Source organism: Paraburkholderia sp. RL17-337-BIB-A (assembly GCF_046025895.1).
Lineage (GTDB): Bacteria > Pseudomonadota > Gammaproteobacteria > Burkholderiales > Burkholderiaceae > Paraburkholderia > Paraburkholderia fungorum_C.
Genome location: NZ_JARESY010000001.1, coordinates 2586590 through 2643262, shown reverse-complemented (window position 1 = coordinate 2643262; position 56673 = coordinate 2586590). Strand labels below are relative to the sequence as shown.

At 61.9% G+C, this 56673-nt stretch carries 54 protein-coding genes, 1 tRNA gene and 1 pseudogene (2 of these 56 only partly in view); 31 read left to right on the top strand and 25 right to left on the bottom strand.

Translation table 11 applies throughout. The annotated features are described in order from the left end of the window. The 5 genes from dusA to P0D84_RS11865 all read left to right on the top strand — a co-directional run. Nucleotides 1-769 carry the 3' portion of a tRNA dihydrouridine(20/20a) synthase DusA gene (dusA, locus tag P0D84_RS11885; RefSeq protein ID WP_408336490.1) on the top strand. 233 nt of this gene lie to the left of the window's left edge, so 769 of the gene's 1002 nt are visible here — the last part of the coding sequence; the start codon falls outside the window, past its left edge; the stop codon is at nt 767-769. Between the two features lie 103 nt (nt 770-872). Then, nucleotides 873-948: transfer RNA gene (locus P0D84_RS11880), tRNA-His, on the top strand. A gap of 881 nt (nt 949-1829) precedes the next feature. After that, entirely contained in the window at nt 1830-2990 is a 1161-nt protein-coding gene (locus P0D84_RS11875) for a branched-chain amino acid ABC transporter substrate-binding protein (RefSeq protein WP_408336487.1), read from the top strand. Nucleotides 2991-3184: 194 nt separating this feature from the next. Next, complete coding sequence (locus P0D84_RS11870; RefSeq protein WP_408339798.1) at nt 3185-4663, top strand: NAD(P)-binding domain-containing protein; 1479 nt, start codon at nt 3185-3187, stop codon at nt 4661-4663. 254 nt (nt 4664-4917) lie between these two features. Beyond that, nucleotides 4918-5934: a sulfonate ABC transporter substrate-binding protein gene (locus P0D84_RS11865; protein ID WP_408336485.1), complete on the top strand. Its 1017-nt coding sequence runs from the start codon at nt 4918-4920 to the stop codon at nt 5932-5934. A 105-nt stretch (nt 5935-6039) separates the two neighbouring features. On the opposite strand, the gene P0D84_RS11860 is transcribed toward P0D84_RS11865, so the two are convergent. Continuing rightward, on the bottom strand, nt 6040-7485 hold the full coding sequence (locus tag P0D84_RS11860; RefSeq protein WP_408336482.1) for an MFS transporter: 1446 nt from the start codon (nt 7483-7485) through the stop codon (nt 6040-6042). Nucleotides 7486-7791: 306 nt separating this feature from the next. On the opposite strand from P0D84_RS11860, the gene P0D84_RS11855 reads away from it, so the two are divergent. The 3 genes from P0D84_RS11855 to P0D84_RS11845 all read left to right on the top strand — a co-directional run bounded on the left by P0D84_RS11855 (nt 7792) and on the right by P0D84_RS11845 (nt 10192). Beyond that, complete coding sequence (locus P0D84_RS11855; protein WP_408336479.1) at nt 7792-8688, top strand: glutamate/aspartate ABC transporter substrate-binding protein; 897 nt, start codon at nt 7792-7794, stop codon at nt 8686-8688. A 64-nt stretch (nt 8689-8752) separates the two neighbouring features. Further along, a complete protein-coding gene (locus P0D84_RS11850; protein WP_408336476.1) occupies nt 8753-9487 on the top strand; it encodes an amino acid ABC transporter permease in 735 nt (244 codons plus the stop codon). Between the two features lie 3 nt (nt 9488-9490). Continuing rightward, nucleotides 9491-10192 carry an ABC transporter permease subunit gene (locus tag P0D84_RS11845; protein WP_408336473.1) on the top strand — a complete coding sequence of 234 codons (702 nt, stop codon included), beginning with the start codon at nt 9491-9493 and terminating at the stop codon, nt 10190-10192. A 239-nt stretch (nt 10193-10431) separates the two neighbouring features. Here P0D84_RS11845 and P0D84_RS11840 read toward each other — a convergent pair whose 3' ends face one another. Continuing rightward, nucleotides 10432-10752, bottom strand: coding sequence for a hypothetical protein (locus P0D84_RS11840; RefSeq protein WP_408336470.1), 321 nt, complete (start codon nt 10750-10752; stop codon nt 10432-10434). 251 nt (nt 10753-11003) lie between these two features. On the opposite strand from P0D84_RS11840, the gene P0D84_RS11835 reads away from it, so the two are divergent. Together P0D84_RS11835 and cysC are read left to right on the top strand one after the other, a co-directional pair. Continuing rightward, complete coding sequence (locus P0D84_RS11835) at nt 11004-12749, top strand: tetratricopeptide repeat-containing sulfotransferase family protein (RefSeq protein ID WP_408336467.1); 1746 nt, start codon at nt 11004-11006, stop codon at nt 12747-12749. Then, nucleotides 12746-13318 carry an adenylyl-sulfate kinase gene (gene cysC, locus P0D84_RS11830; RefSeq protein WP_408336459.1) on the top strand — a complete coding sequence of 191 codons (573 nt, stop codon included), beginning with the start codon at nt 12746-12748 and terminating at the stop codon, nt 13316-13318. Before P0D84_RS11835 ends, cysC begins: the two co-directional genes overlap by 4 nt. A gap of 129 nt (nt 13319-13447) precedes the next feature. Here the strand turns inward: cysC and P0D84_RS11825 are convergent, their stop codons facing one another. Beyond that, on the bottom strand, nt 13448-13660 hold the full coding sequence (locus P0D84_RS11825) for a DUF3820 family protein (RefSeq protein WP_006048800.1): 213 nt from the start codon (nt 13658-13660) through the stop codon (nt 13448-13450). A 143-nt stretch (nt 13661-13803) separates the two neighbouring features. Here P0D84_RS11825 and P0D84_RS11820 point away from each other — a divergent pair, with 143 nt between their 5' ends. Then, complete coding sequence (locus P0D84_RS11820; RefSeq protein WP_408336456.1) at nt 13804-14856, top strand: NADP(H)-dependent aldo-keto reductase; 1053 nt, start codon at nt 13804-13806, stop codon at nt 14854-14856. A 322-nt stretch (nt 14857-15178) separates the two neighbouring features. Here P0D84_RS11820 and P0D84_RS11815 read toward each other — a convergent pair. After that, a pseudogene (locus P0D84_RS11815) lies at nt 15179-15341 on the bottom strand (MFS transporter); the annotation flags it as partial. A gap of 306 nt (nt 15342-15647) precedes the next feature. Between P0D84_RS11815 and P0D84_RS11810 the strand changes: the two are divergent. Both P0D84_RS11810 and P0D84_RS11805 read left to right on the top strand, forming a co-directional pair. After that, complete coding sequence (locus P0D84_RS11810) at nt 15648-15806, top strand: hypothetical protein (protein WP_408336454.1); 159 nt, start codon at nt 15648-15650, stop codon at nt 15804-15806. Nucleotides 15807-15998: 192 nt separating this feature from the next. Further along, a complete protein-coding gene (locus tag P0D84_RS11805; protein ID WP_063496341.1) occupies nt 15999-16421 on the top strand; it encodes a hypothetical protein in 423 nt (140 codons plus the stop codon). Between the two features lie 1116 nt (nt 16422-17537). Here the strand turns inward: P0D84_RS11805 and P0D84_RS11800 are convergent. Then, nucleotides 17538-18365 carry an ABC transporter permease gene (locus tag P0D84_RS11800; RefSeq protein ID WP_408336451.1) on the bottom strand — a complete coding sequence of 276 codons (828 nt, stop codon included), beginning with the start codon at nt 18363-18365 and terminating at the stop codon, nt 17538-17540. A 66-nt stretch (nt 18366-18431) separates the two neighbouring features. After that, nucleotides 18432-19346 carry a nodulation factor ABC transporter ATP-binding protein NodI gene (gene nodI / locus P0D84_RS11795; protein ID WP_408336448.1) on the bottom strand — a complete coding sequence of 305 codons (915 nt, stop codon included), beginning with the start codon at nt 19344-19346 and terminating at the stop codon, nt 18432-18434. A 302-nt stretch (nt 19347-19648) separates the two neighbouring features. Between nodI and P0D84_RS11790 the strand changes: the two genes are divergently transcribed. After that, complete coding sequence (locus P0D84_RS11790; RefSeq protein ID WP_054034575.1) at nt 19649-20116, top strand: universal stress protein; 468 nt, start codon at nt 19649-19651, stop codon at nt 20114-20116. 158 nt (nt 20117-20274) lie between these two features. On the opposite strand, the gene P0D84_RS11785 is transcribed toward P0D84_RS11790, so the two are convergent. The 3 genes from P0D84_RS11785 to lexA form a co-directional block, all read right to left on the bottom strand. After that, nucleotides 20275-20949, bottom strand: a complete 675-nt coding sequence (locus tag P0D84_RS11785; protein WP_408336445.1) for a DUF2939 domain-containing protein — start codon at nt 20947-20949, stop codon at nt 20275-20277. Between the two features lie 171 nt (nt 20950-21120). Beyond that, nucleotides 21121-21465, bottom strand: coding sequence for a hypothetical protein (locus P0D84_RS11780; protein WP_408336442.1), 345 nt, complete (start codon nt 21463-21465; stop codon nt 21121-21123). 145 nt (nt 21466-21610) lie between these two features. Next, complete coding sequence (lexA, locus tag P0D84_RS11775) at nt 21611-22261, bottom strand: transcriptional repressor LexA (protein WP_408336439.1); 651 nt, start codon at nt 22259-22261, stop codon at nt 21611-21613. A 316-nt stretch (nt 22262-22577) separates the two neighbouring features. Here lexA and P0D84_RS11770 point away from each other — a divergent pair, with 316 nt between their 5' ends. The 6 genes from P0D84_RS11770 to P0D84_RS11745 all read left to right on the top strand — a co-directional run bounded on the left by P0D84_RS11770 (nt 22578) and on the right by P0D84_RS11745 (nt 28880). After that, complete coding sequence (locus P0D84_RS11770) at nt 22578-23618, top strand: sulfate ABC transporter substrate-binding protein (RefSeq protein ID WP_408336436.1); 1041 nt, start codon at nt 22578-22580, stop codon at nt 23616-23618. Between the two features lie 158 nt (nt 23619-23776). After that, nucleotides 23777-24679, top strand: a complete 903-nt coding sequence (gene cysT, locus P0D84_RS11765; protein ID WP_323043680.1) for a sulfate ABC transporter permease subunit CysT — start codon at nt 23777-23779, stop codon at nt 24677-24679. Beyond that, nucleotides 24676-25710 (top strand): sulfate ABC transporter permease subunit CysW, encoded by a 1035-nt coding sequence (gene cysW / locus P0D84_RS11760; protein ID WP_408336433.1) that lies wholly within the window; start codon nt 24676-24678, stop codon nt 25708-25710. Before cysT ends, cysW begins: the two co-directional genes overlap by 4 nt. Then, nucleotides 25710-26768 carry a sulfate/molybdate ABC transporter ATP-binding protein gene (locus tag P0D84_RS11755; protein ID WP_408336430.1) on the top strand — a complete coding sequence of 353 codons (1059 nt, stop codon included), beginning with the start codon at nt 25710-25712 and terminating at the stop codon, nt 26766-26768. Before cysW ends, P0D84_RS11755 begins: the two co-directional genes overlap by 1 nt. A 107-nt stretch (nt 26769-26875) precedes the next feature. Further along, a complete protein-coding gene (locus P0D84_RS11750; RefSeq protein ID WP_408336427.1) occupies nt 26876-27802 on the top strand; it encodes a CysB family HTH-type transcriptional regulator in 927 nt (308 codons plus the stop codon). Between the two features lie 34 nt (nt 27803-27836). Then, the gene (locus P0D84_RS11745; RefSeq protein WP_408336424.1) at nt 27837-28880 is read left to right on the top strand and encodes an asparaginase; all 1044 of its coding nucleotides are present in this window, start codon (nt 27837-27839) and stop codon (nt 28878-28880) included. Between the two features lie 160 nt (nt 28881-29040). Here P0D84_RS11745 and P0D84_RS11740 read toward each other — a convergent pair whose 3' ends face one another. The 4 genes from P0D84_RS11740 to gcl all read right to left on the bottom strand — a co-directional run bounded on the left by P0D84_RS11740 (nt 29041) and on the right by gcl (nt 33761). Continuing rightward, complete coding sequence (locus P0D84_RS11740; RefSeq protein WP_408336421.1) at nt 29041-29442, bottom strand: DUF3597 domain-containing protein; 402 nt, start codon at nt 29440-29442, stop codon at nt 29041-29043. Between the two features lie 577 nt (nt 29443-30019). Beyond that, a complete protein-coding gene (locus tag P0D84_RS11735) occupies nt 30020-30928 on the bottom strand; it encodes a 2-hydroxy-3-oxopropionate reductase (RefSeq protein WP_408336418.1) in 909 nt (302 codons plus the stop codon). A 106-nt stretch (nt 30929-31034) separates the two neighbouring features. Further along, nucleotides 31035-31844, bottom strand: coding sequence for a hydroxypyruvate isomerase (gene hyi / locus P0D84_RS11730; protein WP_408336415.1), 810 nt, complete (start codon nt 31842-31844; stop codon nt 31035-31037). 141 nt (nt 31845-31985) lie between these two features. Further along, nucleotides 31986-33761: a glyoxylate carboligase gene (gene gcl, locus P0D84_RS11725; RefSeq protein WP_408336412.1), complete on the bottom strand. Its 1776-nt coding sequence runs from the start codon at nt 33759-33761 to the stop codon at nt 31986-31988. A 318-nt stretch (nt 33762-34079) separates the two neighbouring features. On the opposite strand from gcl, the gene P0D84_RS11720 reads away from it, so the two are divergent. The 10 genes from P0D84_RS11720 to P0D84_RS11675 all read left to right on the top strand — a co-directional run bounded on the left by P0D84_RS11720 (nt 34080) and on the right by P0D84_RS11675 (nt 42038). Next, on the top strand, nt 34080-34994 hold the full coding sequence (locus tag P0D84_RS11720) for a LysR family transcriptional regulator (protein WP_408336409.1): 915 nt from the start codon (nt 34080-34082) through the stop codon (nt 34992-34994). 272 nt (nt 34995-35266) lie between these two features. After that, nucleotides 35267-36130 carry an RNA polymerase sigma factor gene (locus P0D84_RS11715; protein WP_408336406.1) on the top strand — a complete coding sequence of 288 codons (864 nt, stop codon included), beginning with the start codon at nt 35267-35269 and terminating at the stop codon, nt 36128-36130. After that, nucleotides 36120-37082, top strand: a complete 963-nt coding sequence (locus P0D84_RS11710) for an anti-sigma factor family protein (protein WP_408336403.1) — start codon at nt 36120-36122, stop codon at nt 37080-37082. Before P0D84_RS11715 ends, P0D84_RS11710 begins: the two co-directional genes overlap by 11 nt. A gap of 187 nt (nt 37083-37269) precedes the next feature. Beyond that, nucleotides 37270-37644: a 30S ribosomal protein S6 gene (gene rpsF, locus P0D84_RS11705; RefSeq protein ID WP_006048823.1), complete on the top strand. Its 375-nt coding sequence runs from the start codon at nt 37270-37272 to the stop codon at nt 37642-37644. Nucleotides 37645-37694: 50 nt separating this feature from the next. Further along, nucleotides 37695-37994 (top strand): primosomal replication protein N, encoded by a 300-nt coding sequence (priB, locus tag P0D84_RS11700; protein WP_179731413.1) that lies wholly within the window; start codon nt 37695-37697, stop codon nt 37992-37994. Between the two features lie 2 nt (nt 37995-37996). After that, nucleotides 37997-38272, top strand: a complete 276-nt coding sequence (rpsR, locus tag P0D84_RS11695) for a 30S ribosomal protein S18 (protein WP_408336399.1) — start codon at nt 37997-37999, stop codon at nt 38270-38272. Nucleotides 38273-38299: 27 nt separating this feature from the next. Then, a complete protein-coding gene (rplI, locus tag P0D84_RS11690) occupies nt 38300-38752 on the top strand; it encodes a 50S ribosomal protein L9 (protein ID WP_408336396.1) in 453 nt (150 codons plus the stop codon). Between the two features lie 146 nt (nt 38753-38898). After that, nucleotides 38899-40284: a replicative DNA helicase gene (locus P0D84_RS11685; protein WP_063495982.1), complete on the top strand. Its 1386-nt coding sequence runs from the start codon at nt 38899-38901 to the stop codon at nt 40282-40284. Between the two features lie 117 nt (nt 40285-40401). Further along, on the top strand, nt 40402-41028 hold the full coding sequence (locus tag P0D84_RS11680; protein ID WP_408336393.1) for a DUF47 domain-containing protein: 627 nt from the start codon (nt 40402-40404) through the stop codon (nt 41026-41028). After that, nucleotides 41028-42038: an inorganic phosphate transporter gene (locus P0D84_RS11675; protein ID WP_408336390.1), complete on the top strand. Its 1011-nt coding sequence runs from the start codon at nt 41028-41030 to the stop codon at nt 42036-42038. The genes P0D84_RS11680 and P0D84_RS11675 overlap by 1 nt, the downstream gene beginning before the upstream one ends. 54 nt (nt 42039-42092) lie before the next feature. On the opposite strand, the gene P0D84_RS11670 is transcribed toward P0D84_RS11675, so the two are convergent. The 12 genes from P0D84_RS11670 to P0D84_RS11615 all read right to left on the bottom strand — a co-directional run bounded on the left by P0D84_RS11670 (nt 42093) and on the right by P0D84_RS11615 (nt 55669). Beyond that, nucleotides 42093-42899: an SDR family NAD(P)-dependent oxidoreductase gene (locus P0D84_RS11670; RefSeq protein WP_408339796.1), complete on the bottom strand. Its 807-nt coding sequence runs from the start codon at nt 42897-42899 to the stop codon at nt 42093-42095. 334 nt (nt 42900-43233) lie between these two features. Beyond that, nucleotides 43234-44481: an NlpC/P60 family protein gene (locus P0D84_RS11665; RefSeq protein ID WP_408336387.1), complete on the bottom strand. Its 1248-nt coding sequence runs from the start codon at nt 44479-44481 to the stop codon at nt 43234-43236. 205 nt (nt 44482-44686) lie between these two features. Continuing rightward, nucleotides 44687-46561 carry a PhoH family protein gene (locus P0D84_RS11660; protein ID WP_408336384.1) on the bottom strand — a complete coding sequence of 625 codons (1875 nt, stop codon included), beginning with the start codon at nt 46559-46561 and terminating at the stop codon, nt 44687-44689. Between the two features lie 346 nt (nt 46562-46907). After that, on the bottom strand, nt 46908-47369 hold the full coding sequence (locus tag P0D84_RS11655) for a peroxiredoxin (protein ID WP_408336382.1): 462 nt from the start codon (nt 47367-47369) through the stop codon (nt 46908-46910). Nucleotides 47370-47524: 155 nt separating this feature from the next. After that, nucleotides 47525-48418: a polysaccharide deacetylase family protein gene (locus P0D84_RS11650; protein WP_408336379.1), complete on the bottom strand. Its 894-nt coding sequence runs from the start codon at nt 48416-48418 to the stop codon at nt 47525-47527. 10 nt (nt 48419-48428) lie between these two features. After that, complete coding sequence (locus P0D84_RS11645) at nt 48429-49481, bottom strand: bifunctional UDP-4-keto-pentose/UDP-xylose synthase (RefSeq protein WP_408336377.1); 1053 nt, start codon at nt 49479-49481, stop codon at nt 48429-48431. Next, nucleotides 49478-50413: a formyltransferase gene (locus P0D84_RS11640; protein ID WP_408336374.1), complete on the bottom strand. Its 936-nt coding sequence runs from the start codon at nt 50411-50413 to the stop codon at nt 49478-49480. Before P0D84_RS11640 ends, P0D84_RS11645 begins: the two co-directional genes overlap by 4 nt. Continuing rightward, nucleotides 50410-51453 (bottom strand): glycosyltransferase, encoded by a 1044-nt coding sequence (locus P0D84_RS11635; RefSeq protein ID WP_408336371.1) that lies wholly within the window; start codon nt 51451-51453, stop codon nt 50410-50412. Before P0D84_RS11635 ends, P0D84_RS11640 begins: the two co-directional genes overlap by 4 nt. Nucleotides 51454-51459: 6 nt before the next feature. Next, on the bottom strand, nt 51460-52611 hold the full coding sequence (locus tag P0D84_RS11630) for a DegT/DnrJ/EryC1/StrS family aminotransferase (protein ID WP_408336368.1): 1152 nt from the start codon (nt 52609-52611) through the stop codon (nt 51460-51462). A 255-nt stretch (nt 52612-52866) separates the two neighbouring features. After that, nucleotides 52867-53238, bottom strand: a complete 372-nt coding sequence (locus tag P0D84_RS11625) for a DMT family transporter (RefSeq protein WP_120291601.1) — start codon at nt 53236-53238, stop codon at nt 52867-52869. Nucleotides 53239-53263: 25 nt separating this feature from the next. After that, nucleotides 53264-55012, bottom strand: coding sequence for a glycosyltransferase family 39 protein (locus tag P0D84_RS11620; protein ID WP_408336365.1), 1749 nt, complete (start codon nt 55010-55012; stop codon nt 53264-53266). A gap of 282 nt (nt 55013-55294) precedes the next feature. Continuing rightward, on the bottom strand, nt 55295-55669 hold the full coding sequence (locus P0D84_RS11615) for an Mth938-like domain-containing protein (RefSeq protein WP_408336356.1): 375 nt from the start codon (nt 55667-55669) through the stop codon (nt 55295-55297). A gap of 506 nt (nt 55670-56175) precedes the next feature. Here P0D84_RS11615 and P0D84_RS11610 point away from each other — a divergent pair. After that, on the top strand, nt 56176-56673 hold the beginning of the coding sequence (locus P0D84_RS11610) for a pyridoxal phosphate-dependent aminotransferase (protein WP_408336353.1). Its footprint extends 750 nt past the window's final position; only the first 498 of its 1248 coding nucleotides appear in the window; its start codon is at nt 56176-56178; the stop codon falls past the right edge of the window.

Here is a 56673-nt window from a genome sequence, read left to right as displayed (position 1 = left end):
CGCTCGCTCGGCAAAGCTCGGTGAGCAGTGGGGCTATGACGAGATCAATCTGAACTGCGGCTGCCCATCTGAGCGCGTGCAGCGCGGTGCGTTCGGCGCGTGTCTGATGAACGAACCGCAACTCGTTGCCGATTGCGTGAAGGCAATGCGCGATGCCGTGTCAGTACCGGTAACGGTCAAGCACCGGATCGGCGTCGATGCGGTGGATGACTATGCCTTTGTGCGCGACTTCGTTGGCACGATCGCGGAGGCCGGCTGCAGCGTGTTCGTCGTGCACGCGCGCAACGCGATTCTCAAGGGCTTGAGCCCGAAAGAGAATCGCGAGATTCCGCCGCTCAAATACGACTACGCGTATCAGTTGAAGCGCGATTTCCCGCATCTGGAGATCATCATCAATGGCGGCATCAAGACGCTGGATGAAGTAGAGGCGCATCTCCAGCACGTCGACGGGGTGATGCTCGGGCGCGAGGCTTATCACAACCCTTATGTGCTGGCCGATGTCGATGCACGCTTCTATGGCTCGACGGATGCGCCGCTCACGCGCGAGCAGGTCGAGGCGAAGCTGATCGACTATTGCGCGGCTGAAATGGCGCGCGGCACGTACCTCGGTTCGATCACGCGTCATGCGCTCGGTCTTTACCGCGGTGAGGCAGGTGCGCGTGGATGGCGTCGCGTGTTGTCCGACAGCAAACGTCTGGCGGCGCGTGATCTGACCATTTTCGACGAGGCAAGACAGCATCTGCGTGAGCCCGTCGAAATTTTTGAATAAAGGACTAGGCAAACGGAATTCTTGTTCGTATAATCTCGTTTCTTCATCGGTGAGCCAAGTTTCTCAGCAATGAGTTGCTAAGCAAGTCAAGTAGATGTCAGTGGTGGCTGTAGCTCAGTTGGTAGAGTCCAGGATTGTGATTCCTGTTGTCGTGGGTTCGAGCCCCATCAGCCACCCCAAAGAATTCATGCGGATTACCGCAATAGTAGTCAGCAGCTCGTTCCATATTTTGGAGTGAGCTTGAAAATTAAGCCCGCCTATAGCGGGCTTTTTTTCGTCCAATCGATCGATCGGTCATGGCAGCAGGCGCGCATGTCGCGCAGCGAGAAGTTCGAACGCCATGCCACGCACCTTTGCCTCTCTCTCGCCGACGCTCTTTCGCGAACGCGCGACATCAAACCTCAATGGCCAGCGCGATCTCATGCGGATGCGCATAGCGTGTACGTGGCCGCGTTGGGTTGTATTCAAGGCCGCGGCACGGGTTGACCTCGATCTCACCGTACCGAACTTTGCACACCGTTCAACTTTCCTCCTCAAGCCTCACTGCGACAGAATCTTCTCGACGCGCCTCATTTTGACGCGAGGGCAACAGCGCCACGAAAGCTCGCAATCGGGGACCACGCTAATTGGAAAATCAAAGTTAAGAGCAGGTTAAATATATCTGAATTGATAGATGGAACTTGCAGATTAAACTTTGATTCGATTCGCTAACTTGTCGGAACCTTCGTTTTGAACAGGCAGGGGAGCGAATGTCGAAAACCCTCAATCAGCGCGTGGTGGCGTCGCACCCAAGCTAGATAGAGCAAGCAGGATATTCGTGAGCGGGCCGGCGAGTCCGGGGCGCTCCGGAAACCGCCAAGGCTTGCTTGACGCATTGCGCAAGTGTCTCGGCACGGCCGGCGTTCCTTGTGTTCGATGCAGCGCGACAACCACGTTACAACCCTGCTTGGGCCCGCACGTAATTCCGATCGACGGCCCGGCGATCCTCCTGATCATCGCTGACGAAATACATCGCGGACTACTGACGTTCGGATCTTTCGTCGACACATACGGAACAGCCATGAATGTTTTTTTGCGTCGTTTGGGAAAATTTTCGTCGGTCATATTGTTAGCGACAACGCCTCTGCTGGGCCATGCTCAAGTCAAGATTGGATTTGCCGCGGGACTCACCGGGGATTCGTCACACTATGGCGTCGATCTCGAGAGAGGCGCGAAGATTGCCATCGACGAAGCGAATTCAAGCCACCTCAAGATTAACGGGAAGCCGGTCACATTCGAACTCGTTGTGGAGGACGACCAAAGCGACCCACGCATGGGCACCATTGTTGCCCAGCGGCTTGTCGACGAAGGTGTGGTGGGGGTGGTGGGCCACTTCAACTCCGGCACTACGCTCCCCGCATCAGCGATCTACCATAGCGCTGGTATTCCGATGGTATCGCCAACCGCGAGCAATCCCACGCTGACCTCGCAAGGCTTCAATAACGTATTCCGCCTCGTCAATTCAGACGCACAGTTGGGCGCATATGCGGCACGATATGCTGTGCAGAATATGCATGCCATGCACATCGGCACGCTCGACGATCGAACCGCATTTGGACAGGGGTTGGCGGACGCCTTCTCAAAGGCAGTCGTCGCGGCGGGCGGAACGGTCGCCGACCGGGAATTTACCGCCGATCAATCCGAGGATTTTCGTGCACAGATAACCGCGATGAAGGCCAAAGGCGTTGACGTGGTTTTCTTTGCCGGTTTGGATAAGCAGGCGGGCGAACTCTCAAAGCAAATTCACCAGCTGAACCTGAAGGCCACGATCCTGGGAGGCGGTAGTTTCGCGAACGACAATTTTCTCTCTCTCGCAGGTCCGACCGGAGAGGGCACCGTATCGTGGGAACCGGGTGTTGCCCTGAGCATGATGCCAGGCGGCGCTGGTTTTGACGCAAAGATGAAATCTCGTTACCACGCCGGGGTTCTTGCCTATTCACCCAACGCATACGACGCCGTTTGGACACTGATCCACGCTATGCAGAAGGCGAATTCCACGGAGCCGAAGGTGTACCTTCCTGCGGTTGTTCAGACGTCGTTCGCGGGGGTGTCGGGGCCGATTTCATTCATGCCGAACGGCGATCTGAAAGATCCGCCAGCAACGCTTTATAAGGTCATAAACGGGAAGTGGGTGCCACAAATGATTGCTCGTAACGGTCAAATGCATCCATTAGGCCAGTGAACGTCGATTAGGCCAGTGAACGTCGATTGGCGCGGTGGAAGCCGGGCAGAGTCGCCCGGTTTGACGCGCATGGTCGCGATGTTCGCGTAGACCGACTGTTTGGCGCGTAGCCGTGGGAAACCGTTGATGCAGCCAACCTCAATGCCGCAGTATCAACACAGAGTCAGATAAGGAGAGTCAACTTGACTGAGGCTATGAGTCCTCCCCCGCACAGTCTTTCGGAGCTTGAAGCGCGGCTAAAACAGGATCTCGCATGGCTAGGTCTGCCACCGAAACCATGGGTGCCGGAGCGCATGCTTGACGGCACACGAGTACTCGATGTGCTGGTCGTCGGTGGCGGAATGTGCGGTCTCGCGGCAGTGACAGCGCTCAAGTTGCTGGGTATCAACAACGTCAAGGTGATCGATAGCGGGCGACGTGGCGCCGAAGGTCCGTGGTCGACATTTGCGCGTATGGAAACCCTGCGCTCGCCGAAGGATCTGACGGGACCGTCGCTGGGCCTGCCGGCGTTGACTTTCCGTGCCTGGTTCGAGTCACAATTCGGCCAGCTGGCATGGGAAAGGCTGGACAAAATTCCGAGGCTCATGTGGATGGACTATCTGCGCTGGTATCGGATGATTCTCGGTATCACGATTGACAACGAGGTGAAACTTACGCGCGTCGAGCCCCGCCAGGATGGACTGGTGGACGCATACCTCACAGACGGTCAAGGAACCGGGCGAATCGTATCCCGGCATCTCATTCTCGCGACCGGCCGTGACGGCTTGGGCGCACCCTATCTGCCGTCCTGCGCCGACGGCCTCGACCGCCGCTACTATGCGCATTCCGCCGACCCGATAGATTTCGGCGCACTTGCGGGAAAACGCGTGGCGGTGGTGGGCGCGGGCGCATCAGCGATGGACAACGCCGCGACCGCTCTCGAAGCCGGCGCACTACGTGTCGATCTGTTCATCCGGCGCGAAGACATTCCGCGCATTAACAAGCTCACGGGCATTGGTAGTCCGGGGCTCGAACACGGCTTCGCCGCGTTGCCGGACGAGTGGAAATGGAGAGTCAACGCCTACTCGGCGAAAACGCAAATTCCTCCGCCAAGAGGCAGCACGCTGCGCGTCTCGCGGCACGGCAACGCATTTTTCCATCTGGGCAGTCCGGTGAAGACGCTTACCGTCGAAGCGGATTCGCTTGTCGTTCAAACCCCCAAAGGGCGATACCAGACTGATTTCGTTATTTTCGCAACGGGCTTCAGCATTGATATCACCCAGCGCCCGGAACTTGCTTCTTTCGCGTCGCAGATTCGTCTTTGGCGAGAGCGCTTTACGCCGCCTGACCAGGAGCGTATTGGGGACCTGGGCCTGGCGCCTGATCTGGGGCCACTGTTCGAATTCCGTGAGCGGCATCCCGGCGCGTGCCCCGCTTTGTCCAGAATTCACTGCTTCAATTCTGCCGCGTCGATGAGCCAAGGCAGACTATCGGGAGACATTCCCGGCGTGAGTGTCGGCGCGCGAAGGCTTGCCGAGGGAATAGCCAGGCAACTCTTTGTGGAAGATATCGACAGTCATTACACAGCGCTGAATGATTATGAATCGCCCGAGCTGCACGGGGATGAATGGACGGATGGCGACATCGAGGTGGACACGGAGAACCTTCAAGAAACGGATTCTCCTGCTCACTAGCACGAGGAACGCTTTCATGGCCGGATGATCGCCGCATCAACGCCAGGCTGCCCGCAAGAGATCCCAGGACACGCCAGCGCAAATGCTGGCGACGGCACATATGCGCATAGCCTCGATCTATAGCAGAAACGATTCTTTGACGGCGCATTGACCATTGCGCATTATTCGCGCTCATTCATGCGTCGAAGCTGCGGCTATAACGGCACCGCTTTTCTGCGCCCATGGCTTACTGATCTTCTCAGGACCTCCGCCTTATGTCTCATACCGAATCGAAGCCCAACGGCGCGCGCGACGGCCGCCGTTCGTTACTGAAGATGGCCGCAGGCCTTGGAGTGGGCGTGGCCCTGCGTGGACTCGGCGCCGCTGGTGTGACGCTTGCCGCGAGTAGCGCGGTACGCGCGCAGGGCAGCAAGGTGCTGAGCATCGGTTATCAGAAATACGGCAATTTCATCGTCCTCAAGGCGCGCGGCACGCTTGAAAAGCGTCTCGCGCCGCTCGGTTTTTCCGTTCAATGGCTCGAGTTTCCGGCGGGCCCGCAGCTGCTGGAAGGCGTGAATGCGAACGCCGTCGATATCGGCGTGGTGGGGGAGACGCCGCCCGTGTTTGCTCAGGCCGGTGGTGTGAACTTCGTGTACATCGCCGCCGAGCCGGACGCACCGCGCGGCGAAGCGCTGATTGTGCCGAAGGACTCGCCGATCCGCTCGATCGCCGAGCTGCGCGGCAAGAAGGTGGCCGTCACCAAGGGCTCGAATGCCCACTACCTGCTGGTCAAGGCGCTGGAGCACGGCAAGGTCGGCTACAACGAGATCCAGCCGGCCTACCTCGTTCCCGCCGATGCGCGCGCCGCGTTTGCCAACGGCAGTGTCGACGCCTGGTCGATCTGGGATCCGTATCTTGCTGCCGCCGAGCGTCAACTGGGCGCGCGCGCGCTCACGAATGGCGAGGGCCTCGTGCGCAACGTCGAATATTATGTCGCGCGCCGTTCGTTCGCGACGGAGCACGCCGATGTGGTCCACGCCGTATTGGCCGAACTGCAGCAGCTCGACGGCTGGGCCGAGCACAACGTGGCGGCCGTCGCCGCCCAGCTCGCGCCGCTTACCGGGCTCGACACGGGCACGCTCGAACTCGCGTTGGGCCGCACGGGTTACGGCGTGCTGCCGGTTGACACGGGCCGCTTCGCGTATCAGCAGCAGATTGCTGACGCGCTCTACGAGATCAAGCTGATCCCGAAGAAACTGGCCGTCACCGACGCGCGCTGGCAAAACGCATGATGCAGGCGCGTAGCGCGTGCGGGTCCGGGCTCGCACGTCACGCTGCGCAGTCTCGTGCCGCGCCGGGGAGCGGGCCTGCCGCCCTGATAGTGTGAATCCCGTTTGCTATCCAGGGCGGCGCGCTGGCGCTTGCCCGCTGACCTCGGCCCCTGCATCGCGCGCAAGCCCGAACACATCGACGATGCCGAGCAGGCCCACGGCCGCAACGATCAGAAACGCGACGCTGAAATCCGCCGGCGCGATCGAATGCGAATCGTGACCATGCAGCCATTCGGCGACGCGTAGCGCGATCGCGCCAAGGGCCACGCCGACACCCATCGTCATCTGGAACAAGGTGCTCGACAACGCGGATGCGCCGCTCATCTGCGTCTTCGGGACGTCGGCGAAGCTGAGTGTATTCAACGCCGTGAACTGCAACGAGCGCGACAGCCCGCTCAGGAAGAGCACGACCACGATCACCGTCCTGGGCGTGGCAGGCGAAAGGAAACTCATTGCCGCGAGCGAGATCGCGGCGAACAGCCCGTTGACGATCAGCACGCTGCGAAAGCCGAAGCGCCGCATGACGGGCGTCGTCACCACCTTCATTGACAGGTTGCCGGCAAACACCGACAGCGTGAGCAGCCCCGACTCGAACGCATTCAGTCCGAAGCCCACCTGGAACAGCAGCGGCAGCAGAAACGGCACTGCACTGATCGACACGCGAAAGAGCGAGCCGCCGCCCATGGCCACCGCAAAGGTCTTCACACGCAAGGCCGACAGATCGATGACCGGCTCGCGCGCGCGCCGCACATGAAACCATGCGGCGCCCCCCGAGGCCACGCCGATGGCGAGCAGGCCCGTCACCTCGGACCACTGCGTATTGCTGCGCCCAAGCAATTCCATCGCGTACATCAGCGTCGTCCCGGCGACGCCCGTCAGTACAAAACCGAGCGTATCGAAGCGGCGGCCGGCGTTCTCCTTTGCGTTGTCGAGATACATGATCGACAACAGCAAGCCGATGCAGCCGAGCGGCAGATTCAGGTAGAAGATCCAGCGCCACGACGAGTAGGTCGTGATGAAGCCGCCAAGCGGTGGTCCGATCACCGGCGCGGCGAGCCCCGGCCAGGTAATGAAGGCGATAGCGCGCATGAGGCCGTCCTTCGGCGTTGCGCGCAACACGGCGAGCCGGCCGACCGGCACCATCATGGCACCGCCGATGCCTTGCAGCACGCGAGCAGCGGTGAATTCGGGCAGGCTCGTGGTCATGCCGCACAGCACCGACGCCGCGGTGAACACGGCGACCGCGCTGCTGAACACCGTCCGCAGGCCAAAGCGGTCGGCGGCCCAGCCACTGATCGGGATGAATACGGCGAGCGTCAGCAAATACGACGTGATGCCCAGGCTCAGATCGACCGGATGCACGCCGAACGAGTGCGCCATCTGCGGCAGCGCCGTGGCGATGATGGTGCCGTCGAGGTTCTCCATGAAAAAAGCGGCCGCAACCAGCATCACAATCAGCGAGCCATGTCCTGGGTTGTGGTCCGCCGCGCGGGATAGATTGGGGGCCTGCATCGGCGAGGATCTCCTGAACGTTATTCACTGGCGGATTGGCCGGGATTCGGGCCACAGCGTACGTGAGCCGAACCGCACAATCAATAGAATCAAAAGGGATTTGGTGCAAATAGCAATCAACGAATCGGTTAGCGAAAATTACAAATGATTCGACTCGTCGAGGCGCATGGCTGGTCTGAGGCTTAGCAGAAAGACCGAATAGCAAATCCACTATAAATACTTGCCGTCACCAGCGTGATTGAGATCTACTTGCAAGTTGCTTGCATTTGCAACTAACGCGAACTGTACTCTTGGAGACCATTTTCAATGATTCGGAAGAACACGCTTCGATTGCTGCTTGCTGCCTCGCTGGCGGCGATCGGATCTGCTCACGCACAGAGCTCCGGTACGCTGCAGAAGATCAAGGATAGCGGAACGATAGTGCTTGGCGTGCGCCCCGCGGTCGTGCCGTTTTCGTATTACGACGACCAGCAGAAGCCCATTGGTTATTCCCAGGACGTCGGGCTCGCAATCGTGGCCGCCGTCAAACAGAAACTGAACTTGCCAAACCTGGCCGTCAGGACGATTGCAATCACGCCGCAGAACCGCATTCCGTTGTTGCAGAACGGAACGATCGACATCGAATGCAGCACCACGACGAACAACGCCGAGCGGCAGAAACAGGCAGCCTTCTCCAATACGATCTTCATTATCGGCACACGCCTGCTGACGAAGAAAGAGACAGGCATCAAGGACTTCGCCGACCTCAAGGGACGTACCGTCGTGACGAACGCGGGCTCGACGTCCGAGCAGATCTTGCACCGGCTCAACTCGGAGCAGCACCTGGGCATGGTCATCACGACGCAGAAGGATGTCGCGGAGTCGTTCCTCGCGCTGTCGACGGGGCGCGCCGACGCGTTCATGCTTGACGACGCGATGCTGGCGGGCGAGCGGGCGAAGGCATCCAATTCCGACGATTACCTGATCGTCGGTGCGCCTCAATCGAAAGAGGCATATGGGTGCATGTTCCGCAAGGACGATCCCGACTTCAAGAAGCTGGTCGACGACGCGGTCACGCGGCTGCAGACGTCGGGCCAGGCGGATGCGCTCTACAGGAAGTGGTTCGAGAGCCCGATTGCGCCGAACCGGGTCAATCTGCATTTGCCGGAAAGCGACGATCTTAAGGCCCTGTTCAAGGCTCCCAACGACAAGCCGCTGAGCTGATCACGCGGCGGCCGCGCCTGGCGAACCCGTCGGCCGTGCCTTGTTAATCTATCGGGGACCGGACATGGGTTATCGCTGGGATTGGGCGGTCTTTTTCCAGCCTGTCGCTACTGGAGAGCCATCCACTTATCTCGGATGGATCGTCTCAGGGGTGGAAACGACGGTCGGCATTGCGATCACCGGGTGGGTCATTGCGCTCGTGGTCGGAACGGCGATGGGCGTCGTTCGCACCTTGCCGGGCAGATGGCTGCACGGGTGCTCAGCCAGTTATGTCGCGCTGTTTCGCAACATTCCGTTGATCGTTCAGTTCTTCCTGTGGTTCTGGGCCGTTCCCGAGCTGCTCCCGGGCCCGCTCGGCAGTACGCTCAAGCATATGCCGCCGGAGCAATCCGGCGTGCTGACGTCGATAATCTGCCTCGGGCTGTTCACGTCGGCGCGGGTATGCGAGCAGGTGCGGGCGGGCCTGCAGGCGCTCTCGGGCGGGCAGCGGGCCGCAGGGCTATCGCTTGGATTGAGCGTGTTCCAGACCTATAGGTACGTGCTGCTGCCCGTCGCGGTGCGCAACCTCGTGCCGCCTCTGACATCCGAATTTCTGAATATCGTCAAGAACTCGTCGGTGGCCTCGACGATCGGCGTGCTCGAACTTACCGCACAGGCGCAGCGAATGATCGACTACACGTCGCAGGCATATGAATCGTTTGCCGCGATCATTGGCGGCTATGCGCTGTTGACCGGCCTCATCATGATCGTCGGGCGAAGAATCGAAAAGGCGGTCCGGCTGGCTGCGTCCGGGCGATAAGCGATGCCATACAGTTTTCACTGGACTGTCATACCGAAGGATTTGCCCGAACTGGTCCGCGGGCTGCACATCACGCTTGAAATCGCGGCGGTGGCGTTGGTCGCAGGATTTTTGCTTGGCGTGCTGCTGGCCTTGTTCAGACTATCGCGCTTCCGGTTGCTGTCGGCGTTTGCGCGTGCCTATGTGACGGCCTTTCGCGCCGTGCCGCTGCCGGTGGTGCTGCTCGTATTCTTTCTCGTCGTGCCGCAACTGCTGGTGGCGTTCCTGCATCTGCCGGCAGGCACCGACATACGGCGCGTCTCGGCATTGATCGCGTTTTCGCTATTCGAGGCGGCTTACTACGCGGAGATCATTCGCGCAGGCGTCAACAGCGTTCCGGCCGGACAGCTCAATGCAGCGCTGGCGCTCGGCATGACACCGCTCCAGAGCATGCGGCTGATCGTGCTTCCCCAGGCGCTGCGGGCGATCGTCCCGTTGCTGCTGACGCAAGCCATCATCCTGTTTCAGGACACGTCTCTCGTCTACGTGATTGGCCTTGGCGACTTCTTCACGATTGCCTCGAACGTTGGGGCACGCGATGGCACGACAGTCGAGTTGGTCTTGTTTGCCGGCGCATGCTATTTCTGTGTGTGCACGGCAATGTCCGCCGTAGTACGTCGATTGCAGGTCCGGCTTGGGGGCGCAGCGGGCACGGAGACCATTTAGTCAGTATGTGTTCGCGCGAGGCGGGGGCCTGGCCTCATGGTTGAATCCAACGCGGATTCGCATCGGCATTGTCAAGTTGTCGAGCGGCACGCCAACGAACATAGGGCGCATCGCATTCGTGTTCGCCAAAGGCTTCGTCGTGCGCCTTGGCAGCGCGGCCCATGGCCCTGAGCATCGGTCCGATTCCTGAACACCATCGAAGCGCGATCGCGCCAAACGATCATGGCGTCAACGCTCCGTCAGTGCCCATGTCCCCCATGGCCGCCACCGCCACTGCTCCACGAACTGCCGCCGCCGTGGCCGCCACCACCGCCGTGCCACCCTCCGCCGTGCCCTCCATGCCAGTACCCGTGGCCCCCGTGGTAATAACAGCACGAGCCGCCCCAGCCGCCCCAGATGTTCACCGTGCCGTAAGCCGGTCCATACGCCGGCCCGTACCCATAACCGTAGCCCGGATAATAGGGTTGCGCGTAGGCATAGTCGTATCCCGGCGCGACTACGCACCCAGTCAGACTTGCCGCCACAGCCACCAATACGATTGATGCAATGCGCCTGCTCACAATTTTCTCCCGCGTATGTGAGTGAGAAATATGGCGCGTCCCGGAGTTCAGCAGCATTTGTGTCCGCACATTACGACGCGGCTGCGCCCGCGCGCTTCGATGACATGCGCTCGGCAATCGAATGCCATGGGGGCCGCGCGTTGCGGCAGTCTTTCGAACCCTGACGGATCCATCGTTGTGTAACAGTTCGTTAAATTTTCGAAACGTAACTGTATGGCGCGCCTGATACTTTCGCGTCAGACAATTTGCCTTTGAACCCAGTCGCACGCTTGCGCGGCGGCTGGACGAAGAAGAACGCACTTCCCCTTGCCGGGCCGCTCGATGCCAAGCCTGCAAAAACCTGGCCGTTAATGAAGCACGATACACAGTCGGCAATCGCATCAGAATGGCGCGGCCAAGGCGACGCCCGCGCCGCTAGCGGCGAACTGCAAGCTGCACTCCAATGTTTCGAAACAGCCCGCGCGCTCGATCCCGCCAATGTCATCAACCTTGAGCGTGTCGCCGCGACGCTCGCCACGCTGAACCGCTTTCCCGAAGCCGTGATCCGCTATCACGAAGCGATCGCATTCGATCCGCGCAACGCCGATTTGCATCACGGCCTCGGCTGGGCGTTCGAGCAGATGCACCGGCTCGAGCAGGCGGTAGAGGCCTATCGCGAAGCAGTCCGGCTGAAGCCGGGCGCCGACGGCTCGCACAACAACATGGCCAACTGTCTGCAGGCACTCGGCCGGTTCGACGAGTCGCACGAGGCCTATCGCCGTGCGATCGAGGCCGCCCCGCAGGTGCCGTTGTACTACCGCAATTTCGTGCAGTCCAAACGCCTTGGCGCCGACGATCCGGTGTTCGCCGCGCTCGAGCGGCTCGTGGGCGCTGCCGCTTCGTTCGCACCCGCCAATCAGGCGGAGATTCACTTCGCGTATGCTCAGGCACTCTCCGATGTGGGGCGCAACGATGCGTCGTTCGATCATTTCCTGAAAGCCAATGCGTTGCACCGCACCGGTGTGCATTATGACGAAGCCGCGTCGCTTGGCCTGTTCGCGCGTTTGCCGGAATTCCTGAATTCGGAGGTGCTGGCAGCGAAGCGCGGTCTGGGCGATCCGTCGGCGGCGCCGATTTTTATCATCGGGATGCCGCGCTCCGGTTCGACCCTGATCGAGCAGATCCTCGCGAGTCATCCGCAGGTTTTCGGCGCAGGTGAGTGCACGGAGTTCGGCCAGGCGTTGGTGAATTGCATCGGACGCGATGCGGGCGATCCGTTGCGCATCGATATCGAAGCGTTGCAGAACTTGAGCGCCACGCAATTGCGCCCGCTCGGCACCGACTATTTGCGCCGGATGCACACGGCGCTGCCGGAACTGCGAGCCGCCACACCGGGCTATAGGCGTTTCACCGACAAATACCCGTTCAACTTCGTCAATGTCGGGCTGATTCATCTGGCGTTGCCGAATGCACGCTTCGTTCATAGCAGCCGCTCGCCGCTACAAACCTGCCTGTCGATTTTTTCGCGAATTTTTCACGACGTGCCGTTCAGCTACGATCTGGGTGAACTCGGCCGCTACTATCGCGCGTACGACGCGTTGATGGCACATTGGCAGCAGGTGTTACCCGAGGGCACGATGATCGAAATCAAATACGAGGAACTGGTCGAAGACTTCGAAGGCAATGTCCGGCGCTTGCTCGCGCATTGCGGACTCGAGTGGGACGAGCGCTGTTTGTCGTTTCATCAGACCGTGCGGCGGGTGAGTACGGCAAGCGCGGCGCAGGTGCGCCGTCCGCTCTACAAGACGTCGGTGCAGCGCTGGCAGCCGCAGCCCGCGTTGCTGCAACCATTGCTCGATGGCCTCGGACCGGAGCTGGCGGTTGCTGACAGCTCCGGTGCACACGAGCAGGCGCCGCTTGTAGATGCTGATGCGGGCAATGCGGCCAACACGACCAACACGACCAACACAGCCGATACAGCCGATACAGCAGCTACCGGCACGGAGCGCAAGTCATGAGCGCGACCCGTGGAGCTGTCATCTGGATGACCGGCTTGTCCGGCGCCGGTAAATCGACCTTGGCCGGCGCGTTGCACCAGCGTCTGAAAGAAGCGGGGCATGCCTCGATCGTGCTCGACGGCGACGTCCTGCGGCGCGGCCTGACCGCCGGTCTCGGCTTCACGCGCGAAGACCGCGCCGAGAATTTGCGGCGGATCGCGCATGTCGCGGCGCTGTTCATGCAACAGGGCTTCATCGCGATTGCCGCGGTGATCTCGCCCGAGCATCAGCATCGGCGCATGGCGCGGGAGATCGTGGGCGTTGGTTTCGTCGAAGTGTTCGTGAATGCGCCGCTGGCGGTGTGCGAAGCGCGCGATGTCAAAGGCCTGTACGCGCGGGCGCGGCGTGGTGAGATTCCCCATTTCACCGGTGTTTCCGGGCCCTTCGATGTGCCGCTGGAGCCGGATGTCACGATCGAAACCGATCGGATGCCGCTTGAGCAGGCGGTCAGCCGCCTCGTTGCGCATCTCACCTCGGTGGGCTGCCTGCCCAGCGAAAGCGGGCGCGGCGGGCTTCGTCACGTGGAATAACCGGCGCAAAGCGGGTGCTTTTTTGTCCGCGCAAAATCTCCATTGGGCGCTGCGGCGTGCTTCATTCTGGGCGTGCTCGCCGTCATGCTCGGCTGGCGTGCGCCGAAGGTGCCGCGCTCGGCGCTTGCCTCAGCGTTTGCGCAAGGGTTCGATCAGCGACGACAAACCGTTGTGATCGATCTCGTGCATCAACGCCAGCAGACGGCCGATTTCGCCCGGCGGAAAGCCCTGGCTCGCAAACCAGTTCAGATAGTGACCCGGCAGGTCCGCGATCAGCCGGCCTTTGTATTTTCCGTAAGGCATCACGCGTGTGACCAGCAGTTCGAGGTGTTCGGGATTCATCGCAGATGGGTCGACGGAAAAAATCGGTAAGGCGGCGAAGTGCGGCGCGCCTGCGGGAACAACATTTTAGCTGCGCTGCAGGCATCGCGCGGGCATGGTAACGTCACGCGCTTTACGTTCACATATTCAACAGGACAAGTTCGATGGAATACCGCAGACTCGGCAACTCGAATGTGCAGGTTAGCCTGATCGGTCTCGGCACCATGACGTGGGGCGAGCAGAATACCGAGCAGGAAGCGCACGCACAGATCGACTACGCGCTCGACCACGGCGTCAATCTGATCGACACCGCGGAAATGTACCCGGTGCCGCCGCGAGCCGAAACGCAAGGCTCGACCGAGCGTTACATCGGCACGTGGATCGCGCAGCACCGCAGCGCGCGCGAGAAAATCGTGCTTGCTACCAAGATCGCCGGCCCGGCGCGCCAACCGCACAATCCGCGTCATATTCGCGGCGAGGGCAACCAGTTCGACCGCAAGAACCTGACCGAAGCGCTGAACGATAGCCTCAAGCGCCTGCAAACGGACTACGTCGATCTGTATCAGTTGCACTGGCCGGATCGCAGCACGATGACGTTCGGCCGTCCCGCCTATCCGTGGGTCGACGACGCGTACACGGTGCCGATCGAAGAAACGCTGTCGGTGCTCGCCGAGTTCGTCAAGGAAGGCAAGATCCGGCATATTGGCGTGTCGAACGAAACGCCGTGGGGTGTCGCGCAGTTTCTGCGCGCGGCGGAAAAACTCGGCTTGCCGCGCATCGTCAGCATCCAGAATCCGTATAGCCTGTTGAACCGTACCTACGAAGTGGGACTGTCCGAGTACGCGCATCACGACAATATCGGCCTGCTTGCGTATTCGCCGCTGGCTTTCGGCTGGCTGTCGGGCAAGTATGAAGGCGGCGCACGCCCGGCAGGCGCCCGCATCTCGCTGTTCGAGCGCTTTCAGCGCTACAGCAAGCCGCAAGCGGTTCAGGCAACCACGCGTTATGTGGAACTGGCGAAGCGTCACGGCTTGTCGCCCGCGCAATTCGCGCTGGCCTTCGTCAATAGCCGGCCGTTCTTGACGAGCAATCTGATCGGCGCCACGTCGCTCGAGCAACTGAAGGAAAACATCGCCAGTGCCGAGGTGAAACTCTCGCCGGAAGTGCTCGCGGAGATCGACAAGCTGCACGAATTGCAGCCGAATCCGGCGCCTTGAGTCGGCACGAGTTTGACCGGGTGGTGTCCCGGCTTCGTTGCCGGGACACGAGCATGAGGTGATCCGCTCCGCGAGGTTCATCAATACCAAACTGGGTTGATCCGCTTCGCGCGGTTCATCAATACCAAGCTGCGCTGATCCGCTTCGCGCGGTTCATCAATACCAAACTGCGCTGATCCGCTTCGCGCGGTTCATCAATACCAAACTGCGCTGATCCGCTTCGCGAGGTTCATCACCAAACTGGGTTGATCCGCTTCGCGAGGCTCGTCAACACCGACCTGCGCTGATCGCGTTTCGCGAGGATCGCCAACCTCAAACTTGCTCAGCGAATCTTCCGCTTCGAGCGCACCGCAAAGAGCGCCAGTAAGCTCGCCACCACGCAGAACATCGGATAAACCGGGTGCGAGTTTATTGCCGGTTGCCTCGATCAGCCAGGTGATCGCGAAGGGCGCAAAGCCGCCGAACACCGTCACGCCGATGTTGTATTGACCGCGAAACCGTTCGCGAGGCTCCATGTGGCCGTTTCGGCGGTCAGCTGGCAGATCGCGCGGCTCGTCTGCGGCGCTATTCGCTGGTGCGGCCGGACCTTGGCACGACGATTCGTCTGCTGATCGACATTACCTGCGCGCTCGAGGCGTGCTGATCGAGCCCGATCTCATCTGCAACGATAGCGGCGCGATGTACCGCTATGCTCAGAAATTTGGGGGCGGTCATGTTTTACGGGGCTGCTGTCGGTACGCGACCGCTAGCTTGACGACGGCTTCGTCGCGATACCGCTAACGCATCAGCAAATGCGTCAGCGCAGCATTCAGGTGCAGACGATGGCCGGAGGGGAACTGCCGCCGTCGGTGAAGGCTTTCCGCGACCCGCTGATCGGGGAGATCGGCGGCGCGCAGGCCACGGATGCTGCGGCGCCGAAGGCTGCGCGAAGGCGTGGCGAGACGCATTGAAAGGCAAATCTCCCTGCCGGAGCGTGAATCACGACCTAAACTGTGGGGACGGGGCGGGCTGGTCGGCCTCTGCTGCGCGGCTTGTGCCGCTGTGGCTCACACCAGTGGTAGGATTCAGCCCGAAAAATGGAGAGCGGTACGCGATGAATGGGCGTGCCGTCCACAACAGAGCGATAGGACTCAGGACATCGAATGGCGCAACAAAAAACCAACCCAAAACTTGAGCAGGCGCTGACGCGCGGGGATCTTGCAATTCGCCAGGCCAACTCGGCGCGGGCGACTGCGTTGCTACGCGCGTTGGGCAAGATGATCGTCGACGCGTCGGCGACGATCGGCGTGGAGGCCTTCACGCTGATTCCGGACGGCGACAAGATTTACGATCCCACCGACGGGCTGTGGCCGCAGGAATTGCAGGTTTCGCTGGACGGTCCTGTCGAGGAAGCGGATCCGGACGAGGTTCGGACTGTGCGGTTGATTGCTGATGATCCTGGCACGGTGTTCAGGGTTGAATGGCAGCGGGCTGATGGGAAGATCGGGCGTCAGGATGGGGGGCCGTTTGCAACGGTGGCTTTTATTTCCGATGTGGATATTCCCTGGACGGATGATGAGGATTGAGTTGCGCGGGGCGCCTGTTGGTTGTTTGCCTGCGGCGGTGGGGTTTTCTTAAGCTGATTGGCTACGCGGCGCTTTGTGTCTGTATGGCTGGGGCGTTGGGCTTTGCTTGATCTGGTTGCCGGTGCTGTGGTTATTGGTTGTTTGCCTACGGCGTTGGTCTTTCATTCAACTGGCTCTTTGGCCGTTCCTTGATTTGTTGGTGGTCTATTAGCGTTGCCCCTGTGCGGGGCGGCACTTACTTTCTTTGCCGCCGCAAAGAAAGATAAGCAAAGAAAGCGGCTCACACCGCAAATTCTTAAGCGGGGCCCCCGCACAGTCGCGGTAGTGGTGCATCTGGAATCGGTGTTCTCGCGCACTCCGCGTAAGTGACACAGGCGTCATACTTCCGGCGGCGCTGCGCGCGCCGAAGAGCATTTCACAACACCGATCGCTGCGTGCTCGCGCTCGCGTTCTGCTTGGCACCACGGCTCGCTGTTGGATCGTCACTGACACAGTAAGGACAGTAAGGGCACAGAAACCGCAGCTACGATTGCCACTACAAACACAATGCCCCGGCGTTTCATTTGGCCAGTGTATTCGCGCTTCTTTTTGGTTGCGGAGCGCATTTCTCGGATATGTGGGCGCTTGGCCGAGGCGAAGCCGACGGCTCCCACCGCGCGTGAACGAAGCCCCTGATTTCCCATGCAGACCCATCCGCGACGCACGCAGTGCGGAGTGGGAGCTGATGACGGCCTGGTCACTAATGCTGAATGTGCGAGAACACGGATTCCAGATGCACCACTACCGCAACTGTGCGGGGGACCCGCTTATGAGCTGGCGGTGTGAGCCGCTTTCTTTGCTTATCTTTCTTTGCGGCGGCAAAGAAAGTAAGTGCCGCCCCGCACAGGGGCAACGCTAATAGACCAATATCAATTCAAGGAAAGGCCAACACCATAGGCGCACAGACACAAAGCGCTGCACGGGCAAACAGATCAAGGAAAGACCAAAACCGTAGATCAACAGCCAATAAGCACCGCGCCGGCAACCAGATCAAGGAAAGCCCAACACCGTAGGCAAACAGCCAATAACCACACCGCAGGCAACCAACCAAAAAAACTCGCCGAAGGCAAAAAAAACTTAATTCATCATCCTGCGCCGAAACAAAACCGCCGAAACAACAAACCCACCCACAACATAGACCACCAGCACGCCCACGTGCAAAACAACCCCCACGACCGGCCGCCCAAGCATAGCCGGCCGAATCAGATCTACAGCATGCGCCAAAGGCAAAAACTCAGTCACGATCCGCGCCGCAACGGGCAACTGCGAAACAGGAAAGAACACCCCTGACAGCAACAACATCGGCGTCAACACCAGCGTCTGGTAAAACATAAAAAAATCATACGACGGAGCCAGCGCCGTCACCACCATCGCGATACTGGCAAACGCGAGCCCCGTCAGCACGATCACCGGCAACGCCAGCAGCATCGACGGAAAACTCGCATAGCCGAGGGCGCCCGCGACCAGCATGATCGCCGCGCCCGATAGCATCGACTTGCTACCCGCCCAGATGACCTCGCCGAGCACGATGTCGCCGAGCGTCAGCGGCGTATGCATGATCGCCTCCCACGTGCGCTGTACGTGCATGCGCGAAAAGCCCGAATACATCGACTCGAAACTGGCCGACATCATCACGCTCGATGCCACCGTGCCCGCCGCCAGAAATGCGATATACGACACGCCGTCGACGTGTCCGACCATCAGACCCAGCCCGAAGCCCAAGCCGAACAGATAGATCATTGGATCGGCGAGATTGCCGAACATCGAAGCAATCGCGAGCTTCTTCCAGACCAGATAGTTGCGGCGCCACACCGCAATCCAGTTGACGGCGTTGGCAGGGAAGGCGGCAAAGGTTTCCTGCTTCAACGGTGTCTCGCCGTGGGTGTCGTAAGTGCGTGCGTCCATTGTGTGTCTCTCTGCCGTGTCGTTATAGCTGTAGAGGGATGCGAGTTGAGCCGTTGTCGATTCGCATCAATCCTGCATCTCGCGCCCGGTCAGACGCAGGAATACATCTTCCAGATTCGCCGGGCGATGCAGATAGCGCAGATCGGCGCGTTGTTTGAGCCGGGCGTGCACCGGCTGGGCATCGTTCACATAGCAGAACAGCGTCTCGCCGCTGATCTCGGTGCGCTCGACAAGCGGCGCGAGTTCATCACGCAACGCGACCGGGTCGGGTCCGAAGATTTCGATCACATCGCAACCGATCTCGGATGCGATCAACTCGCTCGGCGCACCTTCGGCGATCTTGCGTCCTTCCTCGATCACGCAGAGGCGGTGGCACAGCCGTTCGGCCTCCTCCATGAAGTGCGTGGTCAGCAGAATGGTCTTGCCGCGTGCGAGCAGAGAGCGCAGCCGCTCCCAGATCAGATGGCGCGCCTGCGGATCGAGGCCGGTGGTCGGCTCGTCCATGATCAGCACGTCAGGGTCGTTGACGAGCGCGCGAGCCAGCGTGAGGCGCCGCTTCATGCCGCCCGACAGTTCGCTCACGCGCGCGTCCGCCTTGTTCTCGAGGCGCGCGAATTCGAGCAGCGAAGGCACCATCGCGCGGCACTGCGCGGCGCTCATGCCGAAGTAGCGGCCGAACACCAGCAGGTTTTCGCGGACCGTGAAATCAGGATCGAGATTGTCGAACTGCGGTACCACGCCGACCCGCGCTCGCGCCACGCGCGCGCGGCCGGGAATCGGCTCGCCGCACAAGCGGATCGTGCCGGCATCTGGTGCGGCGATGCCGAGCAGCATGCGCAACGTCGTGGTCTTGCCTGCGCCGTTCGGACCGAGCAGGCCGAAACATTCGCCGGCGTTCACATGAAACGACAGTCCGTCGACGACCGTCTTTTCGCCGTAGCTTTTTCTAACCTGGTGGAATTCAATGGCCGCTTCAGACATGGATCGATCGAGGCTCCGGAAAACACGCAAATGGCCGCTAACGCCGCCAGGACCCCTGGGGCCCTGAGGCCGCCCATTCTATGGCATCGGCAGCGCAGTGTTGACCGCCGCCGGCTGCGCGGACTGGCGTTTCTTGCGCTGCGACAATAGGTCCATCGATGATTCAAACCCGGCCCAGACTGGCCCACGACGTAGCGCGCACCTGTTTCGGGCGCAGTTAGCGTTTTCCATCCCTTGCAACCTGAATTGCGGCGCACCATGATTGATTCAGACCGCGCCCCTCGCGGGATGGGAGAGAAATCATGGCGAGCTACCAGAAAATCCTGTTGTGCTACGACGGCTCGCGCGAAGGCCGCAAAGCGTTACGTTGCGGCGCTGACCTGGCGTTGGATCTGAAGGCGGAAACGCACTTGTTGTCGGTGGTCGACATGCGCTCGAGCATTGCGCAAAGCGCGGGCCTGCTGACCGACGTGGCGTGCGGAAGCTTCGAAAAAACAGCCCGCGACATTTTGCAGGAAGGGGTGGACTGGCTCACCGAACGCGGCGTGACCGCGCAAGGGCATTTTGCGTTCGGCCATCCAATCGACGAGATCGCCAACCTTGCCAACGAATTGCATGTCGATCTCGTGGTGGTCGGCCACCGTTGCCGCACCGGTCTGTCACGATGGTGGATGGGCGCAGGCAATACGCCGCTGCTTGACCGGGTCTCGTGCAGCATTCTGGTGGCGTGTTCTTCCGCGCAGGAACAGCAGCAAGCGGCGGCTGCCTGACGCAGGTCGGGGCGGAGGGCGTGCGCTGGACTCGACGGGCCACATGGACTGAATTGGCGATGTGACCACCTGGTGCCAGGGCGCTGAACGTTCGCTCGTCTAGGGGCGACCGTTCGGCCAAACGGTGATTCGCTCAAGCAATAGCGCTCGCCAAACGATCACTCGTTCAGGTTGACCGCGTTGAGCTTCCACGTGAACAATCCTTCGCGCCGAAAGATCGCTGAATAACGCGCATCGCCAGCACCATGTTGATAGGTGACGACGAACTCGTTCAGGCTGCGATAGCCCGCGGTTGTCTGCGGCGGTTGCGGTGGCGTTGCACTGTTCTCGCCGCTATGGCCGCTATTGGCCGCACTGTTTACACCATTGCCCGCGGCGGGGGCTGCAGGCACCGATGCAGGCACCGCGGCGTCCGGCGAATTTCCAGCGGCAGGCGGCGCCGGCGGCCGCTCGCCCGGATCGCCGCGCGGCGGTATGCCGTTCAGCAAAGCCGCAACGCCGTCGGGTGTTGCATAAGCATCGACCAGTGGACCGATCAAGGCCACGCCGATCATTGCGCCAATGGCGGCCAACGGATTGCCGCTGCCATGCGCGTCGAGCCGCCGCGATAACAAGCCGGTGACCTGCTGTTTCAGGCTCTCGCGCAAGGCGGGGAAGTCGACGTATTCATTGACGGTTTGCGCATCACGCGCATCCGCCGCGCGTTTGAGGTTATTCAGCGCCATGTAGGGCGACGCGTAACCGAACCCCAATGCGGCGATCACCGCAATCACAATCAATGTGACGATTAGAGGCCGGGTTGCGCTGCGTCTGGTGCGTGTTGAAACTGCCATCGAGTGGGATTCTCCGTCAGGTGTGATCTAACGTGGACCGCGGCCACGCGAAAACGATCCCAGACGATGTGCTGTGGAGGCGGTACGGCAGCCGAAAAAACTTCGCGCCGCATAGCTGCATATCCGCGCGCCGCACAACGGCATTGGAGCGGAGGGCTCGCCCAGTGCTGCTCATGCCTCGAACACCGCGCCGTGCACATTGGCCTCGTCGGCGATACAGCGATCGATCATGCGGCATACGGCGTCGACCGTGCCGACCATGATCAGCCGCGACGGCCCGTGATAGACCCGTACCGGCGCGCGACGCGCCGGTTCAGCCGTATTCAGCCCTGAATTCAACGACACGCGAGCAAATGCAGGCAACGAGGACGGCAAGCTCGATCCGCTGGCGGGCGCGTCGAACAGCGACGGAGCACTGGCCGAGGACGGCTCGATCAGTGAGCAGGGCACCAGCTTGCGCAAATGGCGCAAACGACCGAACTGGCGAAAAGGCAGCAGGCGGGCAAGGCGTTCCATGAGTCTCTCCAGGCGATTCAACGTTGGGGCAGCGTTCGGGCAGCTTTGAGGCAGTTTCGAGGGTGGCAAGGGCGGCTGGGGGCCGCTTTGAGGCAGCCCTCAGGCAGCTTTTGAGCCAGCTTCGGGGCGGCGCAGGAGCGAGTGGTTAGAACTCGCCCGGACGGATCAGCCCGACGGCGATACCTTCGAGCGCGAATTCCGCACTGCCGGTTTCAACGAAGATGTTGTCGTAATCGGGGTTCTCGGCAATCAGCTCGATACCGTTCGGCCGACGCTTCAACCGCTTGACCGTCACGTCGTCGCCAAGGCGCGCGATGATGATCTGGCCGTCTTTGGCTTCGGTTTTTTTCTGCACCGCGAGCAAGTCACCGTCGAAGATGCCCGCGTCGCGCATGGACAGTCCGCGCACCTTCAGCAGGTAGTCCGGCTTGCTCGAGAACAGCGCCGGGTCGCACGCGTAGTGCTGCGAGATATGTTCCTGCGCGAGGATCGGGCTACCCGCGGCCACGCGGCCGATCAGCGGCAACGACAGTTGCATGATGCTGGCGTGCGGCAGCGTGAACTGGTACGGCGAATCTTCCGCGCCCGTTAGCAGGCGAATGCCGCGCGATGCGCCGGCCGCGAGTTCGATCACACCCTTGCGAGCCAGCGCCCGCAAATGTTCTTCTGCCGAATTGGCCGAGCTGAAACCCAGCTCTGCGGCGATCTCCGCGCGGGTGGGCGGAAAGCCGGTGCGTTCGATGGCCCGGCGGACCAGATCGAAAACCTGCTGCTGTCGTGCGGTGAGTTTGGTCATGGGGCTACTGTATGGATGAACAGGTGACTGTATTTTTATACAGTATTCCGCGCAATTCAAGCTTTACTTTAAGTTCGTGACGCAGGGTGGCGTTCGAGCGTCGGATTCCGACGTCTAAACAGCCGTTTTCGTGCCGCAACGCCTTATCCAGCCGTCATTACCACTTTTGCGTATTAAAGAATGAGGAAACATTATTTTTAATGATGAAAGCCCTTCGATAGACTGGGCTCCGAGTTGGCGCTCATGTGCACGTGACCGCGACGCAAAACAACACCACACGCTGTTTCAGCGGACCACCACGCGGAGAAAGTTGGCAATGAATCATCAAGGCACGGGGCTGGCAGGCAAGACCAAAAAACTCATCGCGGCGCTCGCATTCGGCGCGGCAGCGGCGCTCGGCGTCATGGCGCAGGCACATGCAGCCGACACGACGCTGCTGAACGTGTCGTACGACCCGACGCGCGAACTGTATCAGGACGTCAACCAGGCATTCGGCAAGGAATGGAAGGCGAAGACCGGCGAGACGATCACCTTCAAGCAGTCGCACGGCGGCTCGGGCGCGCAAGCCCGCTCGGTGCTGGACGGTCTGCAGGCGGACGTGGTGACGCTGGCGCTCGCCTACGACATCGACGCATTGGCTAGCAAGGGTCTGGTCGACAAGGGCTGGCAAAAGCGCTTGCCGGATAACGCCTCGCCGTACACGTCGACAATTGTGTTTCTGGTGCGCAAGGGCAACCCGAAGCACATCAAGGACTGGGACGATCTGATCAAGCCGGGTGTGTCGATCGTCACGCCGAATCCGAAGACCTCGGGCGGCGCGCGCTGGAACTACCTGGCCGCATGGGCCTATGCTGAACATCTGCCGGGCGGCAACGACCAGAAGGCCAAGGACTTCGTCGGCAAGCTCTACAAGAACGCCGGCGTGCTGGATTCGGGCGCGCGTGGCGCGACCACCAGCTTCGTGCAACGCGGTATCGGCGACGTGTTGATTGCGTGGGAAAACGAAGCGTTCCTCTCGCTGAAGGAATTTGGTCCGGACAAGTTTGAAATCGTCGTGCCGTCGGTGAGTATTCTGGCCGAGCCGCCGGTTGCGGTGGTGGACAAGGTGGTCGACAGGCACGGCACGCGCAAGGTGGCCGAAGCGTATCTGAACTTCCTGTACAGCGAGCAGGGTCAGGAAATCGCCGCGCGGAACTTCTACCGTCCGCGTTCGAACAAGGTACCGGCTGAGCTGACGGCCAAGTTTCCGAAGCTGAAGCTGTACACGATTGACGATTCGTTCGGCGGCTGGGCGAACGCGCAGAAGACGCACTTTGCCGACGGCGGCGTGTTCGATTCGATCTACTCGCCGCAGTAAGCCGCGCTTAGCCGCGGATAGCAATAGACAGCTGGATCCGCGCCGTTCGGCGCGCAAGGTATCACCCCGCCACGAAGCGCGCCCCCCGGGGCGCGCTTTTTGGCGAGCCAGGCGGCCGAAAAAAGAGCCGCCGGCCTCAACCCTGAAGAGTACTCAGCATGACGACGTTGACTTTCCGAAAACCGAGCGCGTTGCCCGGTTTTGGCCTGACACTCGGCATCACGGTGGCTTATCTGAGCCTCGTGGTGCTGATTCCGCTTGCGGCGGCCTTTCTCAAGACCGCGACGCTCGACTGGCCTCAGTTCGTGCGCGCGGTGAGTTCGCCGCGCGTGCTCGCGTCGTATCGCCTCACGTTTTTCTCGGCCCTCGGCGGCGCGCTGATCAACGCGGTGTTCGGCTTTCTGGTCGCGTGGGTGCTGGTGCGCTATACGTTTCCGTTCAAGCGCATCGTCGACGCGGTGGTCGATCTGCCGTTTGCTTTGCCGACCTCCGTGGCCGGCATTTCGCTCGCGGCCGTGTATGCGGGCAACGGCTGGATCGGGCAGTTCCTCGAACCGCTCGGCATCAAGATCGCGTTTACGCCGGCTGGTGTGCTGATCGCGCTGACCTTCATTGGTTTGCCGTTCGTCGTGCGGACCGTGCAGCCGGTGCTCGAAGAGTTCGAACGTGAACAGGAAGAAGCCGCGGCGTGCCTCGGCGCGTCGCGCTGGCTGACGTTTCGCCGCGTGGTGTTGCCGGCGGTATTCCCGGCCTTACTGACCGGCTTCGCGCTGGCGTTCGCGCGGGCGCTCGGCGAATACGGCTCGGTGATTTTCATCGCCGGTAACGTGCCGATGAAATCGGAAATCACGTCGCTGCTGATCATCACCAAGCTGGAGCAATACGACTATGCCGGCGCCACGGCCATCGCGGTCGTGATGCTGGTGGTGTCGTTCCTGATGCTGTTGTTGATCAATACGCTGCAGTGGTATCTGCAGCGTCGCACGAGCCGTGGTGGAGCAGGTCCCGCGCCGGCCGCCGCGAGTGTGGCGGCGATCGGTGTCGGCGGAGGTGCGCAATGAGCCGCGATTCCGTCAAGAACGCCGCGACTGGCGCGGTCGCCGTAGCGCCACGTGCGCCGCTCAATGTCGCGCGCCGCCCCGATCCGGTCACCGAGCCGCCCATCGTGCGCTGGGTTCTGACCGGCGTCGCGTTGCTGTTTCTCGCGCTGTTCCTCGTCGTGCCGCTCGTCGCGGTGTTCTATCAGGCACTCGCCAAGGGCGTCGGCTTTTATCTGGAATCGCTGGCCGATCCGGACGCGTTGTCGGCCATCAAGCTCACCGTGATCACTGCGGCGATCGCCGTGCCGCTGAATCTGGTGTTCGGCCTTGCGGCGTCATGGTGTATCGCCAAGTTCGAATTCCGCGGCAAGGCATTGCTGACCACGTTGATCGATCTGCCGTTCTCGGTCTCGCCGGTGATCTCCGGTTTGCTCTACGTGCTGATGTTCGGCGCGCAAGGCTGGTTCGGTCCGTGGTTGCTAGACCATAACGTGCAGATCATTTTCGCGGTGCCGGGCATCGTGCTGGCGACGATCTTCGTCACGTTCCCGTTCGTCGCGCGTGAACTGATTCCGCTGATGCAGGCGCAGGGCAACGACGAAGAAGAAGCCGCGCACGTGCTCGGCGCTTCGGGCTGGCAGATCTTCCGCCGCGTTACGCTGCCCAACGTCAAATGGGGCCTGCTGTACGGCGTGATTCTGTGTAACGCACGGGCAATGGGCGAGTTCGGCGCGGTGTCGGTGGTGTCCGGTCACATTCGCGGCCAGACCGACACGATGCCGCTGCACGTCGAAATTCTCTATAACGAATACAACTTCTCGGCGGCGTTCGCCGTGGCGTCGGTGCTGGCCTTGCTTGCACTCGTCACGCTCGGTCTGAAGCTGCTCGCCGAGCGCCATATGTCGGCGGAACTGTCGGCCGCGCGCGATGTGCCCGCGTATGCCGGGCCTGTCACGTCGGCGTCCGCCTCACCGTCCGCTTCACAGTCTGTCAACGCACCGCATGTGTCGATGAATGCAGTCAAGCACCCGCTCAAGCAAGGAGAGCTGTAATGGGTATCACCGTTCGTAACCTGCAAAAGCGCTTCGGCGATTTCGTCGCGCTCGATAACGTTTCGCTCGACTTTCCGCCGGGCGAACTGGTTGCGCTGCTCGGGCCATCGGGTTGTGGCAAGACCACCTTGCTGCGTGTGATCGCCGGACTCGAATACGCGGACGGCGGCCAGGTCGTGCTGCAAGGCCAGGACGTCGCGACGGTGGGCGCGCGTGAACGTGAAGTCGGCTTCGTGTTCCAGCATTACGCGCTGTTCCGTCACATGACGGTGTTTGAGAACGTCGCGTTCGGTTTGCGCGTGAAGCCGCGCAAGGAGCGGCCTTCGGAAGCGGTGATCCGCGAGAAGGTGCATGAACTGCTGAAGCTCGTGCAACTCGACTGGCTTGCGCAACGCTATCCGTCGGAACTGTCGGGCGGCCAGCGGCAGCGGATTGCGCTGGCGCGCGCCCTGGCTGTCGAACCCAAGGTGTTGTTGCTCGACGAACCGTTCGGCGCGCTGGATGCGAAGGTGCGTAAGGAATTGCGCAGCTGGCTGCGTCGTTTGCATGACGACCTGCATATCTCGACGATTTTCGTCACGCACGACCAGGAAGAAGCGCTTGAAGTGGCCGACCGGATCGTCGTGTTGAATCGCGGACATGTGGAACAGGTGGGCAGTCCGCAGGACGTGTACGACCATCCGCAAACTTCGTTCGTCTACGAGTTTCTCGGCGCGGCGAACCGTCTGCATGGCAACGTGGATGCGAGCGGCTTCGTGGTCGACGGCGCGGCGCTGCCGGTCGCGATCAAGGCCGACTTCACGGGGCCGGCCTTCGCCTATGTACGTCCGCACGATCTGCAGTTGTACCCGCAAGCATCGGGCCACCGCGAGGGCATTGTGGTCGACGTGCGGCGTGTGGTGACGCTCGGCGGCTCGGTGCGTGTGGAACTGGCGGGCCGTGAGGGCAATGTGCTCGAGGCGGAACTCGATCGTGAATCGTGGCGCGATCTGCAACTGGCAATCGGCGATGGTGTCACTGCCGTGCCGCGAGCATTGCGCGTATTTCCCGCGCAATAAATGTAGCAATGAGCGGCGCTACAAGCGACGCCATAAGCAGCGCAACAACACTCGGCGTTTGAATCGAACTCTAATAAATTAACTCTGGCCTAACCGGAGACATACAGATGAATTTCCAGCAATTGCGCTTTGTGCGCGAGGCCGTGCGTCAGAACATGAATCTGACTGAGGTGGCGAACGTGTTGTACACGTCGCAGTCGGGCGTATCGAAACAGATCAAGGATCTGGAAGACGAACTCGGCGTCGACATTTTCATTCGACGCGGCAAGCGTCTGACGGGTCTTACCGAGCCGGGCAAGGCGGTGCATCAGTTGATCGAGCGGATGCTGCTCGATGCGGAGAATCTGCGCCGCGTCGCGCGTCAATACGCGGATCAGGACAGCGGCCACCTCGTGGTGGCGACGACGCACACGCAGGCGCGTTACGCGCTGCCGAAGGTGATTCGTCAATTCACCGAGGTGTTCCCGAAGGTGCATCTGGCGCTGCGCCAGGGCAGCCCGCAACAGATCGCGCAGATGATCATCAACGGCGAAGCGGATATCGGCATTTCGACCGAAGCGCTCGACCGCTTCCCGGATATCGTCACGTTCCCGTGCTATTCGTGGCACCACGTCGTGGTGGTGCCGAAGGACCATCCGCTGGTGGGCCGCGAGAATCTGACGCTCGACGAGATCGCCGAATTCCCGATCGTCACGTACGACCAGGACTTCACGGGCCGCTCGCATATCGACCAGGCGTTCGCGAAAGCAGGCGCCTTGCCCGACGTCGTGTTGACCGCCATCGATGCCGACGTGATCAAGACTTACGTCGAACTCGGCATGGGCATCGGCGTGGTCGCCGCCATGGCCTACGATCCGAAGCGCGATACGGAACTGGTCGCGCTCGATACGCAGCATCTGTTCGAGGCGAGCACGACGCGGGTCGGCTTGCGCAAGGGCGCGTTCCTGCGTGCGTACGCGTACCGGCTGATTGAAATGTTCGCGCCGCAGTTGAACGAAGCGGAAATCGCGGCGCAGTTGCGCGAGGCGGTTTGAGGCGGCGCGTGGCGCATCGCTTACAATCGCCGCCATGAATACTCTGACTTCCTCTTGCGCGACGCCTTCCGTTGAAGGCGCTACGCCCCAACTGCCGCGCATCGCCGTGCTGGCAACCGGCGGCACGATCGCCGGGGCGGCCGCGGACGCCACCAACACGTCCGGCTACCAGGCCGGTGTGGTCGGCGTCGATCAATTGCTGGCCGTGGTGCCGGCTCTGTCCACGGTGGCGCGGATCGCGGCCGAACAGATTGCCAGCGTCGACAGCAAAGACATGGCAATGGCGCTATGGACCACGCTCGCGCAACGTATCAATACGCTGCTGGCCGAAGATGATGTCGACGGCGTGGTGGTCACGCATGGCACCGATACACTCGAAGAAACCGCCTGGCTGCTGCATCTGACGATCAAGTCGGACAAGCCGGTCGTGCTGACCGCGGCAATGCGCCCGGCATCGGCGCTCTCCGCGGATGGCCCATTGAATCTGCTGAATGCCGTGACGGTTGCGGCGAACGCGGGGGCGCGCGGGCAGGGCGTGCTGGTGGCCTTCAACAACAAAATTCACAGCGCACGCGACGTGGTCAAGACGAGCACGTATGCCGTCGACGCGTTCCAGTCGCCGGAGATCGGCGCGCTTGGATGGGTGCAGGACGGCCGCGTCGAATTCCAGCGCAGCGTGATGCGCCCGCATACGCGCGCCGCGGAATTCGTGATCGGCGCGAAGTGGCCGCATGTGGAGATCGTCGCGAGCTATGCAGGCGTCACGCGGATCGCCGTTGATGCGTTGGTGGCAGCGGGCGTGCGCGGTATCGTGGTGGCGGGTACGGGCAATGGCTCGATTCACGCCTCCATGCAACAGGCATTGGCCGATGCGGCCTCGCAAGGTGTGGCGGTGGTGCGTTCCTCACGCGTAGGCTCAGGCCACGTGATGCGTAACGGCGCGGCCGCGGACGATGCGCTCGGTTTCGTCAGCGCGGGCTCGCTGAATCCGTACAAGGCGCGGGTGCTACTGATGCTCGCATTGGCCGCGGGCGGCACGGGGCCGGTTGCGTTGCAGAAGACCTTCGATACGTACTGATTGATTTAGCGCGGACGGCCCGGTTCAAAGTCAGAACCGTGTCCTGCCCATGAAGCTGAAATGACAACGCGGCGCCCAGGTCATCGACCCGAGCGCCGCGTTGTCGTTTTCAGCTTAAGGTTTATCGCTATCGCCGCAACCGGGCGACGCCGGCAAGCCGTTAGGCCGCCAGATCCGGAGGCAACTTCCCGCCGTTTGCCGCCAGCGCTTGCATCACCTGTTTGTGCAGCCAGATGTTCATGCTTGCCGAATCGTTCGTGTCGCCACTGTACTTCAGCTCCTTGGCGAGCTGCTTGCGATGCTCGAGGCTGCTGTCGACGCCGAGCGCTTTCAGCGTGTCGACGATCGACGTGCGCCAGTTCAACGTTTGCCCGCTCTCACTCACGAACTGGTCCATGACGACAGCGACGTCGACGTCGGCCAGCGGCGCGGGTGCCGGTGTAGCCGCCGGTGCAGCAGCTTGCGCCGCTGCCGGATCCGGTGTCGGCTCAACCGCGGGCGCCGGCTGGTCGGGCTTCGCTTTGCCGAAGAGCTTATTTACGATGTCACCAAAGATGCTCATTCTGAATCCTTTGCAGATGGGTTACTGGCGCAAGCACATTCCGCTTACGGGTTGCACACTGGTTGGGGAATCGCGCGAAAGTCGGGCGAATGAAGCAGAGGACATGCTGGCCACGATCGGCAAGCCGCACTTGAACGCTGATACACCCACAACCAGACTCAACGAGTGTAGGAGAAAGCGCAGACTGATGTGTCAAAAAAGGTCGTGCCGCGGGCGCGGAGTTGCAAGCAAATGCAAGCGGACTTGCGAGCAGACGTGCGCGCAGACCTGCAAAGAGAGGTGCGAGCAGGCGACATGCATGATGCAGCCGCTGCGAGAGATTGGCGGAAAACGCATAAGTTGAAATCCGACAGCCGGACACCCGACGACGACGTCTGACCGACCAAGGCTTCCCCGGCGCCGCCGGGTGCCGCTGCGGACCCCACTTGCCGCTCTCAGCCCAGAGCGGCACGATTTGCCCTCTGCGCCGTGTATATCGCACGACGCAAAGAGCGCCCCACCTGCGATTGCCATGACGATGACGTTGCAACGATCATGACAACCTGTGTGACTACACTACCGTCCACTACCGGATGGTTCAGGCCGCCTTGGCTTCGCTGCCCGGCGCTTGCGCGACTTCGTAATTCGCCATGATTTCCAGCGCGCGAACCATCGCCGAATGATCCCATGCCTTGCCGCCGTTCGCTGCGCACACGCTGAACAGTTGTTGTGCGCTCGCCGTATGCGGCAGGGCGATGCCGAGTTTGCGCGCGCCGTCCAGTGCGAGGTTCAGATCCTTCTGGTGCAGTTCGATGCGAAAGCCCGGATCGAATTTGCGCCTGGTCATGCGCTCGCCGTGCACTTCGAGAATCCGCGACGAAGCGAAGCCGCCCATCAAGGCTTTGCGCACACGTTCCGGATCGGCACCCGAGCGCGAAGCGAACAGCAACGCTTCGGCAACTGCTTCGATGTTCAGCGCGACGATGATCTGGTTCGCGACCTTGCAGGTTTGACCCGCGCCGTTGTCGCCGATCAGCGAGATGTTCTTGCCCATCAGTTCGAACAGCGGCCTGGCCGTGGCGAACGCTTTTTCCGGACCGCCGACCATGATCGTCAGCGATGCTTCACGCGCGCCGACTTCGCCGCCCGACACCGGCGCATCGAGGTAGTCGGCGCCGAGCGCGTTGATTTTCTTCGCGAAGGCTTGCGTGTCGAGCGGCGAGATCGAGCTCATGTCGATCACCAGCTTGCCTTGCGCGAGACCGGCGGCGACGCCGTCGTCGGCGAACAGCACGTTGGCGACGTCAGGCGTGTCCGGCACCATGATGATGACGATGTCCGCAGCTTGTGCGACAGCGGTCGAATTGGCGACGACGCTCGCGCTTTTGCTTAGATCTTCCGGCACCGGGTACGCGCCATTCACGAACAGCGTGTGGCCGCCTTTAATGAGGTTGCGCGCCATATGCGCGCCCATGATGCCGAGGCCGATAAAACCGATCTTTGCCATGTGTCTAAATCTCCAGTGTTGTTTGAGGTCCCAGGGGGACGTGCTTCGGGGCGTAGTGCGCCTGATGTGATCCGCGCGTCGCCTGGTGCGTCGCGCGGTGTGTCGATCAGGCCGCGGCGTGGGCCGCGCCGCGGGTTTGCCCGGCCACGCTCTGCACCCAGACGAGGCCGGCGGCCGTGGTCGTGCGCGGTTTGTATTCGCAACCGACATAGCCTTCGTAGCCGAGCGAATCGAGCAGGTCGAACAGGAACGGGTAGTTGATTTCGCCGGTGCCCGGTTCGTTACGGCCCGGGTTGTCGGCGAGCTGGATGTGCGCGATCTCCGGCAGGTTCTTTTTGATCGTTGCCGCGAGTTCGCCCTCCATCCGTTGCATGTGATAGATGTCGTATTGCAGGAACAGATTGTCCGAACCCACTGCGCGAATCACGTCGAGGCCTTCGCTCGAACGGTTCAGCGCAAAGCCTGGGATGTCGTACGAATTGCACGGCTCGACCAGCAGCTTGATGCCGGCTTTCTTCAGTTCGCCCGCGGCGAAGCGCAGGTTGTCGACGATCGTCGAGCGAGCCTTATCCGCATCGACGCCCGCCGTCGGAATGCCGACGAGGCAGTTCAGTTGTGGCACCTTTAAGGCCTTTGCATATTCGATCGCGCGGCCGACGCCTTCCTGAAACTCGCCCACGCGATCCGGCAGGCAGGCGATACCGCGTTCGCCCGCTTCCCAGTTGCCCGCGGGCAGGTTGTGCAACACGAGCTTCAAACGGTTCTGCTGCAGACGTTCGCTCAATTCTGCGATCTGATACGGATACGGAAACAGGAATTCGACGGCGTTGAAGCCCGCGTCCGCTGCCGCCGCAAAGCGGTCGAGGAACGGGACTTCGTTGAACAGCATGGTGAGATTCGCTGCAAATTTCGGCATGGTGCTTTTTTCTCGCTGGTCGGTCAGTGGAATAACGTCATGAGGCGGCGCTGTGATGCTGGGCCGCGCTCATGTGATGCTTGTCAGGTCGACCCGCGGCTCGACCCGCAGGTCAACGCGCGGATCGAAGCGTCAGGACGCTCAGTCGAGCATGCTGATTGCCGTCGGTGCGTCGGCGCGCTTCTCGGCCAGTTCTTCGAACTCGTTGATCGCGTCGATCTCGGTGCCCATCGAAATGTTGGTCACACGTTCGAGGATCACTTCGACGATCACCGGCACGTTGAATTCGGAGAGCATCGATTGCGCTTTCAGCAGCGCCGGTTTCAGTTCTTCCGGCTTGAACACGCGGATCGCCTTGCAACCCAGGCCTTCGGCAACCGCCACGTGGTCCACGCCGTAGCCGTTCGTTTCCGGCGAATTGATGTTCTCAAAGCCGAGTTGCACGCAGAAGTCCATGTCGAACGCGCGTTGTGCCTGGCGGATCAAGCCGAGGTACGAGTTGTTCACCACCACGTGCACGTACGGCAGCTTGAATTGCGCGCCGGCTGCCAGCTCTTCGATCATGAACTGGAAGTCGTAGTCGCCCGAGAGCGCGACGATCGGACGTTGCGGGTCTGCTGCACGCACGCCGAGCGCTGCCGGAATCGTCCAGCCGAGGGGGCCTGCCTGGCCGCAGTTGATCCAGTTGCGCGCCTTGTAGACGTGCAGGAATTGCGCGCCGGCGATCTGCGACAAACCGATCGTGCTGACGTAGCACGTATCGCGGCCGAACACCTGGTTCATCTCTTCGTAGACGCGCTGCGGCTTCATCGGCACGTTGTCGAAATGCGTCTTGCGATGCATCGTCCGCTTGCGCTGCTGGCAATCGGCGACCCACGCGCTGCGGTCCTTCAGCTTGCCGGCGGCCCTCCATTCCTTCGCCACTTCAACGAACAGTTCGAGCGCGGCTTTCGCGTCCGACACGATGCCGAGGTCCGGCCCGAATACGCGACCGATTTGCGTCGGCTCGATGTCCACATGAACGAACTTGCGGCCCTTCGTATAAACCTCGATGCTGCCCGTGTGACGATTCGCCCAACGGTTGCCGATGCCGAGCACGAAGTCGGAGGCGAGCATCGTCGCGTTGCCGTAGCGGTGCGAGGTTTGCAAGCCGACCATGCCGGCCATCAGCGGATGGTCGTCGGGAATCGCGCCCCACGACATCAGTGTCGGGATCACCGGCACGCCGATCGTTTCGGCGAATTCGACCAGCAGGTCTTCAGCGGCTGCGTTCAGCACGCCGCCACCCGAGACGATCAGCGGCTTGTCCGAGTTGTTCAACATCGTGAGCGCGGCTTCGATCTGTTTGCGCGTCGCTTTCGGCTTGTAGACCGGCAGCGGTTCGTACGTGTCGATGTCGAATTCGATTTCGGCGAGCTGCACGTCGATCGGCAGGTCGACCAGCACCGGACCCGGACGGCCCGAGCGCATCAGATGAAATGCCTGCTGGAACACGCGCGGCACCAAGGCCGGTTCACGCACGGTGACGGCCCATTTGGTGACGGGCTTGGCGATCGATTCGATATCGACGGCCTGGAAGTCTTCCTTGTACAGACGCGCACGCGGTGCCTGGCCGGTGATAGCCAGAATAGGAATCGAGTCGGCCTGAGCGGAGTACAAACCGGTGATCATGTCGGTGCCCGCGGGGCCCGAGGTGCCGATACACACGCCGATGTTGCCGGGCTGGGCGCGCGTATAGCCTTCGGCCATGTGCGACGCGCCTTCGACGTGACGCGCCAGCACGTGGCTGATGCTGCCTGCCTTGCGCATGGCCGAATAGAACGGGTTGATTGCTGCGCCCGGAACGCCGAATGCGGTGTTGATGCCTTCTTTTTCGAGCACCAGCACGGCTGCGTCGACGGCTCTCATCTTGGCCATGAATGTCTCCTGAATGTCTGTGTTGGGCGAATGGGTTGGCTGACGAATTCGCTGACGGATATGCAAACCAGAGGTGTTGATCGAACTGTAGGCTTCACCTAAAGGTTTGATAAGATCAGTCCAGGTCGCTTATTTCGAAACAAAAAGTATGGAATAGCGGGTGACCGAGAAGGGCGGTGCAGGGGGATGCGATGCCTGAGGCCTGAGCGCGGCGGGGTCGGTGGAGCAGAGCGAGATCCTGGCTGCAGACTGCGAGCCAGAAGCCAGGCAGTGATCCTCGAGCCATTCATCTCAAGGCGCGACGAGTAGGAGACAAAAATGGACCGCTTCAAACAGATCGAAACCTTCGTGCGCGTCGCCGACGCCGGCAGCCTCGCGGCGGCCGCGTTGGAGGAGGGCGTCTCGCCCGTGATTCTCGGGCGCCGCATCGACGCGCTGGAAAAGCGCCTCGGCGTGAAGCTGATGTACCGCTCGACGCGGCGCCTCGTGGTCAGCGAAGACGGCGCGGCATTTCTCGAGCGCTGCCGCGGCCTCTTGACCGAGTGGGACCAGGCGGAAAACGAACTGAGCGCCGGACGGCGCGCGGTGAACGGCCATCTGATCGTGTCGGCGCCGGCCGCGTTCGGGCGCAAGCACGTCGCACCGCTTGCGCCGGTTTTTCTTGCCGACAAGCCTGAATTGCAGGTGTCGTTCAACCTGACCGACCGGGTCGTGGATCTGGTGCGCGAGGGCTATGACCTGTCGATCCGGATCGGCGGCGCGGTCGATCCGAATTTCGTCGCGGTGAAGCTGGCGTCGAACCGGCGCGTGGTGTGCGGCACGCCGGCATATTTCCGCCAATACGGCAAACCAAAAACGCTCGAAGATCTGCCGCAGCACAACTGTCTGGCGTTCAACCTGCAAGGCGGGCAGAACCGCGGCTGGTATTTCCGCCGCAACGGCAAACTGGCGACGGTGCGGGTGGGCGGCACGCTCGATTGCAACGACGGCGAGTTGCTGCATCGTTGGGTCTCCGAAGGGCTCGGGCTCGGCTGGCGCTCCACGTGGGAAATCCAGCAGCAACTGGCGCGCGGCGAACTGGAAACCGTGCTGGATGAATTCGCGCTGCCCGACTACGACATTCTGGCGGTCTATCCGCAGCAGCGTTATGTGCCGGCCAAGGTGCGCTACTTCATCGATTATCTGAAAGAGGTGTATGCCAGCGAGGATTACTGGAATCGCCCGACTTATTAGCGTCTGGCGGGGGCCGCTACTGCGCTGGGGCTGGATGGACCCGGCAAGTGCCCGGCGGCGCGTGGCAACCCGGATGACGATGGAAATGTTCGACGGCCTCGTCTTCAAATTGCGTGTCCGCCCGCCCAACGGCGCGCCACGCCAGCGTATCCCCTCTTATATGTTCGGATTGAGGACGCAGACGGGAATAAACTCGGCATGTGAGCGGTTATGCGTGGTAAGCGAGTGAAAACGCGTCACACAGCCTAGCCGCAATACCCTGGAGGGCCGAGGTGGTCCAGACCCAAGCAACCGCAGCCCGCGCGCAGCCAACGGCCGAAACCGAGGCGGCGAGGAGCCGCCGTTTTCAGCAGTTGGCACTGCCGCACCTCGACGCGGCGTACAACCTCGCGCGCTGGCTATGCGGCAACTCGAACGATGCGGACGACGTCGTGCAGGAAGCGTTCATGCGTGCGTTCCGTTTCTTCGACACCTTCCGTGGCGACTCGGCGCGGCCGTGGCTGCTCGCGATCGTGCGCCGCACCTGGTACACGGAATGGCGGCGACGCGCGTCGTCGCACGAGGTGGTGGAGTTCGACGACAGCATGGACGACGCGACTTTCGACGGCTGGAGCGCGGGCGGCGACGATCCGCAGGCGCTGCTGATCCGCGGCGAAGACGCGAAGCGGGTGCATGAGGCGCTCGCGCAGCTGCCGGTGGAGTACCGCGAGGTCCTGATCCTGCGCGAACTCGAAGAGATGGGCTATCGCGAGATCGCACTGGTCGCCGACGTGCCGATCGGAACAGTCATGTCGAGGCTCGCACGCGGGCGCCGCAAGTTGGCGGCGCTCCTGACGGAGCCGGCAGACGGGCAGTCTGGGTCTGGATCAGGGTCGGGGCGCCCGGGGTCTGGGCGTCCGGCGCGCGACGTGCCGCAGCAATCGCATCATGGTCCGGCCGATCCACGCGACGGCCCCCGCGCCGCGGGCGAGGGCAGGTCGGAGTCCGGCGGCGCCGCACGCGCAGCACGCTCGCCCACATGCCCGGGGCCAACGGCCTCGGTTACACCGCTCCGGGCGGTCTCGAACGCCCGGTCACCCAACACGCCTGGCGGCGCTGCCGCCGGCTTCGCCCAGGAGACGCCAGATGGACTGTAACGAAGCGCGGCCGCTCCTCGACGCGAGCGCCGATCGTGAATTACCCGCGCCGGATGCGCTGCGGGTGCAGCAGCACATTGAGAGTTGCGATGCTTGCCGCCGGGAAAGCGAAGGCTTGCAGGCGCTGAGCCGGTCGCTGACCGCCGCGCCTTATCATCGCGCGCCGGACGCGCTGCGCGCCCGGATCGTCGCGGCGCTGCCGTCGACGGAAGAGGCCGTCCCGGCGCTCGAACCTCGCAAGGCGGCACCGCGCCAGCGGCGCTGGTTCGCCTGGCTGGACGACTGGCGCGGCCTGCAGGGTGGCTCACAGGGCGGTTCGCGCGGTATGGGCGCTCTCGGCGGCCCAGGCGGCCTGGGAGGAGGGCTAGGCACCGCCGCCGGCGGTTCGAGCCGGTTGATTACGCAAGGTTGGCTGGCGGCGCTGGTCATTGTTCTCGGCGTGGCTGCTGCGGGCGTCACGCTGAGCCTGCACCGGGCACCGGAGATTTCGCCGTTCACCGACGAACTGGTGGAAAGCCATGTGCGGGCGCAGGTGTCCGGCCGCGACATCGACGTGATTTCGACGGACAAACATACCGTCAAGCCGTGGTTCAACGGCCGGCTCGACTATTCGCCACCGGTCGAAGATCTGGCCGCCAGCGGCTTCGCGCTGGAGGGCGGGCGGCTGGATTACCTCGCGCATCAGCGAGTGGCGGTGCTGGTGTACCGCTATCGCAAGCATGTGATCGACGTGTATGTATTTCCGCAGGCCGGCGCCGCCGGTACGGGGCGCGGCCCGGACGGCGCGGCGCCCGCCGTGCTTGCCCGCGAAGGCTATTCGATCTCGCACTGGAACGCTGAGGGCATGACCTGGTGGGCGATCACGGACGCCGCGCCGGATGCATTGAGCGGGCTGGAAACGGCGCTGAAGGCGCGTTTGCAAAGCGGCAGCGAGCGCACGGAAGGCGGCTGACGGATTGGGATGAGCGCCGCCGGCTGCCTCGCTCCGCCACCACCTAAACCCTTGAAAACACTCCCGAATCGCGCGCCTGATTAACGGGATATCTTGCAACCCGGCCCCATTCGGGTTACACTCTTTGGCTTCTCACTTGCCACACCGGTTCCGACGCCCGGGTGGCTTTAATCCACAAGGAGTGAATATGCGTCATTACGAAATCGTATTTATCGTGCATCCGGATCAAAGCGAGCAGGTGCCCGCAATGATCGAGCGTTACAAGAGCACGATCACCTCGCACGGTGGCCAGATCCACCGTATCGAAGACTGGGGCCGTCGCCAACTGGCCTACATGATCGAGAAACTCGCGAAGGCTCACTACGTCTGCATGAACATCGAATGCGACCAAACCACGCTCGACGAGCTGGAACATGCATTCAAGTTCAACGACGCTGTTCTGCGTCACCTGATCGTCAAGATGAAGAAGGCCGAAACCGGCCCGTCGCCGATGATGAAGGAAGTGCAGCGCGAAGAAGCCAAGAAGTCGGCTGCTACGCAACCGTCCGAAGCGCAGGCTTAAGACACACTATTTAAGCTACCAGATCAAGCGTCGCTCTCGTCGAAGGCTACATGAACCGGCTGCAACTTATGGCCAGCGTCGTCGAACGCGAACCGGTGCGGTATACCCCCGCCGGCGTTCCGATTGCAGGCTGCACGTTGCACCACCGCACGGAAGTCGTCGAAGCCGGTATCGCCCGGCAAGTCGAACTGACCATGCAGGCGGTAGCTGCAGGCGAGGCGAGCGGTAAGCTGGAAGGCTGTCAGATGGGCGTGGAAACGCTCTTCACAGGCTTTCTGGCGAAAAAGCACCGCAACGCAAGAACTCTGGTATTTCACATCACAGAATTGCAGGACATTGGAAAGGACTGAACATGCCCCGCCCGACTGGTAAGAAATTCGACAAGCGTCGTCAGCAACAAAATCCGCTCTTCAAGCGCAAGAAGTTCTGCCGTTTCACGGCCGCTAGCGTCGATCACATCGACTACAAGGACCTCGAAACGCTGAAGGACTTCATCGGCGAAAACGGCAAGATCACGCCGGCGCGTCTCACGGGTACGAAGTCGCACTATCAACGCCAGCTGGATACGGCAATCAAGCGCGCACGTTTCCTCGCGCTGGTGCCGTACACCGACCAGCACAAGGCCTAACCCGACGACGCGATAAGGAGTATCCGAATGCAAATTATTCTTCTGGAAAAAGTCGTCAACCTGGGTAATCTGGGCGACATCGTCAAGGTTAAGGACGGTTACGCACGTAACTTCCTGATCCCGAACAAGCAAGCTCGCCGTGCCACGAAGGAAGCCCTGGCTGAATTCGAAGTTCGCCGCGCTGAACTCGAAAAGATCGCCGCTGAAAAGCTGGCGGCCGCTCAAGCTCAAGGCGAAAAGCTGGCAGGCTCGACGGTTCAGATCAATCAGAAGGCTGGCGTCGACGGCCGTCTGTTCGGCTCGGTGACGAACGCCGACATCGCTGACGCACTGGTCAAGCAAGGCTTCGCAGTTGAAAAGGCGCAAGTGCGTCTGCCGGAAGGCCCGCTGAAGCTGGTCGGCGACCACGCTGTTCAGGTCTCGCTGCACACCGACGTTCTCGTCGATGTGAAGGTGGCCGTGATCGGCGAACACGTCTAAGCATCGAGTAGCATCTGCCAGGACGTTACTGGCAAAAGGCAGGGGCCGGGTGACCGGCCCCTGCCTTTTTTATTGCCCATTTTCGATGCACCGAAGTATCGGTTTTTGATTTCCCTCCGCGCGCATTTACCCGATAATTCCTCTCCATGAACGCACCGTCCAAAGATCCCCAAATCGAGTCGCTGAAAGTCCCGCCGCATTCGATCGAAGCCGAGCAGTCGGTGCTGGGCGGCCTGCTGCTCGACAACGCCGCATGGGACCGCATCGCCGACTTCCTGTCGCAGAGTGATTTTTACCGATACGACCACCGCATCATTTTCGAACACATCGGCAAGCTGATCGCGGCGACGCGTCCGGCCGACGTGATTACCGTGTACGAGGCGCTCGGCACCTCGGGCAAGGCGGAAGAGGTCGGCGGTCTCGCGTACCTGAACGCGCTGGCGCAGAACACGCCGAGCGCGGCCAACATCCGCCGCTATGCGGAAATCGTGCGCGATCGCGCGGTGTTGCGTCGTCTTGTGTCAGTGGCCGACGAAATTTCAGCCGACGCTTTCAATCCGCAAGGTAAGGAAGTCCGCCAGCTACTGGACGAAGCCGAATCGAAGGTGTTTTCGATCGCTGAAGACGGCGCGCGTGGCACGCAGGGCTTCCTGGAAATCGGGCCGCTCCTGACCGAGGTGGTCGAGCGGATCGACACGCTGTATCACACCGCCAATCCGAGCGACGTGACCGGCACACCAACCGGTTTTGTCGACCTCGACCGCATGACCTCCGGTATGCACGGCGGCGAGCTGATCATCGTGGCGGGCCGCCCGTCGATGGGTAAAACGGCGTTTTCGATGAACGTCGGCGAATACGTGGCGGTTGAGTACGGTCTGCCGGTCGCTGTGTTCTCCATGGAAATGCCTGGCTCGCAACTCACCATGCGTATGCTCGGCTCGGTTGGCCGGCTCGATCAGCATCGCATGCGAACCGGGCGTCTGACCGACGAGGATTGGCCGAAGCTCACGCACGCGGTGCAGAAAATGAGCGAGGCGCAGATTTTCATCGACGAAACGGGCGGCCTGAATCCGATGGAATTGCGCTCGCGCGCGCGTCGGCTGTCACGCCAGTGCGGCAAGCTCGGCCTGATCATCATCGACTACTTGCAGCTGATGAGCGGTTCGTCGTCGGGTGAAAACCGTGCGACCGAAATCTCGGAAATCTCGCGTTCGTTGAAGAGCCTCGCCAAAGAGCTCGACGTACCCGTGATCGCGTTATCGCAGCTCAACCGGGGCCTCGAACAGCGCCCGAACAAGCGGCCGATCATGTCCGACTTGCGGGAATCCGGCGCTATCGAGCAGGATGCGGACGTCATTCTGTTCATTTATCGCGATGAGGTGTACAACCCCGACAGCCCGGACAAGGGCACGGCGGAGATCATCATCGGTAAACAGCGGAATGGTCCGATCGGACCTGTTCGGCTCACATTCCACGGGCAATTCACGAAGTTCGATAATTTTGCTGGTGCGCAGAACTTCTACAGCGAGTAAAGCGATAACGCCTGGGCCTGTTGTAACGACGCTTTCAAAAGTGCGACATCGATCCTGGAACGGTACAATGTGGCGGTTTTATGTCAGCCATAAATGTGACCAATTTCCGGGATCCCAATGTTCGGTCGATTCATGCCCACCGAGGGCAAGTTCTTTGAAATTTTCAATGCGCACGCAACGTGCATCGTCTCGGCGAGCCACGAACTCGAACTGCTGATCGACAATCTGCAGGACGCCGAGACTCATAAACAAAATGTGCAAAAGGCCGAGAAGGCCGCAGACAAGCTCACGCACGAAACCATCGACCTGCTGCACAAGACTTTCATCACGCCGCTCGACCGCGATGAGATCCACAAGCTGATCACCACGATGGACGACATTCTCGATCTGATGGAGGACGTCGCCACCGCTGTCTCGCTGTACGACGTACAGGCGGTGACCTCCGAAGCGAGCCAGCTGGCGCATATCTGCACGGCCACCTCCGAACGCGTCCAGTTCGCCGTCAGCCTGCTGTCCGACATGAAGCAGGCGAGCCAGATCCTGAAGGCGTGCGAGGAAATCGACCGTCTGGAATCGGAAGCCGACCGCGTGCTGCGCTCGGCCATGTCGAAACTTTTCCGCGAAGAAGACAACGTCAAGACGCTGATCAAGCTGAAGGCGATCTACGAACTGCTCGAAACGATCACCGACAAGTGTGAGGACGTGGCGAACATTATCGAAGGCATCGTGCTGGAAAACGCATAATGCAATCGATACAACTTGCTATCTGGGTCGTCGCCGGCCTGGTCGCCGTCGCACTGGTTTTCGACTTCATGAACGGCTTCCACGACGCGGCGAATTCGATTGCCACGGTCGTGTCGACTGGCGTGCTGAAGCCGCAGCAGGCCGTCGCCTTCGCGGCGGCTTTCAACGTTATCGCGTATTTCGTATTCCACCTGAAAGTGGCGCAGACGGTCGGCAAGGGCACGATCGATCCGAATATCGTCGACCACTACGTCATTTTCGGCGCGCTGGTCGGCGCGATCGGCTGGAACATCATCACGTGGCATTACGGTATTCCGTCCAGCTCGTCGCATGCGCTGATCGGCGGACTGGTGGGCGCGGCGCTTGCCAAGTCGGGCTGGGGTTCGCTCAATTTCGACGGATTGATGAAGACGGTGGCGTTCATTTTCATCTCGCCGCTGCTCGGTTTCGTGCTTGGCTCGTTCTTTATGCTGGCGGTGTCGTGGATCTACTTCCGCACGCCGCCTAGTAAGGTCGACCGGCGTTTCCGGCGTCTGCAACTGGTCTCCGCGGGCTTGTATAGCCTCGGCCACGGCGGCAATGACGCGCAGAAAACCATTGGCATTATCTGGATGCTGCTGATCGCGACGGGCTATGCGTCGTCGATCGCGGATGCGCCGCCGCTGTGGGTGATCGGCGGCTGCTATCTGTCGATGGGGATCGGCACGCTGTTCGGCGGCTGGCGGATCGTCCGCACGATGGGGCAGAAGATCACCAAGCTGAAGCCGGTCGGCGGCTTTTGCGCGGAGGCGGGCGGCGCGATCACGCTGTTCACGGCGTCATGGCTCGGCATTCCGGTGTCCACCACCCATACGATTACTGGCGCGATCGTCGGTGTCGGCGCGACGCAAAAGTTGAGCGCCGTGCGTTGGGGCGTAGCCGGCAATATCGTTTGGGCGTGGATTCTGACGATCCCAGCCTCCGCAGCGCTCTCCGCGGCTGCCTGGTGGCTTGGTCACCGCTTTCTTTAAGCGCGCGCGAGGCGGCAGATCCATGCGCCTCGCGGGGTTCATAAAGCGCGTCGCTCAAATCAACGGCGCGCTGCCTCCATCCATCGGGACGATTGCGCCCGTCACATAGCTCGCGCGACGGCTCGCCAGAAACAGCGCGACGTCCGCGATTTCCTCCGGATTTGCATAACGCCCGAGCGGCACTTTGGCCTGCCCGCGCGCTAGTGCTTCCCCGCTGTCAATGCCTTGCTGCGACGCTTCCAGCTTGACCGCTTCCTCGACGCGCTCGGTCAGAGTCGCACCCGGGTTGATCGCGTTGATGCGGATACCGTAGCGCGCGTAGTAGTGGGCGAGGCCGACCGTGGCGAGCATCAGCGCCGCATTCGCGGCACCCCCGGCGATATGGATATCGCTCGCGATCTTGCCGCCCATCCCGATGATATTGACGATCGTGCCGGGCGCGGCGGCCTCGCCCGCTTTGACGCGCTCGGCCATGCGCCGCAGCACTTCCTGCTGCGGGTAGATATAGGGGAAATATTTCGCTTCCATGGTCGCGCGGAACGCGTCGGCGTCCAGCGTTTCCGGGTCGTAGCGGCGGGCTGCGCCGGCGCTGTTGATCAGCACGTCGATGGGGCCGACCGCAGTGGTGACTTCCTCGACGATGTCCGCTGCACTGTGCGGTTCGTGCAGGTCGGCGCGGGTCCGATGCACGTGCAAGCCCTCCTGCTTCAACTGTTCGTAAGCGCGCGCCAGATTGGCGGGGTCGCGCGAAACGATCGCCACCTTCGCGCCCTCGAGCGCGAACGCTCGGGCGCAGGCGAGCCCGATGCCTTTGCTGCCGCCCGTGATCAACACTACCTTGTCTTTCAGCCCGAGATCCATCGTCACCACCCTGTCAGAAGAATATCGATGACGATAGCAGATCGGCGGCGCGGCGGGGATGGACTGGCTCGTGGGGTGGGGTATGAGCGCCGCCGAGCGACTAATCTTGGGCGGCATGGCATGGCATGGCAAACGGGCTACGGGCCATGGCCCATGAGCTACGAGCTACATGCCACGGGCCACGCGCCACGCGCCACGCGCCACATGCCACATGCCACATGCCACATGCCACATGCCACATGCCACATGCCACATGCCACGAGCCACGAGCCACGAGCCACGAGCCACGAGCCACGAGCCACGAGCCACGAGCCACGAGCCACGGCCCGCGCCGTCAAAAGTTACCGTTGGCGAAGCGTGCGATCGGATCGTCGGTGGTTTGCGTGGGGGCAGGGACGCCGCGCGATGCCGTCGAGGCGCGCATGATCTGCACACCGGTGTTCTCGTCGACTTGTCGAGCTTGCTGCGCCTGGCGTACGGCGACTGAAGCAGGCGGAGGCGGCTCGAATGCGTCGGCTGCGGCGTCGATCGGATCCGGCGCGCGGGCGGCAACTGTTGACGGTTCGACGCGTGCGGCCGCCGTCTGCTGGTTCGTCGAGCCCGCAGCGGTGTCGTACGTACTCGCCTGGCCGGTCCGAACAGGCACCGGAGACACCGCACCCGCCGTGCGTGCTTGCATTTGCGCGGCGCTCATCCCGGGTGGCGGCGGCTCGAACGGATCCGCTTGCGGTGCCGGTGCCGCAGCTGTGGCGACCGTCGGCTGAGCGGTCGCAGTCAGCGGCGCACGCGGGGTCGCCGCGACACGAGCCGTTTGCTGCGGAGCCATCGGGTTCGCGGCATAGCTTGACGCTTGCGACGCAATAGGCGCTGCCGCATAGTCCGCGGAGCGGGTCGCCGCAGCGTTCGCCACGTAGCCCGGCGAAGCTCGCATCGCCTCTGCGGCGCCCGCATAAGCCGGTGCTGTCTGAGCCACCGGCGCGACGCGCCCGGGTTGTGGCGCGGCAGCCTGATAGTTCGGCGTATCGAATGGCGCCGGTGTCGCGACCGGCGCCGCCACACGACGAATACCGTCGAAGCGCCTGGCCCAATACGGATTGGTCAGATAGTCGAGCCGCACCGTGCCGCCCGTCGACGGCGCGTTGACGAAGCGCAGCTTGCCCACATAAATGCCCACATGCGAATGCGCGCGCCCGGTGGTGTTGAAGAAAATCAGATCGCCCGGCGCGATTTCGTCCGGCTCGATCGATTCGCCGCGCCCGCTCATATCCGCGGTAGTCCGCGGCAGATTGACGGAAGCGGCGCGCGCCACCACATAGCGAACCAATCCGCTGCAATCGAATCCGCTATCGGGCGTATTACCGCCCCAACGGTACGGAATGCCGACCAGACTCATCGCCTGAATCGAAATTTCTTCACGACCGATGCTGTGATCGACAAAGTTTGGGAAGCCCGGCGGCGGCGCGTGATAAGTGCCGTTCGCGACTATGACCGATGACTCCGGACCGCGCGACGTCTTTTGCGGCGCGCCGGCGCAAGCGGCGAGCAGCAAAACAGTGAGCAGCGAAAGGGCAAGTCGGCACATGAAGACGACGGGAGCGGTAAAAGCTCGTTTAATGGCGGATGATTTCGGGATGGTAGCCCGTGGAACCTGGCTCAGGCAAGAATTCTTGACAACTTACTTGAAGTTTGTGCGCTAAGTGTTGCCCATGCGGAACGATTCGCCAAGAAAAAAGCCGCGCCCGGAACCAACCGGACGCGGCTTCTGCTCGCAGCTAAAACATTGAAATTTAAAGAATTTCCGACGCGTAGTCCGCCAGCCGCGAACGCTCGCCGCGGGCCAGCGTCACGTGACCGCTGTGCGCCCAGCCCTTGAAGCGGTCGACCACGTAGGTCAGACCCGAGCTGCCTTCCGTCAGGTAAGGCGTATCGATCTGCGCGATATTGCCCAGACAGATGATCTTCGTGCCCGGACCCGCGCGCGTGACCAGTGTCTTCATCTGCTTCGGCGTCAGGTTTTGCGCTTCGTCGATGATCAGATACTTGTCCACGAACGTACGGCCGCGCATGAAGTTCATGCTCTTGACCTTCAGGCGCGAGCGGATCAGCTCCTGCGTGGCGGCGCGGCCCCATTCGCCGGCGGCGTCGTCGGTTTTCTGCAGGACTTCGAGGTTATCGTCGAATGCACCCATCCACGGCTGCATTTTTTCCTCTTCCGTACCCGGCAGGAAGCCGATGTCTTCACCGACCGGCACCGTTGCACGCGTCACGATGATCTCGTTGTAGCGCTTGTCGTCGAGCACCTGAGCGAGACCTGCTGCCAGCGCAACCAGCGTCTTGCCAGTACCGGCCTGACCCAGCAACGTGACGAAGTCGATCTCCGGATTCATCAGCAGGTTCAGCGCGAAGTTCTGCTCGCGATTGCGTGCCGTGATGCCCCACACGTTGTTCTTGTGGTGCCCGTAGTCTCGCAGGGTTTGCAGCAGCGCGGTCTTGCCGTTCAGTTCGCGCACCAGCGCATGAAACGCCGGCTCGCCGTTCTGCGGCTCCAGATAGACGAACTCGTTGACCAGCATCGAGGCGCATAGCGGACCCGTCACCCGGTAGTACGTGGTGCCGGTTTTGGTGTCCTGCCAGCTCTCCATGCCCTTCGCGTGCTTGGTCCAGAAATCCTGCGGCAGCGCGCGGATGCCCGAATACAGCAGATCGCTGTCTTCGAGCACCTGGTCGTTGAAGTAGTCTTCCGCGGGCAGACCGAGCGCATGCGCCTTGATGCGCATGTTGATGTCTTTCGACACCAGCACGACCTGGCGATCCATCCGGTCGCGCTGCAGCGCGCGCACCACGCCGAGAATCTGGTTGTCGGCCTTGCCTTCCGGCAGACCTTCGACTGGCTCGATGGCGGTGAGCTTGGTCTGGAAGTACAAACGCCCGGACGCCTCGCGGCTGCCGAGACGCGCAAGCGAAATGCCGTCGGACATATTGCCGGCATTCGCCACCAAGGCGTCCAGCGTGCGGCTCACCTGACGAGCGTTACGCGCGACTTCCGACATGCCCTTCTTATGGTTGTCGAGTTCTTCCAACGTCATCATTGGCAGATAGACGTCATGTTCCTCGAAACGGAACAGGCAGCTTGGATCGTGCATCAGCACGTTCGTGTCCAGCACGAAGAGCTTCTGGACTTCAAGCGGATCGGTGGATGCGCCGCGCTTCTTGCTGGTGCCGCGCGCGCTGGGTGCGGCGGCTGCGGGCGTGCTCGCGGCCGGGTCTTTCGCGCTTGGCGCGCGCGCGACCACTGGCTGCGATTTAGCAGCAGGTGCGGCTTGAGCCGCTGGTTCGGCTTGCGGACGGGAAGCGGGAACCGGTTGCAGCAATGCGGCGGTCTGCTTCGACCTGCGTGTGCGCGCCGGTGCAGCTTGCTCGGCGGATGCAGACGCAGCAGGGGAAGCCGACGATGCCGGAACGGGCCGCAAGGTGGTCGCGGCATTGGCGGCGTGCGCCATCGGCGTGGCGACATTCGCGCGACCGTAGTCGGCCGACTCAGCGGATTCCCCTTCGGTTGCCTGTTTCTTCGCGGCGGAGCGCGCCGGCGTGGCGGCTTTGGCCTTGTATTCGTCAGGCGGCAGGAGATTGCCGAGCTTGCTGGGGGGGGTAGGCAAAGGCATGGTTTCCCTCGAATAATCGGGTCACATTTTCGTGCGCCGCCTGTCGCATTCTGCCGGTGCCAGTGATTGCGCACGCAGTTTGCGCCCGGAGGCGCGCATTCGGTCTAGAGATGCCGGTTCGCCTGGTCTTCGATCGGCTCCTTAACGGAAGCGCGTGGCCGAGTGAACGAACGGCTGCGCGCAATTAAAAAAGCCGCCGCCCCGCGTACGGGACAAGCGGCTCGCCTTCGGTTGTCGCGTTGCACCTCATGACTTCGACGGAACCGATAAAACGGCCCTCAAGTCTGGCGCAGCGGCGAAAAGTGTGGGGTGGACAGGCACTCATTGGAACCCAATATAACGCGCCTCAAAGCGCTTGTACAGCTTCCAGAATGTCATCGACATGTCCTGGCACTTTCACGCCGCGCCACTCCTGGCGCAGCACGCCCTCGGCGTCGATCAGGAACGTGGAGCGTTCGATCCCACGTACTTCTTTGCCATACATTTTCTTCAATTTCATGACGCCGAAGAGCGCACACAAGGTTTCCTCGGGGTCCGAGATCAACGGAAACGGCAATTCGAGCTTTGCCTTGAAGTTGTCATGGGAGCGCAGGCTGTCGCGCGACACACCGAGAATTTCCGCCCCTGCCTTCCTGAACTTCGGATACAGGTCGCGGAATTGCAGGCCTTCGGTCGTGCAGCCCGGCGTGTTGTCTTTCGGATAGAAATACAGCACCACCTTCTTGCCCCGCAGCCTGGACAGCGTGATGTCGCCACCGGTAGCGGGGGCGGTAAAGTCAGGGATGGGTTGGTCAACTGCGATGGGCACGAGGTTCTCCGGTTGTTATGGCTGGCGCCGCGCTTGCAACGGCTGCGGCGTCGGCCTGGCATCTAGGCTTTGAGGGGAGGTCGACTGACGCGCGGTGTACGCTCGCGCGGCGGTCGGGTCATCAGGGTCGTTGGCACCGGCCGTCGCCTGACCAGTCAGGGCTGGACAATCAACTCGCCGGAGCGGCCTGGAATTTCGCCCCACGTAACAGGGTACGATGGCAGCGTGCTGCGGTCTAGCGTGGCGTAGTAATCACCCATGGTCGCGAAGGTATGGCCTTGCGCGCGCCAGCCCGCGAGGAGCTGCTCGAAAATCGGGGCGAGCTTTTGTCCTTCGAGCTCCGCGTGCAGCGTGAACACCTGATCGTGCGGATTGTTTTCGGTGTGCTTCAACATCCATGCGGCGACGTTGTGCTCATCCACCCCATCCACGCCGAGCACTTCGTCGAGCGTGGGCAGCGTGGTGGGCATCTGCACGTGCGTTAGTTGCCTGCCGCCGACCACCGGCAGATAGGGCGAGTGGCCGCGCCCGTCGGACGCGTACTGCATGCCCCACGCGTCGATCTGCTCAAACGCGTGGCTGTTCATCTGCCAGCCTGCCGCGCCGTGCGTGACGGGCGGCGCGCCGAAGATCGCGACAAAGCGGTTGAAGCTCCTCTGCATCTGCTTCTCGGTCCACTCGCGGTCTTGCGAACGTACGTTGTCCTGCCAATACACGTGATCCCACGTGTGGATGCCACATTCGAAACCGGCTTCATGAATCGCGCGCATTTCCGCGGCGGTCTTCACGCCGATGTCCGGCCCCGGCAGCAGCACGCCGTACATCAATTGCTTGATGCCGTAATGTTCGACCACCGAAGTGCGCGACACCTTCTTCAGAAAGCCCGGCCGCAATACGCGGCGCATCGCCCAACCAGTGTGGTCGGGCCCGAGGCTAAAGAGGAACGTGGCGCGTGCCTTGAAGCGGTCGAAAATGCGCGCGAGATTCGGCACGCCTTCGCGAGTGCCGCGCAGCGTGTCGACGTCGATCTTCAGGACGATACGAGCCAAGGATCAGGCCTTATTGTTGTTCGACGAGCGCGCGAGCTTCGCCCACATGGCCGCGATACGCTTCGAAAATCTTGCGCAACGCTTCGTCGAAGGTCGACTGCGGCGCCCAGCCGAGTTCTTGCATGGTGTTGTCGATCTTCGGTACGCGGTTCTGCACGTCCTGGTAGCCCGCGCCGTAGTACGCGCCTGAGGACGTTTCGACCAATTGCACCTTCTTCGCGAGGTCGGCGTATTCGGGGAATTCGGCGGCGAGCGTCAGCATCTTGTGCGCGAGCTCGCGCACCGAGAAGTTGTTGGTCGGGTTGCCGATGTTGTAGATCTTGCCCGTGGCGACGCCATCCTTGTTCTCGATGATCTTCATCAGCGCGCCGATGCCGTCGTCGATATCCGTGAAGGCGCGCTTTTGTGCGCCGCCGTCCACCAGGCTGATGTTCTCGCCGCGCACGATATGGCCGAGGAACTGCGTGACCACGCGCGAGCTGCCTTCCTTCGGTGTGTAGATCGAATCGAGGCCCGGGCCGATCCAGTTGAACGGACGGAACAGCGTGAAGTTGAGGCCTTCCATGCCGTAACCCCAGATCACGCGGTCCATCAACTGCTTGGAGCACGCGTAGATCCAGCGCGGCTTGTTGATCGGGCCGTACGAGAGTTGCGACTCTTCCGGATCGAACTGCTCGTCCGTGCACATGCCGTAGACCTCGGAGGTCGACGGGAACACGAGGTGCTTGCCATACTTGACGGCCGAACGCACGATCGGCAGGTTCGCCTCGAAGTCGAGTTCGAACACGCGCAGCGGTTGCTTCACGTACGTGGCGGGCGTGGCGATCGCGACCAGCGGCAGGATCACGTCACACTTCTTGATGTGATATTCGACCCACTCCTTGTTGATCGTGATGTCGCCTTCAAAGAAGTGCATCCGCTCATGATTGACCAGGTCGCCCAGACGTTCGGTCTGCATGTCCATCCCGAAAACTTCCCAATCGGTCGTTTCGAGAATGCGTTTGGACAGGTGATGGCCGATAAAGCCGTTCACACCCAGAATCAGGACTTTTTTAGCGTTCATGAATGACGGGGAATTTGGATGAGCTGGGCGAATTCGGCGGGGGTGACAACGGTTTCAGTGCCGTCGTGCTGATGCCGCAATTCGTGGATGGTGATCGCGCGACCGTCGCCGCATATCGCGAAAACGGCATTATCGCTTACGTGCAGGCCCGGCGGCAAATCCGAGCGAAGCGCGCCAGGCGCGGCGAGGCGCGCCCGGGCGATGATGAAACGGTGGCCCTCGACGTCGGTAAACGCGCCGGGATAGGGCGGCGCGACCGCGCGGATCAGGTTGTAGACCTGTTGCGCGGTCTGCGTCCAGTCGATCCGGCCGTCTTCTGGCTTGCGCCCGCCGTAGTAGCTGCCGTGCGACAGGTCGTTCGGCAGATGCGGTGCAACGCCGGCCAGCAAAGCCGGCAGCACACGCCAGAGCGTCTGCTCGGCGGCCACCGTGACCTTGTCGAACACCTGCGCGGCGGTGTCGTCGGGCAGGATCGGCACCGGCGTTTGCGCGATGATCGCGCCCGCGTCGGGCTTGGCGGCCATTTCGTGCAGCGTCGCGCCGGTTTCGGTTTCGCCGTGGAGCACCGCCCAGTTGGTCGGCACGCGGCCGCGGTACTTCGGCAGCAGCGAGCCGTGCATGTTGTAAGCGCCCCGTGCGGCGAGCGCCAGCAGATCCACCGGCAACATGTGGCGGTAGTAGAACGAAAAGATGAAGTCCGGCCGTGCAGCGCTGAGCGCCTCGCGCAATTCCGCGCTCTTCGGATCTGCCGGCGTGATGACCTTGATGCCATACCCGGCCGCAACCGAGGCGACGCTGCCGAACCAGATGTTCTCGGTTGGGCTGTCTTCGTGCGTGACGACCAGCGCCACCTCGACGCCGCGCGCGAGCAGCACCTGCAGGCAGCGCACGCCGACGTTGTGATACGCGAATACGACGGCGCGCGGCTTCATGGATTCGGCCCCTGATCGATGAGCGGCGCGGCTTGCACGGCCTGTACCACCGCCTGACGCGGCGCTTCGGTCACGGTGGTGCCGTCGCGCTGTTCGAGAATCGTCTGCACCAGATAACGCGGACGGGCGCGCACCTGCTGGTAAATCCGTCCGATGTATTCACCCAGCAGCCCCAGCGCGAAGATGATCACGCCGAGCAGGAAGAAGATGACAGCGAACAGCGTGAACACACCTTGCACTTCCGCGCCGATGATGAAGCGGCGAATCAGCAGCAGCACGAACAACGCGGCGGAGCCGAGCGACAGGATCACGCCGATGAACGACAGCCATTGCAGCGGCACCACCGAGAAGCCGGTGACCAGGTCGAAATTCAGGCGGATCAGGCTGTAGAGCGAGTACTTCGATTCGCCGGCAAAACGCTCTTCGTGCGCGACTTCGATCTCGACCGGGTTCTGCGCGAAGGTGTACGCGAGTGCCGGAATGAAGGTGTTGATTTCGCCGCAGCGATTGATCGTGTCGATGATGTGCCGGCTGTACGCGCGCAGCATGCAGCCCTGGTCGGTCATCTTGATGCGGGTGATGCGCTCGCGCAGACGGTTCATCGCGCGTGAGGCCTTGCGGCGCCACAGGCTGTCCTGGCGTTGCAGGCGAATCGTGCCGACGTAGTCGTAGCCTTCGCGCATCTTGTTGACCAGCTTGCCGATTTCCTCCGGCGGGTTCTGCAGATCGGCGTCGAGCGTGATGACGATCTCGCCGCGCGATTGTTCGAAGCCCGCCAGAATCGCCATGTGCTGGCCGTAGTTGCCGTTCAGCAGAATCACGCGGGTCGTGTCGGGCCGCGCGCGGAACTGCTCGGCGAGCAGGGCGGCGGATTTGTCGCGGCTGCCGTCGTTGATGAAGATCACTTCATAGGCGGTGCCGAGCGCGTCGAGCGCCGGGTAGAGGCGCGCGAACAGCGCGGCCAGCCCGGCTTCCTCGTTGTACACCGGGATGATGATCGACACTTCCGGTGTGACGGCGCGATGTTCCGAATAACTCATTTCCGCTTATTTTCCGTATTGTTCGCAAATTTCGTTGACCGCGCGGCAGACCCGCTCCACGTCGCCTTCGTTCATCAGCGTGAAGAGCGGCAGCGTGACGGTGGTGGCGCCGAAGCGCTCCGCGTGCGGGAACATGCCTTCCTTAAAGCCTTTCGCGCGGTATAGCGAGAACAGATGGATCGCCGGGTAATGCACGCCCGAACCGATGCCGCGTTCTTTCAACTGACCCATGAAACCCGCGCGGTCGATCGAGAGCTTTTCGAGCGGTAGCGTGATCTGGAACATGTGCCAGTTGCTGTTCTCGAAGTCCGCGAACGGCAGACCTACACCCAGTTTCACTGCGGCGCCGCCTTCAAAGCCGGCGAAATACGCGCGCACGAGCTTTTTGCGCTGTGCGAGGAAACGCTCGAGATGCGGCAACTGGCCGAGGCCGACGCGCGCGGCGACGTCCGTGAGGTTGTACTTGCCGCCCAGCACGTCGCAGTCCATGCCGTCGAAACCCGTGCGGGTGATGCCTTGCAGACGGTATTTCTGGGCGAGGATCGCTTCCTCCTCGTTGTTCAGCACCAGCGCGCCGCCTTCGATCGAGGTCAGATTCTTGTTCGCGTGGAAGCTGAACGAGACGATATCGCCGAGCTTGCCGATGCGCTCGCCTTTCCACGTCGAGCCGAATGCCTGGGCCGCGTCTTCGATCACGCGCAGCTTGTGGGCGCGGGCGATCTCGTACAGGCGGTCCAGGTCGACCGGCAGACCGGACAAATACACCGGAATGATCGCCTTGGTGCGCGGCGTGATGGCCTTTTCGAGCAAATCGAGATCGATGTTGCGCGTGACCGGGTCGATGTCGGCGAATACGGGCGTGGCGCCGACTTCGTAGATCACGTTGCTGGTCGACACCCACGTGGCGGGGGTGGTGATGACTTCGTCGCCTTCGCCCACACCGGCGATCCGCAGCCCGATTTCGAGCGTCGCGGTGCCGGAGTTGAACGTACGCACCGGACGGCCACCGCAGAACTCGGACAACGCCGCTTCGAACTTCTGATTCTGCGGGCCGGTCGTGATCCAACCGGAGCGAAGCACGTCGGCGACGCCCTGAATCGTTTCTTCATCGATCTCAGGTTTGACAAACGGCAAAAACGGGACTGTTGACTGGCTCATGAATGCTTCGCTCGATTGAAAGGGGCGCAACCCGAAGGGCGCGAAGTAGATCACAAACCACTCGCAAACCCAAGGCCACGACTAAAAATGGCGCAACCGCCAAGCCTACCGCGGCCAACCTTACGTTTTACTTAGCCGGCGGCGGTGCCCGGCTTCCCACATCGCTGGCAGCCGGGATATTCGCAGCGGCTGCACCCGCACCGGCAATAAACGGTAATAAGCCGTGCCCGGCACGGCACCGCCGGGGCATACAACCTAGCTGCGCGCCAGGACGACGACGCCGATCAGGATGACGCCGATCCCGACCAGCTTCTGGACTGACATCACTTCGCCGAATAGATACCACGCCGCGAACGCGTTGACGACATATCCGAGCGACAGCATCGGGTAGGCAATCGACACGTCCACCCGCGAGAGCCCGACCACCCAAACGCCCACGCTGATCACGTAGCAGGCCAGGCCGCCGATGATCGGCGGCTGGGTCGCCAGGCGAAAGGCGATGGGCAGGATGTTCGCACGGGTGAATTCGAAGTGTCCAACGGCATTCGTTCCGGCTTTGAGCAACAACTGCGCACCGGCGTTCAACGTGACGCCGGCGAGAATGCAAAAAAGGGAAATCGGGTTCATCGAACGGTTAGATCCTGAGATGGGGTCATTGTTGTGGTTTTTCTACTGCCGCTGGTGCGGCAGGTGCCGCTGTCCCGGATGCGGGCGCGGGCACCGCCACGGGCTTCACCACCACCACCCGGCGTGGATCGCGCGCGATCACCTGCATCGGCAGCCCCTCTTTGAGCAGCCTGTCGTAAGTCGACGGCGGGATCAGCGCGAGCGCGTAGCGGTCGCCCTTCCAGCGCTCGATCCACGCGTCGACCGACGGCACCCATTTCTGTGGTTCGACGGATACGCCGAACGCCAGTTCGTCGGGATGTTCGACCATGATCGTCGTGTGGTCGACGTAGAACGGCAGCGTGTGGTCGAGCACGCCGACCGAGTAGAACGGCGTATCGGCCGGCAACTTTGCGATTTCGGCCTTGATAGCGGGCGCGAGCGGCGCGCCCGAACTCAAACGGCCGAACACGTCGTGACCCGTGCCGGCAATCGTACCGAGCAGCAACCACGCCGCGCCGAAGCTTGCCACGGCGCCCAGCGTGCCGGCGCGGCTGCGGCGGTTCAGCCACAGCGCGACCAGCGTGAGCACGAAGGCGACGCCGAGCGCCGCCAGCACCCATGTGCGGTACTCGACATATAGCTCGGTCGGGTTGCGCGCATTGCCCAGGCGCGACATGAACAGCGCGGCGAACGCGGCGACCACGAGAAACAGCGCATAGCCGGCCAGGTGGCGGCGCAGTTGATCACGTGTGACGAGCGGCAGATACATGCCGATGACAAGGGCGATCGGCGGGGCGATCGGCAGCGTGTAGGACAGGAGCTTCGAGTGCGACGCGCTGAAGAACAGGAAGATGAACGCGGTCCACACCAGCATCAGCGTGACCGGCGCGAAACCGTTTGGCTGGCGCGGCAGGCGCCACGCGTGGCGCACGCTCTGGAAGGTCACCGACAACCACGGCAGGAAACCGACCAGCAGCACCGGCACGAAGTAATAGAACGGCCCCGGGCGGTTCTGTTCAGGCGTCAGATAACGCTTGAACTGCTGAACAATGAAGAAGAAGTTCAGGAATTCCGGGTTGCGCTGCTGGACCAGCACGAACCATGGCGTGACGATCGCGAAGAACACGATCAGGCCGCCGATCAGATGCAGGCGCTTCCACAGGGCCCAGTCGCGGGCGAGCAGGGAGTACAGCACCAGCACCGCACCCGGCAGGATCACGCCGACGAGGCCCTTGGAGAGCACCGCGAGCGCCATCGAGCCCCAGCACACCCACATCCATGCCCGCACGTTGGCGCTCGGCAGCTTGGGGCGCTGCGCCAGCAGCAGCGCGCAGAGCGCCAGCTCCATCCAGAACGACAGGCCCATGTCGAGCGTGTTGAAGTGGCCCATCAGGTTCCAGTATGGCGACGTGGCCAGCACGATCGCCGCGAACACGCCGGTCGCCGCGTTGAACACGCGCGCGCCGGTGAAGCCGAGCAGCAGCACGCCGGCAAAGCCCGTCAGCGCGGTGTAAAGCCGCGCCTGCCATTCGCCGATGCCGAACCACGCGAACGTGAGCGCATTCGCCCAGGTTTGCAGCGGCGGTTTCTCGAAGTACTTGTAGCCGTTATAGCGCGGCGTGATCCAGTCGCCGGTGACGAACATCTCGCGCGCCATTTCGGCGTAGCGCCCCTCGTCGCTCGGCAGCAGATGGCGCCAGCCGAGCGGCACGAACCAGATCACGGCGAGGGCCAGCACCAGCAGCAGGAGCGTGGTGCGATTGAGCGGTAGCCTTGTCGGCGTATCGTTCATGTATTTCAACCTTTTGGGCGACGCCAGGTGCGGCGTGGCAGTGTTGTATGAAATTGAGGACGGCGCTCCGGCAGCCTGCTTTCCGGAGATGCAACATTCATTCGGACGCTAACCGGCCCACGCTGCTTAGGGGCGCTGCCAAGCGCCAATGGCGCGCAGTGTACGTTATCGGCCGTGACGCGCCCAAGGCGCGCAGTCAGTTCGTGTCGATGGGCACGGCGCGAGTCCCCGGATCATGAGGGTGCGTGCGCCGCCAGCATGGGTGCGGCGCCCGCCGAGCCGTTACGCTTCGATCAGCAACGCGGCTGCGACCTTGCGGCCCTCGGCCATCAGAATGTTGTAGGTGCGGCAGGCGGCCTTGAAGTCCATTGTTTCGACGCCGATGCGTTTGGCGGTGAGCGCGGCGGTCAGGCGCGGATGCGGAAAGCGCAGCCGTTCGCCGCTGCCGAACACCACCACTTCGGGCGCCGATTCCACCAGCATGGCGAAGTGCTCGGCGCTCAGGTCGTCGAAAGAAGAGACGGGCCAAGGGATGACGGGCGCTTCCGGCAGCACGAGAATGCTGCCCGAATGGCGCACCAGATTGATTTCGACATAGTCGGCGCCGTAGCCGGTCACGGTGTTGAGGGCGCCGCTGGAGTCCTGATGTAATTTCAAATTCGTTTTCCGAAGTCGTCGTGAGGCATCATGCGTGTGGGCGGCCTGACCGGGCAGAACGGAAGCAGGGCGGTTTGACGCGAGTGGGACACGCGAGTGACACAGAAGCGGCCGAAAAGGCTTGCCGTTGCGGTTGGTGCATTGCGGAAGTCGGCCAAAATCCGCTAAATTATAACTTTTTAGCCGCCTTGCGGCGCCCCCCGCTCAAGTGCTGCCTCATGTGCGGTCATAAGCCGCACTGATAGCGCGGGCGCGGCCCACCGGCTACCTGCCTGGTTCTGCACGTTTTTCGGTTGTTTTTGGCCGGCTTGGAGCGGTCTGGCTGCTGCCCCGGCCCAATCCACCGCACGCGCGCCTGACTGGCCCGGAAAGCCTGAACTCCGCGTCTTGCGGCCCGATCCGTGTCTGGCGGCTGCGCCGCGTCATAATTCCCCGTATCGGCGGACTTGCCTGGGGTCCCGTTTTTTCACCCCCGCTTGTTCGCCCAAGCCCATCAACAGGATGAAGTGCCCGCCGTGAAACCGATTCTCAAATCCAACAAGTTGTTGAATGTCTGCTACGACATTCGCGGGCCTGTCCTCGAACATGCAAAGCGGCTCGAAGAAGAGGGCCACCGCATCATCAAGCTGAACATCGGCAATCTCGCGCCGTTCGGCTTCGACGCGCCGGATGAAATCATCCAGGACATGATCCTGAATCTGCCGGGTTCGTCCGGCTACTCGGATTCCAAGGGTGTGTTCGCCGCGCGTAAGGCGATCATGCATTACACGCAGCAAAAGGGCGTACATGGCGTCGAACTGGACGACATCTACATCGGCAATGGCGCCTCCGAGCTGATCGTGATGGCGTTGCAGGGCCTTCTGAACGACGGCGACGAAGTGTTACTGCCCGCGCCGGACTATCCGCTGTGGACCGCCGGTGTAAGCCTGTCGGGCGGTACGCCGGTGCATTACATCTGCGATGAATCGAACCGCTGGATGCCCGATCTGGACGACATCCGCGCG

Coding starts and splice junctions, on each gene's coding strand:
- P0D84_RS11875 (WP_408336487.1), top strand. CDS start 1,830: ATGAATGTTTTTTTGCGTCGTTTGGGAAAATTTTCGTCGGTCATATTG.
- P0D84_RS11870 (WP_408339798.1), top strand. CDS start 3,185: ATGAGTCCTCCCCCGCACAGTCTTTCGGAGCTTGAAGCGCGGCTAAAA.
- P0D84_RS11865 (WP_408336485.1), top strand. CDS start 4,918: ATGTCTCATACCGAATCGAAGCCCAACGGCGCGCGCGACGGCCGCCGT.
- P0D84_RS11860 (WP_408336482.1), bottom strand. CDS start 7,485: ATGCAGGCCCCCAATCTATCCCGCGCGGCGGACCACAACCCAGGACAT.
- P0D84_RS11855 (WP_408336479.1), top strand. CDS start 7,792: ATGATTCGGAAGAACACGCTTCGATTGCTGCTTGCTGCCTCGCTGGCG.
- P0D84_RS11850 (WP_408336476.1), top strand. CDS start 8,753: ATGGGTTATCGCTGGGATTGGGCGGTCTTTTTCCAGCCTGTCGCTACT.
- P0D84_RS11845 (WP_408336473.1), top strand. CDS start 9,491: ATGCCATACAGTTTTCACTGGACTGTCATACCGAAGGATTTGCCCGAA.
- cysC (WP_408336459.1), top strand. CDS start 12,746: ATGAGCGCGACCCGTGGAGCTGTCATCTGGATGACCGGCTTGTCCGGC.
- P0D84_RS11825 (WP_006048800.1), bottom strand. CDS start 13,660: ATGAATCCCGAACACCTCGAACTGCTGGTCACACGCGTGATGCCTTAC.
- P0D84_RS11820 (WP_408336456.1), top strand. CDS start 13,804: ATGGAATACCGCAGACTCGGCAACTCGAATGTGCAGGTTAGCCTGATC.
- P0D84_RS11810 (WP_408336454.1), top strand. CDS start 15,648: ATGCGTCAGCGCAGCATTCAGGTGCAGACGATGGCCGGAGGGGAACTG.
- P0D84_RS11805 (WP_063496341.1), top strand. CDS start 15,999: ATGGCGCAACAAAAAACCAACCCAAAACTTGAGCAGGCGCTGACGCGC.
- P0D84_RS11800 (WP_408336451.1), bottom strand. CDS start 18,365: ATGGACGCACGCACTTACGACACCCACGGCGAGACACCGTTGAAGCAG.
- nodI (WP_408336448.1), bottom strand. CDS start 19,346: ATGTCTGAAGCGGCCATTGAATTCCACCAGGTTAGAAAAAGCTACGGC.
- P0D84_RS11790 (WP_054034575.1), top strand. CDS start 19,649: ATGGCGAGCTACCAGAAAATCCTGTTGTGCTACGACGGCTCGCGCGAA.
- P0D84_RS11785 (WP_408336445.1), bottom strand. CDS start 20,949: ATGGCAGTTTCAACACGCACCAGACGCAGCGCAACCCGGCCTCTAATC.
- P0D84_RS11780 (WP_408336442.1), bottom strand. CDS start 21,465: ATGGAACGCCTTGCCCGCCTGCTGCCTTTTCGCCAGTTCGGTCGTTTG.
- lexA (WP_408336439.1), bottom strand. CDS start 22,261: ATGACCAAACTCACCGCACGACAGCAGCAGGTTTTCGATCTGGTCCGC.
- P0D84_RS11770 (WP_408336436.1), top strand. CDS start 22,578: ATGAATCATCAAGGCACGGGGCTGGCAGGCAAGACCAAAAAACTCATC.
- cysT (WP_323043680.1), top strand. CDS start 23,777: ATGACGACGTTGACTTTCCGAAAACCGAGCGCGTTGCCCGGTTTTGGC.
- cysW (WP_408336433.1), top strand. CDS start 24,676: ATGAGCCGCGATTCCGTCAAGAACGCCGCGACTGGCGCGGTCGCCGTA.
- P0D84_RS11755 (WP_408336430.1), top strand. CDS start 25,710: ATGGGTATCACCGTTCGTAACCTGCAAAAGCGCTTCGGCGATTTCGTC.
- P0D84_RS11750 (WP_408336427.1), top strand. CDS start 26,876: ATGAATTTCCAGCAATTGCGCTTTGTGCGCGAGGCCGTGCGTCAGAAC.
- P0D84_RS11745 (WP_408336424.1), top strand. CDS start 27,837: ATGAATACTCTGACTTCCTCTTGCGCGACGCCTTCCGTTGAAGGCGCT.
- P0D84_RS11740 (WP_408336421.1), bottom strand. CDS start 29,442: ATGAGCATCTTTGGTGACATCGTAAATAAGCTCTTCGGCAAAGCGAAG.
- P0D84_RS11735 (WP_408336418.1), bottom strand. CDS start 30,928: ATGGCAAAGATCGGTTTTATCGGCCTCGGCATCATGGGCGCGCATATG.
- hyi (WP_408336415.1), bottom strand. CDS start 31,844: ATGCCGAAATTTGCAGCGAATCTCACCATGCTGTTCAACGAAGTCCCG.
- gcl (WP_408336412.1), bottom strand. CDS start 33,761: ATGGCCAAGATGAGAGCCGTCGACGCAGCCGTGCTGGTGCTCGAAAAA.
- P0D84_RS11720 (WP_408336409.1), top strand. CDS start 34,080: ATGGACCGCTTCAAACAGATCGAAACCTTCGTGCGCGTCGCCGACGCC.
- P0D84_RS11710 (WP_408336403.1), top strand. CDS start 36,120: ATGGACTGTAACGAAGCGCGGCCGCTCCTCGACGCGAGCGCCGATCGT.
- rpsF (WP_006048823.1), top strand. CDS start 37,270: ATGCGTCATTACGAAATCGTATTTATCGTGCATCCGGATCAAAGCGAG.
- priB (WP_179731413.1), top strand. CDS start 37,695: ATGAACCGGCTGCAACTTATGGCCAGCGTCGTCGAACGCGAACCGGTG.
- rpsR (WP_408336399.1), top strand. CDS start 37,997: ATGCCCCGCCCGACTGGTAAGAAATTCGACAAGCGTCGTCAGCAACAA.
- rplI (WP_408336396.1), top strand. CDS start 38,300: ATGCAAATTATTCTTCTGGAAAAAGTCGTCAACCTGGGTAATCTGGGC.
- P0D84_RS11685 (WP_063495982.1), top strand. CDS start 38,899: ATGAACGCACCGTCCAAAGATCCCCAAATCGAGTCGCTGAAAGTCCCG.
- P0D84_RS11680 (WP_408336393.1), top strand. CDS start 40,402: ATGTTCGGTCGATTCATGCCCACCGAGGGCAAGTTCTTTGAAATTTTC.
- P0D84_RS11675 (WP_408336390.1), top strand. CDS start 41,028: ATGCAATCGATACAACTTGCTATCTGGGTCGTCGCCGGCCTGGTCGCC.
- P0D84_RS11670 (WP_408339796.1), bottom strand. CDS start 42,899: ATGGATCTCGGGCTGAAAGACAAGGTAGTGTTGATCACGGGCGGCAGC.
- P0D84_RS11665 (WP_408336387.1), bottom strand. CDS start 44,481: ATGTGCCGACTTGCCCTTTCGCTGCTCACTGTTTTGCTGCTCGCCGCT.
- P0D84_RS11660 (WP_408336384.1), bottom strand. CDS start 46,561: ATGCCTTTGCCTACCCCCCCCAGCAAGCTCGGCAATCTCCTGCCGCCT.
- P0D84_RS11645 (WP_408336377.1), bottom strand. CDS start 49,481: ATGAACGCTAAAAAAGTCCTGATTCTGGGTGTGAACGGCTTTATCGGC.
- P0D84_RS11640 (WP_408336374.1), bottom strand. CDS start 50,413: ATGAAGCCGCGCGCCGTCGTATTCGCGTATCACAACGTCGGCGTGCGC.
- P0D84_RS11635 (WP_408336371.1), bottom strand. CDS start 51,453: ATGAGTTATTCGGAACATCGCGCCGTCACACCGGAAGTGTCGATCATC.
- P0D84_RS11630 (WP_408336368.1), bottom strand. CDS start 52,611: ATGAGCCAGTCAACAGTCCCGTTTTTGCCGTTTGTCAAACCTGAGATC.
- P0D84_RS11625 (WP_120291601.1), bottom strand. CDS start 53,238: ATGAACCCGATTTCCCTTTTTTGCATTCTCGCCGGCGTCACGTTGAAC.
- P0D84_RS11620 (WP_408336365.1), bottom strand. CDS start 55,012: ATGAACGATACGCCGACAAGGCTACCGCTCAATCGCACCACGCTCCTG.